Raw genomic sequence first — 57,671 nt, 5'->3', positions numbered from 1 at the left:
CGGACAGGCGCTAACGCAGATGGGCGGAAAACCTTTTGCCAGCCGTGACTCAGCACAGAAATCACATTTATCCGCCACTTTGGTCAGTGGATTAAGGTAACGAACCTGATACGGGCATGCGCCGATGCAGTAGCTACAGCCAATGCATTGTGATTTTTCTACCCGCACGATCCCCTGTTCATCACGCCACGATGCCCCTGTGGGGCAAACGTCGATGCAAGGAGCATCTTCACAGTGCTGGCATGACTGGCGAAAAAAGTGATACAGCGTTTCGTTATTGTTATCGGTGACCGGGATATGCGCGATAGACAAACGACTTCCCTGTGCCGGTACATGGTTAGTTTTACGGCATGCTCTGGCGCAAATATTACAGCCATTGCACCGCGATTCATCGTGAATCATGGCATATCGAACTTCCTTTCCTTGTCTGGTGTTCGCTAACAAAGAAGGTGCTGTACCGGTAAAAAAGAGTACCGTTCCCATCCCCAGAACAAATTTGCGTCGAGTGAAGGACATCTTATTATCCTCTAATGCTGTGGCTGCGACTGTCCACCCTATCCATGATATCTCCCTGAAATTTCAGGGATTCTGAAACTGCTCAACCTCGAACCATTCACATAAGCCATAAGCTTTGCCATAGCTCATAAAACGCTCGCTAAACAGGTACAACACAGCCGTCGATGACGTCACCTGGCGTATATCGGCATACTCAGGAGCGATATCCATCGCGGCGAGCGCGGCTTCAATCTGCGCTTCCTGGTAGTAATATGGCGCTTGCGTCAGCATGGCGACCTTATAAGGCCGGGGATACGTCTGGCATTCGAAGCGAACGGCATGTGCAATGGCCCGACAGATGTCCTGCTCAACAACCTGCAAAGACATAGCGGCATAGTTTTCGCTCATGGTTTGCGTTGAGTAGTAATAATCATCTTTACTGCCCGTCATACAGGCGATATCTGCGAAGTCTGAACTCTGCCGTATGCTTTCCAGCAATGCAGAAAGATCCTCTTCAGCAACCGTATATGGCGGCGACAGGAACACGGCGCGTGCAACCAGTTGACCCGCCGTCGAATGCTGGCGGATAAACTCCGCCAGAATTTCAGCCGGTTCAGGCCCTGTAACCGCATCGTTCGCAGTGTCATCGGGCTGACGCATACTGTGCAACCAGTGACGCTTAGTCACGTCAATATCAGGCGCTTCCAGTTGTGTCATTTCCTCCTGCTGGCTCATTACGCCGGTTCCTTATGCTGGTAGCAGATTGTGTGTCGCCAGATCGGCGGCAATATCTTCCAGCCCGAGTCGATGAAGCGTTTCTCGCGTTGGACAACCAAGCTGTGGGTCCCAGCCCATTTCCTTGTAGAAAAGCGTGAGTGACTGGTGCATATCATCGCGATCCATTTTGTCAGTACCTTCACTGAAGACCGGAATCTGCGGATCTTTATCAAATACCCAGGAACAGATCAGGTCATGCTCATTGCGCATATCTTTGGTTTGCATCAGTTTTACTGTGTAGGCACGATGTAACGTAAAGATACGCTCAGCAGCTAAATCTAATTTTTCCTGCGTCATATCTTCGCCAGTGATTGCTTTAAAGAATTTGGCTTCTAGCGCAAGGTCGCCACGATAATTGCGGCTTTTCAGTGGCGAAACGGTCATTGGCCAGACCCAGTTGCACAGGGTGACGGCGTTATGCAAACAAACCCGCAACAGCGACCATTTGGCATATTTAATTTTTGCGTCATTGATCGGCGTGTAGTTTTTGGTTTCATCGTAAGCATCTTCAGAGCCAAAAAGCTCTTTTGCCACTTCACGCTGCAGTTTCAACGGCAAACCGGAGCCGATAAAGTTGATGTGCGTATGCGTCATACAGTCACGGTTGAACATGCAGTTAACGATAGAGCCGACCTGTGCCGATGCTTCATTAGCATGGTGAACCGGATAACCAAACGGCGACCAGAGTTTATTTTTTGCGTAGCCCCAGTACTCTTCACCCAAATTCCAGCGTTCAGCAATGGCATACGAGCCATCAGCCAGGTGACTCAACTCACCCACGCGGTGCGCCAGACGATAGTAAAAATCTTTAATGAAATTAACGTCGCCAGCTTCCAGTTGATCCCAACGAATTTCCGCATACTCTTCAGCAGGCAGAACGCGCTTAAACACGCCTTTGCTGTAACAATAGGTAAAGTCGCGATGCAACTGCCCGTAGTTACACCACAGCCCGTAGTCATCGAACAGATTCAGACCGACCAGATTACCAATCACCCGGCCATCATCTTTATCTTCAAAATCTTTCGGCCCGTTCGGGAAGATGGTGGTGTGGACAAAGTTAGCGACACAGGTGTTGCCACCTGTACTGGGTACACCAAACTCTTTAACCCGAGGAATGTTCATCTGGGTCATACAACGAATTGGACATGAGTGGCAGCCACTCATTTTGACGGTGTATTTCTCTGCTGCCGGACCTAAATCAAAGACAGATTTATAGGTGCGGAAACCGACCGTGTTTTGATTGCCTGGCGGGATTTCTCCTGTTTCAATCGGGCCGCCTTCCGCTGCGCCCCAAAACAGCCCTTTACGAGCTGTCCAGCGCGACTTGGGATCAGAGTACTCTGCCCACGATTGCGGCGTACTTGGCACGACATGATTGTTATTAGCGCCAATAAGTTCGGTCATCATATAGTCATTGAGCCGTTTCATCTCCTGGCGATCGGCAATGTTGACTCCTTTTGTCCCTTCAACCGCAATTGCTTTCAGGTTTTTGGAGCCCATTATTGCGCCAGTTCCCGCGCCGCCACTGTGGTTACGACTATTCAGCATGCCAGAGAGAGGCACAAGATTTTCACCCGCCTGACCAATAGCCGCTACACAGGTTTCAGGGCTGGTTAAACGGCAAATTTCTTCCGTGGTTGCACGCGTCCCTTTTCCCCACAAGAAATCGGCTTTCTCCAGGCTAACTTTGTCATCTTTTATATTTAGCCAGACCGGTGATTTCGCTTTACCCTCGATAATAATGACGTCGTATCCGGCGAATTTCATTTGTGCAGCAAAAAAACCGCCCATATGGGCGTCGACGACTAAATTTCCTTTGGTAAATGTGGAAAGTGATGTGATATTTACGCGAGAACTACAGGGTGCACCAGACCCTGTCAACGGCCCCGTAGCAAAAACTAATTTATTTGCTTCATCGAAAGGTTTGGTGCCTGGAGGTACTTCGTCATACATAATTTTGTAGCCAAAGCCCATACCACCGACTAAATCTTTAAACTTACTGGAATCTTCGAGGGTAATATTTCCTGTCGTAAGATTGACTCTTAATATATTACCAGTCCAACCGTTAGCCATGATTTTTTCCTTTGCAAGATTCACACAGTAATATCTTTCCACTCGATAATTTTTAACGCCCCTGTCGGGCAGGCGTTTGCGCATTCACCGCACAACACACATTTCGAGGATTTTTTAGTTTCAGTATTTACGGTGGCCATCATCCACGGACACGCAGTGGTACAGGCGCTACAACCAATGCAACGTTTATGATCGACGGTTATACATCCCTCTTCCTGCTGCCAGGTAATCGCGCCAATCGGGCAGACCTTCAGGCATTGAGGATCTTTACACTGGCGGCAGGTGTCGGCGGTATAATTCAGATCGCCGTATAAGCCGCCACCGGAACCTACGCCCTTGTCGCCAAAGAAATAATTACGATGGATTTTGATGCGGGAAAAAAAAGTACCAACGGCGCCATCGTTATAGTTGGTACAGGAGATTTCACAGCGGTGGCAGCCGGTGCAACGCGCACGCTGGGTAACTAACACTCCTTTGGGCGTGTTTATCAGCCCCACCGTGCCGCTATCGACATCTTCCTGTTTACAGCCCAAAAGTGACAATAACGCAGGGGCTATTGTTAAACCAGCAAGACCTTTTCCTGATATACGCAAGAACTCTAATCGCGTTAAGCCAATATCTAACAGTGGACGTTCAACCGGGTTCATTTATTTCGCATCCTCTTCGCAAACACAGTGCTGACAATTCAGCAGCCTGATATTAAGCATTCAACTAATACGCTGCTGACTATGCCTCCAACACCAGATATTTTTGTCCTAACCCGATAGCATATGAGACATGATTTAACGCAAGCAAACTAATCCTTTATGGTTAGGAGAAAAAATAATGTGATTATTCCTAGCCCTTAACATTGATCGTTATCAATTAAAAATGGAAAGCAGAAGATTAAAAGCGGAGTGATATTTGTTATCATTTGAAATGAATTTCATTTACTCTACAATAATTTGTGATATACATTCCAGAATATAGAAATAGTTAATTCGCTATAAAATTAAATACATATCGCAATTAATATAGTTGGCTTACATCAATTTATAAAAATAAACTTACATGTGACAATATAATAAAACAGAGGGGATAAGGCGTTACGCGCTATCCCCGAACAATTATTTCACCAGTGCATTAATGACTGTTTCCATCGCCTGCTTTTCTAATTCGCTGCGTTGGATACGTTTATTTGCTAATGCTGTACGCAGCACACCAGCGATGACGATGTGTTTTGGCTCCTGGCCCAGGTCACGCATCTCCAACACCACTTTCCCTACCACTCTGCACATTTCGCGGTACAGTTCATCATCTTTTGTCCGGTTGCCCATTATTCACACCCATTTATCATGCCAGTTATCAGCATATATCAATCTCATTACTTAAACAAAAAACAAACAAAATCAAACAAATAACTCGATAAATTATTATATTTGCATCTGTTGTGTAACGAGGGTACGCACTCTGTCTTTACTCCAGTTATCCTCCACCTTCCAGCCATCGCCTTCCCGTTGCGCAAGCAGCGATGATTTTGCGTAATCTGCTATCGAGGACGTTAAATCTTTGATAACAGTTTATTGTGTATATGCATGAATGTTTTTGAAACGCTGTTTTTGTTTTCCTTTTTGATTAAATTCAGCGTATAATCCGCGCCAATTGACTCTTGAATGGTTTCAGCACTTTGGACTGTAGAACTCAACGACTCAAAAACAGGCACTCACGTTGGGCTGAGACACAAGCACACATTCCTCTGCACGCTTTTTCGATGTCACCTATCCTTAGAGCGAGGCACCATCACTTTCGTAATACCGGATTCGCTTTCCGGCAGTGCGCCCAGAAAGCAAGTTTCTCCTATCCTTCTCAACTTAAAGACTAAGACTGTCATGAAAAAGACCAAAATTGTTTGCACCATCGGCCCAAAAACCGAATCTGAAGAGATGTTAGCTAAAATGCTGGACGCGGGCATGAACGTCATGCGTCTGAACTTCTCTCATGGTGACTATGCAGAACACGGTCAGCGCATTCAGAACCTGCGCAACGTGATGAGCAAAACCGGTAAAACTGCCGCTATCCTGCTCGATACCAAAGGTCCGGAAATCCGCACCATGAAACTGGAAGGCGGTAACGACGTTTCTCTGAAAGCAGGCCAGACCTTTACTTTCACCACTGACAAATCTGTTATCGGCAACAGCGAAATGGTTGCGGTAACTTATGAAGGTTTCACCACCGACCTGTCCGTCGGCAACACCGTACTGGTTGACGATGGTCTGATCGGTATGGAAGTTACCGCTATCGAAGGTAACAAAGTTATCTGTAAAGTACTGAACAACGGTGACCTGGGCGAGAACAAAGGTGTGAACCTGCCTGGCGTTTCCATCGCCCTGCCGGCACTGGCAGAAAAAGACAAACAGGACCTGATCTTCGGTTGCGAACAAGGTGTAGACTTTGTTGCTGCTTCCTTTATCCGTAAACGTTCTGACGTTGTCGAAATCCGTGAGCACCTGAAAGCGCACGGCGGCGAAAACATCCAAATCATCTCCAAAATCGAAAACCAGGAAGGCCTCAATAACTTCGACGAAATCCTCGAGGCATCTGATGGCATCATGGTTGCACGTGGCGACCTGGGTGTAGAAATTCCGGTTGAAGAAGTTATCTTCGCCCAGAAGATGATGATCGAAAAATGTATCCGTGCACGTAAAGTCGTTATCACTGCGACCCAGATGCTGGATTCCATGATCAAAAACCCACGTCCGACTCGCGCAGAAGCCGGTGACGTAGCCAACGCCATCCTCGACGGCACCGACGCAGTAATGCTGTCTGGTGAATCCGCAAAAGGTAAATATCCGCTGGAAGCTGTTTCTATCATGGCGACCATCTGTGAACGTACCGACCGCGTGATGAACAGCCGTCTCGAGTTCAACAACGACAACCGTAAACTGCGTATCACCGAAGCGGTTTGCCGTGGCGCAGTTGAAACTGCTGAAAAACTGGATGCTCCGCTGATCGTCGTAGCGACCCAGGGCGGTAAATCTGCTCGTGCAGTACGTAAATACTTCCCGGATGCAACCATTCTGGCGCTGACCACCAACGAAAAAACGGCTCATCAGCTGGTACTGAGCAAAGGCGTTGTACCGCAGCTGGTTAAAGAAATTACCTCTACTGATGATTTCTATCGTCTGGGTAAAGAACTGGCGCTGCAGAGCGGTCTGGCGCACAAAGGCGACGTCGTAGTCATGGTTTCTGGCGCGCTGGTACCGAGCGGCACGACTAACACCGCATCTGTTCACGTCCTGTAATATTGCTTTTGTGAATTAATTTGTATATCGAAGCGCCCTGATGGGCGCTTTTTTTATTTAATCGATAACCAGAAGCAATAAAAAATCAAATCGGATTTCACTATATAATCTCACTTTATCTAAGATGAATCCGATGGAACCATCCTGTTTTCTCTCATTTTTTTTATCTAAAACCAAGCGTTCGATGTTTCTTTGAGCGAACGATCAAAAATAAGTGCCTTCCCATCAAAAAAATATTCTCAACATAAAAAACTTTGTGTAATACTTGTAACGCTACATGGAGATTAACTCAATCTAGAGGGTATTAATAATGAAAGCTACTAAACTGGTACTGGGCGCGGTAATCCTGGGTTCTACTCTGCTGGCAGGTTGCTCCAGCAACGCTAAAATCGATCAGCTGTCTTCTGACGTTCAGACTCTGAACGCTAAAGTTGACCAGCTGAGCAACGACGTGAACGCAATGCGTTCCGACGTTCAGGCTGCTAAAGATGACGCAGCTCGTGCTAACCAGCGTCTGGACAACATGGCTACTAAATACCGCAAGTAATAGTACCTGTGAAGTGAAAAATGGCGCACATTGTGCGCCATTTTTTTTGCCTGCTCATTACGCCTATTGCGTCGCTCGTAACATATTTCCTTGCTCTGGTTCACCATTCTGCGCTGACTCTACTGCAGACGCATTGCTGGCTACTGGAGTTGCTCCACTGCCTACCGCAACCGGATACCCTGCCCGACGATACAATGCTTTATCGACTAACTTCTGATCTACAGCCTTATTGTCTTTAAATTGCGTGAAGCCTGCAGGCAGTGCGTACGGCATTGTCTGAACGTTCTGCTGTTCTTCTGCCGATAGCGGTCGATGCACTTCAACATAACGCATCCCGTTCGGTTCTACAGAGTATTTTACCGGTTCGTTGATCACTCTTACCGGCGTTCCCGTTCTCACACTGGAGAACAGTGCTTTAATGTCCGGCGCGTTCATACGCATACAGCCTGAACTGACGCGCAAACCGACGCTGTCCGGCGCACTGGTGCCATGAATGAGGTATTCGCCGTTGCCGTGCGCCAGGCGCAGTGCGTAGCGTCCCAGAGGGTTATTCGGCCCGGCTGGAACAACTGGCGGTAATTTGATGCCTCGCTCCAGTGAACGCTGACGAATACCCGCCGTGGGCGTCCAGGTAGGATTGGGGATTTTCTGCCCTACCCGTGTTTCCATCACTGGCGTTTCCAGCCCCTGCAAGCCAATACCTATCGGGTAGACCTGCACGATATTTTCTCCCGGCGGATAGTAATAAAGACGCAGTTCCGCAAGGTTCACAATTATCCCCTGGCGCGGTGCATCAGGTAATAACAGTTGCGAAGGAATGGTTATTGTCGTGCCTGGTTTTGGCACCGGAGCAATTGTGTTATTGGCTTCAAGGATCAACATTGCCGCAGTATCAAAACGACGGGCAATAGCCTGAAGGTTTTTATCCCCCTCTTGCACCGTATAGGTTTGATTTTGCCCAACCAGTCGGCTTCCGGTTGGTGGGAGCGGGTAATCTACCGCCCAGGCTGCCTGAATGGCGCTGAAAGCGCCGATAAGAGTCAGTGTTAGTAAAGACGCGCGTTTCATTGTAAACCTCCTGTATTTGCCGGTGGCTCACGCTGAAACGACGGATGGCGCTTATGTTTACCTGAAACCGAAACACTCCTGTGCAGGCCAGTGTAAACATCGACCACCCGGCAAAGTGAGCCTACCGGATGAAAGCTGTTCCTTTAGTTTAGCTAAGTGCAGCGGCTTTGGCGCGAATTGCGCGAATCATCGCTTCCAGACCTTGTGAACGAGACGGGGTGAGATGTTGGGTGAGCGCCATTTTTTCAAACCACGGACGCACATCGAAATTGACAATATCCTGCGGCGTCATTTGATCGTAGAGAATAAAAACGACCGCAATAAGCCCTTTCACAATAGCCGCATCGCTGTCGCCCTGCAATTCAATAATTCCCTGCGCATTCTGACGCATCACAATCCACACCTGACTCTGACAGCCCTGAATGCTATTTTGCGGACTTCTTTCTTCATCGCCTAATTCCGGCAGACGCTGTCCCAGTTCAATAATGTAGAGATATTTCTCCTCCCAGTTGGTGCAGCGTAAAAAGTTACGCAGCAATTTTTCTTTATCCGGCAATACAGCCATAGAGCCTCCCTTTTACCCCAATAGACGATGAATACGTTGCAATCCAGTTACCAGACGATCCACTTCTTCATGGGTGTTGTACAGTGCCAGCGACGCCCGACACATCGCGGGGACGTTGTAATAGGCCATTAATGGCATTGCGCAGTGATGTCCGGTACGCACAGCAATACCGTAGTTATCAAGAAAACTGCCGACGTCATAGGCGTGGTGTTTACCGAGATTAAAGGCAATAACGCCAAGTCTGTCCGGCGGACCATAGAGCGTAAGATCCGGCACCGCTGCCAACTGCGACAATGCGTAATGCATCAGATTTTGTTCATACTCGGCAATGTTGTTAAGCCCCAGCGCCGAAACATACTCCAGCGCCGCGCCAAGGCCAATAATACCGCCCGTATTGGGCGTACCGGCTTCAAACCGCCATGGCGCTTTAGTCCAGGTAGTGCCTTCACTCAGGCTGACGGTGGCGATCATAGAACCCCCGCCTTCCCACGGCGGCATCTCCTGCAACAAGGCTTCTTTGACATACAGCACGCCAATGCCGGTGGGACCATACAGTTTATGCCCGGAGAAAACGTAGAAATCGCAATTCAGTGCCTGAACATCCACCGGATGATGCATCACCGCCTGAGCGCCATCCACCAGCACTTTTGCGCCATGCTGGTGCGCAAGCGTGATCATCTCCGCCAGCGGATTTTCCGTCCCCAGCACGTTGGAGACATGGGTAATTGCCAGCAGGCGAGTTTTCTCGTCGAACAGATTGGGCAGTGTATCCAGTTGCAGTGTGCCGTCCGGGTTAAGCGGGATCACACGCAACTCTGCGCCAACACGCGCGCAAAGCATTTGCCAGGGAACAATATTGGCATGATGTTCCATTTGACTAATGATGATATTGTCGCCTGATCTCACGTTGCTGTTGCCCCAGCTATTGGCGACCAGATTGATCCCTTCCGTCGTGCCGCGGACGAACACCAGCTCTTCCGCCGAACGGGCATTAATAAACAGCGATGCCCGCTTGCGCACGTTCTCCATTTTCTCGGTCGCCTGGGCGCTTAACGTATGGATACCGCGATGCACCGCGGCGTAGCCGTGACGATAAAACTCGGCCTCGGCGTCAATCACCTGGCTCGGTTTCTGCGCACTGGCGGCGCTGTCGAGATAAGCCAGTGGCAAACCGTTTACCTCACGAGAAAGCACCGGAAAGTCGGCCCGCACTTTGTCGACGGAAAAAGTCATCTTGCACCTCCCGGCAGCCGTTGACCGATTCGGGCCAGCACCTGCTGTTTGAGCCCATCATCACGCAATGCTTCCGTCAGTTCGGCGGCAAAGGCGTAGATAATCATCTGCTGGGCATCCTGTTGATTGATCCCGCGCGAGCGCAGATAGAACATCTGTTCGTTATCAATACGCCCCACCGTCGCACCGTGGCTGCATTTCACATCATCAGCATAGATTTCCAGCTGTGGTTTGGTATCCACTTCCGCCAGTTTACCCATCAGCAGATTATTGTTGGTCATCTGGCCGTCAGTCTTGATGGCATGCTGCGCGACGTTGATCAAACCGTTAAACACCGCGCGACCTTTGTCGCTGACGATAGTTTTGTGCAACTGGCGGCTATTACAAAAACCTTTATTGTGTTCCAGCCAGGTACGGGTATCACACACCTCGTTTTTCACCGGCATCGCCAGGCTATTGATCCGTAGCGTACTGTTTTCGCCATTGAGTTGCGTACTGGTGTTGTGCCGTAACACAGCGCCACCCAGCAGGAAACTGTGGCTAAATGCGGTGGCATCGTCTGCCAGCAACAAATCGTTATGGGCAAAGTGGTGACTGACCGGGTTTTCAAACGCCAGCTTGATATGCTGCAAGTGGGCGTTCGCTGCGACGTTGATAGTGAACCGTGCGCCGGTAAAATGGCGAGCATCATTAAGGCTGACAAAATGTTCAATCACCGTTGCTTCGGCACCTTCAGCCAGATCCAGATGATGCCGGTAATGGGCAGTGTTCACCTCTTCACCTGTCACGCCCTGGGTAATATGCATTAACAGCAATGGCTTTGCAGGCCGTTGACCGCGCTTGACGGCAATATGCGTAACGCTTTGCGCCAGACTTTCCGTCAAATGCAAAAAGACTTCTGCCTGAATGGCATCGGGCAATCCCTGACGGTCGTCGTTAATGCTCACTTCATATCCGCTGCCTTCAGTTGCATCGCTAAGCGCTGGCATGTAACGTCCATCGACAAACACCAGCCGCACGGCGTCTAACGTTAACGCTAAGGCATCGCGTTGTTGCGGAGATATCTCACCCGCAATGCTGACAAACTGGCTATTGGTCAGCCCTTCCAGCGGCGTATATTTCCAGTGCTCATGTTTACGTGTCGGCAGGCCGGTACGCAGCAATTGTTGTAAATGCTGCTGTGCTTCTGGAGAACGTTTCGCCCCTTCAGCTTCAAACAAGTGATGCCACTGTTGCAGCGCGTTACTGCTGTTCGGTAAGCCAGCCATAACCCTGCTCCTCCAGTTGTTTGACCAACGTGAAATCACCGGATTTCACAATTCGCCCCTGATACAGAACATGGACGTAATCAGGCTTGATGTAGTCAAGAATGCGTTGGTAGTGCGTAACAATGATGAATGAACGCTTGCCGTCACGCAGCGAGTTCACGCCATCGGCGACCACTTTTAATGCGTCAATATCCAGCCCGGAGTCCGACTCATCAAGAATGCATAACTCCGGTTCCAGCACCGCCATTTGCAAAATATCGTTGCGCTTTTTCTCACCGCCGGAAAAACCAACGTTTACCGAACGGGTTAGTAAATCTTCCGGCATCTTCAGAAGAGCAATTTTTTCTTCCATCAAATCCTGAAAATCAAAGCGGTCGAGCGTTTCCTGGCCGCGATAGCTGCGCACCGCATTAAGTGCCGTTTGCAGGAAAAACTGGTTACTGACGCCGGGAATTTCCACCGGATACTGGAAGGCCATAAAAATGCCTTCGCCTGCACGATCTTCCGGCGACAGCGCAAGTAAATCTTTGCCTTTAAACTCAACCGTGCCGCCCGTCACTTCATAATCTTCGCGCCCGGCAAGCGTTGCCGATAAGGTACTTTTGCCAGAACCGTTTGGCCCCATAATGGCGTGAACTTCGCCGGGACGAACGTCGAGGCTTAATCCACACAGGATAGCTTTATCTTCCACGCTGACGTGTAAATCTTTAATACTTAACATGTTTATTCCTTATCCGACGCTGTGTTCAAGGCTGATGGCGAGGAGTTTTTGTGCTTCAACGGCAAATTCCAGCGGCAGTTCTGAGAACACGTCTTTACAGAAACCGTTAACAATCATCGAGATGGCGTCTTCTTCGCTGATCCCGCGTTGCAGGCAGTAAAACAGTTGATCTTCACCAATACGTGATGTCGTTGCCTCGTGCTCCAGTTGTGCGCTGTTATTGCGACATTCGACATACGGGAAGGTATGCGCCCCACAATTAGCGCCAATCAGCATTGAGTCGCACTGAGTGAAATTGCGCGCATTGGTTGCCGTCGGCATGATTTTCACTAAGCCGCGATAACTGTTCTGACTATGTCCGGCAGAGATCCCTTTCGAGATAATGGTTGATTTGGTGTTTTTACCGATGTGGATCATCTTCGTGCCGGTATCCGCTTGCTGATAACCGCTGGTCAGTGCCACTGAGTAAAACTCACCAATGGAGTTATCGCCGCGCAGAATGCAGCTGGGATATTTCCACGTAATGGCTGAACCGGTTTCTGATTGCGTCCATGACATTTTGCTGTTTTCGCCTTCGCACAAAGCACGCTTGGTGACGAAATTGAGAATACCGCCGGTGTTGTTATCGCCAGGGAACCAGTTTTGTACCGTGGAATATTTCACCTCGGCGTTCTTATGGATGATGACTTCCACCACCGCAGCGTGTAGCTGATAGCTGTCACGCACCGGAGCGGAACAGCCTTCAATGTAGCTGACGTAGCTGTCTTCATCAGCCACCAGAATGGTGCGCTCAAACTGCCCGGTTTTTTCCGCGTTAATGCGGAAATAGGTGGAGAGTTCCATCGGGCAGCGCACGCCTTTAGGCACATAAATAAACGTACCGTCAGAGGCCACTGCCGCATTAAGCGCGGCAAAGAAGTTGTCATTCCCCGGCACCACGGTGCCGAGATATTTACGCACCAGTTCCGGGTGATCGTGAATCGCCTCGCCAAAGGAACAGAAGATAATTCCCTGCTCCGCCAGCTTTTCGCGATAAGTGGTGGCAACCGAAACAGAGTCGAAAATGGCATCCACCGCCACCTCTTTGCCTTCCCGCACGGGAACGCCCAACTGCTCAAACGCCGCCTCCACCTCTTTACTTAAAAAGGCGTTCGCGCCAGTTTGCTGCACCGCGCCGGGTTCAGACGCACAGGTATCGTCACAATTACCGCACGACGGTGCCGAATAATAGCTGTAATCCTGATAATTCAGCTTGTCGTAGTGCGCTTTCAGCCAGTGTGGTTCTTCCATCTCCAGCCATGCGCGATAGGCGTTAAGACGAAACTCCAGCATCCACTCCGGCTCATTACGCTTCGCCGAAATTGCGCGCACCACCTCTTCGTTTATCCCCTTTGCCAGCTCATCGGTAGCTAACTGGGTGAAGAATCCTTCTTTATAATTCAGCGGGCCGCCGGTCCATGTTTTGACATCGTCAGTTGCTTCAGTATTACGAGACATAGTACCGCCTATACCCCAAAGCTTTCGCCACAGCCACATTCATTCTGGGCTTTCGGGTTGTGAAATTTGAATATCTGATTGAGTCCTTCGCGAACGAAATCGACTTCCGTGCCATCAATAAACGGCATCGCTTGCAGCGGGACGAACAGCTTCGCGCCGTCGAGTTCAAACTGCAGATCATCTTTCTCTGGCTCGCTGACGCTGTCGAGCACATAGCCAAAGCCCGCGCAGCCTGTTTGTTTGACGCCTAAACGCACGCCAACCATGCCCGACTGCTTCGCGACTAACTCACGTATATGCGCCGCGGCTGCGGGTGTTAACGTTAAACCTTGCCAGGCGAAATCCTGTGGATTAAACGTTCCTGAATGCATGTCCATCGATTTACCTCACTTCATCGCTTTCAGCGGATAACAGCATGTTAGTGATAATGATTATCAGTTCAACCCAGCAAACGCAGGGGCTTTAGCGTAAAACATGCTTTTTGCCTGTATTTAATAAGCATAGACCCTGATGAGAGGGTTAACAGGCATGCTAAGAATTAGGTATCTCATTGTTAGATAATGATTATTATCGAGTGGATGTTAAGGCTGTGATGGAAAAGAAAAAGTTGTATCGAAAATGACTATTTAAGAGATAGGTAAAAAAGTGGCGAGTTCTGAAATAAGAAAACCCTTAAGTCTGTGCATTACAGGCTTAAGGGTTTCTACCCCATCCGGCGCTTATCTCCGGCACTCAAAGTGGCTTAGCTCTTGAAGGGGCGATAAGAATAATCTCATAAGACTGCATCGCCGTTTTAACACAAACTGCGATTTGTATTATTTTTGAGCAAAATCAGGCAGGTAACAACAGGAGGACGGTCAGAAAATAATCGCCAGACCTGGACAGATGTTAATCCAGGTCGATGGGCGTTCAGACTATGTTCAGTAGAGATTAATGCACGCCCAGACGCCAGGCGAAGTAGATTTCTTCTTTCAGCTCCGTAGAAGAGAGGGTAAGCAGGTCAGCAAATTCAAGTTCGAGTTGTTTCAGACGCTTGAGATATTGAGCGGGTGAAAGATTGCTTTGGTCACGGCGTAAAAATTCGATGGCCAGCTGGGTGGGATTAAGTTGAGTAGACATAGCATCCTCGCTTTAGACAAGACCTGCACAGTATACCACCGTTTACTGTGCAGATAATAACCAAAAGCAATATGCATCACACTTTTCTGGTGACAACGTCACAAAATGGCGGTCGTCAATCGTGATGAACAACACAAACGCCCTTTCTCATCGAAGATTTCGATCTGCCAGACCTGATGCCGTGAACCGAGATGCAGCGGTTTACAAACGCCGCGTACCCGCCCTTCTCGTGCTGAGCGAACATGGTTAGCATTGACTTCCAGGCCAACCACTTTTTGCTCGCCTTCGGTACATAAATAACCGGCAACGGAGCCGATACTCTCAGCCAATACTACGGACGCCCCGCCATGTAGCAGCCCAAAAGGCTGCTTTGTCCGCGAGTCTACCGGCATTGTTGCTTCCAGCGTTTCATTACCAATATGTTCAAAACGAATATCCAGCAGCCCCACCATGTTTCCTTCACCCATGGCATTCAGTGCTTCAAGGGTGATTTTACGTTTCCATATCATTTAATAATCTCCAGTAATGCCTGCACGGGATGGCGTACCCCCGTCCCTTCAACCCGTTTAACCTGGCTGCGGCAAGAATACCCGGTCGCCAGACAGCGATTACGCGGCAGACGCTGCATTGCCTGATGCCAGGATAACTCATAGATCCCGAGCGAGTGTTTATGGTTTTTCGCCTCATGTCCGTAAGTTCCTGCCATGCCGCAGCAACCCACGCTGACATTTTCCAGTTTCGCGCCAAAACGGGCAAATATCGCGGCCCATTGTGCTGGCGTGCCCGGCAGAGCAGTGACCTCAGTACAGTGACCAAAGAAATACCATGATTCACCGCTGACTGCTGTCACTGGCTGTGACTGAAGCGCGCTTGCCAGCCATTCATTCGCCAGTAAGACGTTAAACTCGCCACGCGCCTCGCCCAGAGCCAGTTTATATTCATCGCGATAACAAAGTACCAGCGCCGGATCGACACCCACCATTGGCATCCCCAGTTTCGCCATGCGGTTAAGGAAATCCGCCGTTTTTTTCGCCGTCTTCGCAAACCGATTAAGAAAGCCTTTGATATGCTGCGCTTTACCATTCGGTGAGAATGGCAACAGCACCGGCTGGAAACCTAATTTTTCGACCAGACGAACAAAATCCGCCACCACGTGCGCATCGTAATAACTGGTGAAAGGATCCTGCACTACCAGCACCGTGCGTGCTTTCTGCTCTGAACTGAGCGCTTCAAGCTGTTCCAGCGTCATGTTTGCCGAGCGATGCCCCACCATTTGTTGTTGCAGCGACGGCACTGAAAGCAGCGGCAAATCGACCATACCGATGTGTTTTTCCGAGAGTTTTCGCACCAGCGGCTGGTTAATGAAGAAGTTAAAAGTCTTTGGCGCACGCGCCATCAGCGGTGCGTAACTTTCGACCGTTGCCACCAGATGATCGCGCAATGGGCGTAGATAACGCGTGTGATAGAGTTGCAAGAAACGAGAGCGAAACTCCGGTACGTCAATTTTGATCGGACACTGAGTCGAACACGCTTTACAGGCCAGGCAGCCCGACATTGCCTCTTTGACTTCGTGCGAGAAGTCATATTCGCCTTTATTTGCATGCCAGCTATTGCGCATACGGGCAATTAACGTGCGCAAGCTGACGCCAGACTCTGGTAGCTCTTGCTCCAGTTTTAGAGGATCAACGCCGCGATCCGCCAGCAAACGTAACCATTCACGCACCAGCGTTGCACGCCCTTTCGGTGAATGAATCCGGTTCTGAGTAATCTTCATTGACGGACACATCGGGCTGCGGGCATCAAAGTTGAAGCACAAACCGTTGCCATTACATTCCATAGCGCCGCGCCACTGCTGGCGTACCGCGATGGGGATTTGTCGGTCATACGTGCCACGCTTTACCGCGTCCACTTTCATCATTGGCGCGTCAATACCTTCTGGCGGGCAGATTTTCCCAGGGTTTAGTCGGTTATGCGGATCAAACGCCGCTTTAACCTTGCGTAGCTCTGCGAAAAGCTCTTCACCGAAAAACGCCGGACTGTATTCGGCACGAAAACCTTTACCGTGCTCGCCCCACAACAAGCCACCGTATTTTGCAGTCAGCGCCACCACGTCATCAGAGATTTGCTTCATCAACATCTCTTGTTGCGGATCGCACATATCCAGTGCCGGACGGACGTGCAAAACACCAGCGTCGACGTGGCCAAACATGCCATAACTTAAACCGTGGCTGTCGAGCAGTGCGCGAAATTCAGCAATATAATCTGCCAGATGTTCCGGCGGCACGCAGGTATCTTCGGCAAATGGAATCGGTTTGGCTGCACCTTTGGCATTGCCGAGCAGGCCGACGGCTTTTTTGCGCATTGCATAAATACGTTCAACACCTGCCAGCTCACTGCACACCTGCCAGCCGATCACCCCTGCCTGCTGGCTGGCAATCAGTTCATCTAGCCGCGCACAGAGTGAATTTACCCGCTCGTCAATCAGCGCCTCATCATCTCCGGCAAATTCAACAATGTTCAGCCCGAGCATCTCTTTGTCAGGCACATTGGTAATCAGTTCGCTGACGGAATGCCAGACAATATCTTCCCGCGCCAGATTCAGCACTTTTGAGTCTACCGTCTCTACCGAAAGCGCACGCGCCTCAACCATAAACGGCGCATTACGCAGCGCGGAGTCAAAAGAGTCATATTTGACGTTCACCAGACGGCGTACTTTAGGCAAGCGCGTAATATCCAGCCGCGCTTCGGTAATAAAGGCCAGCGTCCCTTCTGATCCGGTCAGAATGCGTGTCAGGTCAAACTCGGTCATTTCATCGTTAAAGACATGGCGCAGATCGTAACCGGTAAGAAAACGGTTAAGTTTGGGGAATTTGTCGATGATTAACTGGCGTTGCTGGCGGCAACGTTGATAGACAGTGTTGTAGATCCGCCCGATAGCGGTATTGGTTTTACCCAACGTTTCAGCAAGTTCGACGGGTAAAGGTTGGGTATCGAGAATATCGCCCCCCAACAACACCGCCCGCACGCCCAACACGTGATCTGACGTTTTCCCATAGACCAGCGATCCCTGGCCGGAAGCATCAGTATTAATCATCCCGCCGAGCGTTGCCCGGTTACTGGTCGAAAGTTCTGGCGCAAAAAAGTAGCCAAATGGTTTCAGGTACTGATTCAGTTGATCTTTAATCACCCCGGCCTCAACGCGCACCCAGCCCTCTTCAGGGTTAATTTCGATGATGCGGTTCATATGGCGGGACATATCAACAATAATCCCCTGATTGAGCGCCTGACCGTTAGTGCCAGTACCGCCGCCGCGGGGGGTAAAGATCAGCGATGAATAGCGTTCCTGCGCGGCCAGACGGGCAATTAACGCCACATCTGCGGTTGAACGCGGAAATACCACCGCATCGGGGAGAAGTTGGTAAATACTGTTGTCGGTCGACATTGTCAGACGATCGGCATAACTTGTCGCCGTATCGCCAGTAAAACCCTGTTGCTCCAGCTCTTGCAAAAAATTAAGCACCAGTTGAACGACGCCGGGTGCCTGGGAAATCTGTGGAATCATTATATTGACCCTTTCCTGCGGTCTGTGATGTAGGTCGATACACTGTTCTTTCAGGCTGCTGCAATAGCGCACTGAAAGGTGATGTTTGTTTACTCTATGGATTTCGAGTTGCAGGAAGGCGGCAAGCGAGTGAACTCCAGGAGCTTACAAAAGTAAGTGACTGGGGTGAACGAACGTAGCCGCAGCACATGCAACTTGAAATACGACGAGTAAATCGTTTGCGTGTTGCCTGAGTTGTTGTACCACATTTTTTTCTAACACGCCCATTAGAATTAAGGGCAGAATCGGCCTGTTAAAAACCGCTGAAATTGCTCATCATTATGCAGGTGAGTTTCGCGTGTTCACGTCGCGTCGACGATTTGACGCACAAAAAAGGTGAAAAGTAGTTATGGTAAATGTTCGTCAGCCCAGGGATGTCGCACAAATTCTGCTTTCGGTGCTGTTTTTAGCCATCATGATTGTGGCATGTCTGTGGATCGTTCAACCCTTTATTCTCGGCTTCGCATGGGCCGGTACGGTGGTTATCGCCACCTGGCCGGTATTGTTACGTTTGCAAAAGATCATGTTTGGCCGCCGCTCTCTCGCCGTTCTGGTAATGACGTTGCTCCTGGTGATGGTGTTTATCATCCCTATCGCCTTACTGGTTAACAGTATCGTCGACGGCAGTGGCCCGTTAATTAAGGCCATCTCCAGTGGCGATATGACATTACCGGATTTAGCGTGGCTTAATACCATTCCAGTGATTGGCGCGAAGCTGTATGCAGGCTGGCACAATTTGCTGGATATGGGCGGCACGGCAATTATGGCGAAAGTCCGTCCTTATATTGGCACCACTACCACCTGGTTCGTCGGGCAAGCCGCGCATATCGGGCGCTTTATGGTGCATTGTGCCTTGATGCTGCTCTTCAGTGCCCTGTTGTACTGGCGCGGTGAACAGGTGGCGCAAGGCATCCGCCATTTTGCGACCCGTCTGGCGGGCGTTCGCGGTGATGCTGCTGTACTGCTGGCGGCACAAGCTATCCGCGCAGTGGCGCTGGGCGTTGTGGTGACTGCGTTAGTGCAGGCAGTGCTTGGCGGTATCGGTCTGGCCGTTTCTGGTGTGCCTTACGCAACGCTGCTAACGGTATTAATGATCCTCTCCTGCCTTGTTCAGCTAGGCCCGCTGCCAGTGTTGATTCCGGCGATTATCTGGCTCTACTGGACCGGCGATACCACCTGGGGAACGGTATTGTTAGTGTGGAGTGGTGTGGTTGGCACTCTGGATAACGTCATCCGCCCAATGCTAATTCGCATGGGCGCAGATTTACCGCTGATCCTGATCCTCTCCGGGGTTATTGGTGGTTTGATTGCTTTCGGTATGATCGGTCTGTTTATTGGTCCGGTACTACTGGCTGTTTCCTGGCGTCTGTTTGCCGCGTGGGTTGAAGAAGTTCCGCCGCCGACTGACCAGCCGGAGGAAATTCTCGAAGAGCTGGGCGAAATCGAGAAACCGAATAAATAAATCACTTATCAGGCGGCTTTGCCGCCTGATTGTTAATCACTGCTAATTGATATTTCATTCCTCCAGTCCGTATTTTCCTGCTTACCGCCATTCAGCTGGTAGTTCCTGTCGCAAATCCTTTACAGTTTTTAAACTAATGAGACGAATCTGATCGACGCAAAAAGTCCGTATGCCTACTATTAGCACACGGTTATAAATCAACATATTGATTTATAAGCATGGAAATCCCCTGAGTGAAACAACGAATTGCTGTGTGTAGTCTTTGCCCATCTCCCACGATGGGCTTTTTTTTAACATTTTTTGCTTCATTACCCCGCCTCTCGTTCTTTCCAATAATGTTGCACAAGATACTGTGACTCTCTTCAAGCCGTAAGCAGGCTGATAATGTTATTTATATTTTATTCTTTTTTTCATGCAGCCATTACACGATGAACGCTTATGAACTCCAGGCACTACGCCATATTTTTGCTATGACCATTGATGAATGCGCGACCTGGATTGCCCTGACGGGCGACAGTGAAAGCTGGCAACAATGGGAGAAAGGCAAAACGGATATTCCTGACGAGATAGTTGAAAAACTTCTGGCAATGCGCCAGCAAAGAAAAAGGCATCTTCACGCCATCATAGAAAAAATAAACAACCGCATCGGCAACAACACCATGCGTTTTTTCCCCAATTTAATCGCATTTCAACATATCTACCCTGAAGGTGATTTTATTGACTGGAAGATTTACCAGTCGGTCGCAGCTGAATTATACGCTCACGATCTGGAACGCCTGTGTTGATATTTTAACGGGATACAACGGACGTCATGACAAAAATAATAAACGGATGCTGACATAACAACAGCAACTTTTTAAGCAATATTGCTAAGTAGATCTTATGAAAAATCCCTTCCTCCCTACCGCGCTTGGGTTGTATCTCAATTACCTGGTGCATGGTATGGGTGTCATTTTGATGACTTTAAATATGGCCTCGCTGGAGACGCTCTGGCAGACCAATGCTGCGGGCGTCTCAATTGTCATCTCATCATTAGGCATTGGTCGATTAAGTGTCTTATTTTTTGCAGGATTACTATCCGATCGTTTTGGCCGACGTCCTTTTATCATCATGGGGATATGCTGCTATCTGATGTTCTTTTTTGGCATTCTGCATGCAAATAACATTATCATCGCGTATGTATTTGGTTTTCTCGCCGGTATGGCAAATAGTTTTCTTGATGCAGGCACCTACCCCAGCCTGATGGAAGCTTTTCCTCGCTCGCCTGGCACAGCCAATATTTTAATTAAAGCCTTTGTCTCCAGCGGACAATTTTTATTGCCGCTAATTATCAGCCTGTTAGTGTGGGCTGAACTGTGGTTCGGTTGGTCTTTTATGATTGCCGCAGCAATTATGATCGTTAACGGTCTGTTTTTATATCGCTGTACCTTTCCACCACATCCGGGACGTCGCTTACCTGAAGTAAAGAAACCCACCACCGCCGCGAAGCATCGTTGCTCAATTATCGATTTAGCCAGCTATACCTTATATGGCTATATCTCAATGGCAACCTTTTATCTGGTAAGTCAGTGGCTGGCACAATACGGACAATTTGTCGCCGGTATGTCTTACACAATGTCGATCAAATTACTCAGTATCTATACCGTAGGGTCGCTACTTTGTGTATTTATTACCGCGCCACTCATTAGCAAAGCGGTTCGTTCAACAACATTGTTGATGCTGTACACTTTTATCTCATTTATCGCCCTGCTCACCGTCTGCCTGCATCCCACATTTTATGTGGTGATAATATTTGCTTTTGTCATCGGTTTTACCTCCGCAGGTGGTGTTGTACAAATTGGCCTGACGTTAATGGCGGAACGTTTTCCCCATGCCAAAGGAAAAGCAACGGGGATCTATTACAGTGCGGGCAGCATTGCAACATTTACCATTCCGTTGATTACGGCTCATCTTTCGCAAAGAAGTATTGCCGATATTATGTGGTTCGATACCGCCATCGCTGCTATCGGCTTTTTACTGGCGCTGTTTATTGGCGTACGCAGTCGAAAAGAAGCACAACATCCATCATTAACGGAAAATGTCGCTACTGGTGCGTAATGCAATATTCTTATAAGGTCATGCAAGATATTACGGATAAATTATTCTTCCTGCGCTAATTAAGGAAAATCGCGATCAAAAACAAACTATCACATGCAACATTCCTGGAAACATAAACTTTATGCCATGTACCCAGAGAAAATCATCTTCAGTATAGTGATTATGAAAACCGTCGAAATACAACACAGACGGTAACAAAATTATCTTTCAGCAAGGAGCTGTGAAAATGTCTCAAAATAAGGCTTTCAGCACGCCATTTATCCTGGCTGTCCTTTGTGTATACTTCAGCTATTTCCTACATGGCATTAGTGTTATTACGCTTGCACAAAACATGTCATCTCTGGCAGAAAAGTTTTCTACCGATAACGCCGGTATCGCCTATTTAATTTCTGGTATCGGTCTGGGCCGTCTGATAAGTATTTTATTCTTCGGTGTAATCTCCGATAAATTTGGTCGACGAGCAGTAATATTCATGGCCGTTGCCATGTATATGCTGTTTTTCTTTGGTATTCCGGCCTGCCCAAGTTTAGCTCTCGCTTACGGTCTGGCAGTGTGCGTTGGTATCGCCAACTCAGCCCTGGATACCGGTGGATATCCGGCGTTGATGGAATGCTTCCCGAAAGCCTCGGGGTCAGCCGTAATATTGGTTAAGGCGATGATATCGTTCGGGCAAATGCTCTATCCGATGCTGGTGAGTTATATGCTGTTGAATAACATCTGGTACGGTTATGGGCTGATTATTCCAGGCATCGTATTTGTGCTGATCACGCTGATGCTATTGAAAAGTAAATTCCCAGGCCAGTTGGTGGATGCCAGCGTAGCTGGTGAACTACCGCAAATGAACAGTAAGCCGTTAGTCTGGCTGGAAGGTGTTTCATCGGTGTTGTTCGGTGTTGCCGCATTCTCGACCTTTTATGTAATTGTCGTGTGGATGCCCAAATATGCGATGGCGTTTGCCGGTATGTCGGAAGCTGAGGCATTAAAAACCATCTCTTATTACAGTATGGGTTCGCTGGTCTGTGTCTTTATTTTTGCCGCACTATTGAAAAAAATGGTGCGTCCCATCTGGGCTAACGTGTTTAACTCAGCACTGGCAACGGTAACCGCCGCTATCATTTATCTGTACCCTTCTCCACTGATGTGTAATGCAGGGGCTTTTGTCATCGGTTTCTCTGCTGCTGGCGGTATTTTACAGCTTGGCGTTTCAGTCATGTCCGAGTTTTTTCCAAAAAGCAAAGCCAAAGTCACCAGTATTTATATGATGATGGGTGGTCTGGCCAACTTTGTTATTCCGTTGATTACCGGTTATCTGTCGAATATCGGCCTGCAATACATCATCGTTCTCGATTTTACTTTCGCGCTTCTGGCCCTGATTACCGCAATTATTGTTTTCATCCGCTATTACCGCGTTTTCATTATTCCTGAAAATGATGTCCGGTTTGGCGAACGCAATCTTAGCACCCCGGTTAAACACAATTAAGCAAAGAAATTAGAGGAGTTAATTATGGATGTTACCGCTAAATACGAATTGATTGGCCTGATGGCCTATCCTATCCGCCACAGTTTATCGCCTGAAATGCAAAACAAAGCCTTAGAAAAAGCGGGATTGCCATTTACCTATATGGCCTTTGAAGTGGATAACGATAGCTTTGCCGGAGCAATTGAAGGCTTAAAAGCCTTAAAAATGCGCGGAACCGGTGTGTCGATGCCTAACAAACAACTGGCGTGTGAATATGTTGATGAATTAACACCAGCGGCCAAACTGGTTGGCGCTATCAATACCATCGTCAATGATGACGGCTACCTGCGCGGCTATAACACCGACGGCACGGGCCATATTCGCGCCATTAAAGAGAGCGGTTTTGATATCAAAGGCAAAACGATGGTGCTGCTAGGTGCCGGTGGTGCCTCAACGGCGATTGGCGCGCAAGGCGCGATTGAAGGTTTAAAAGAGATTAAAATCTTCAACCGTCGGGATGAATTCTTCGATAAAGCCCTCGCCTTCGCACAACGGGTCAACGAAAACACCGATTGTGTCGTCACCGTGACCGATCTCGCCGATCAGCAAGCCTTTGCTGAAGCCCTGGCTTCCGCCGACATTTTAACCAACGGCACAAAAGTGGGTATGAAGCCTCTTGAAAATGAATCATTAGTTAACGATATCAGTTTGTTACATCCAGGACTGCTAGTCACTGAATGCGTGTATAACCCGCATATGACGAAGTTATTGCAGCAGGCGCAACAAGCAGGTTGCAAAACGATTGATGGATACGGCATGTTGTTGTGGCAAGGGGCTGAACAGTTCACGTTATGGACTGGCAAAGATTTCCCTCTGGAATACGTTAAACAGGTCATGGGGTTCGGCGCCTGACAGGCTGACCGCGTGCAGAAAGGGTAAAAAATGAAAACCGTAACTGTAAAAGATCTCGTCATTGGTACGGGCGCACCAAAAATCATCGTCTCGCTGATGGCGAAAGATATCGCCAGCGTGAAATCCGAAGCTCTCGCCTATCGTGAAGCGGACTTTGATATTCTGGAATGGCGTGTGGACCACTTTGCCGACCTCTCCAGCGTGGAGTCTGTCATGGCCGCGGCAAAAATCCTCCGTGAGGTAATGCCAGAAAAACCGCTGCTGTTTACCTTCCGTAGCGCTAAAGAAGGCGGCGAACAGGCGATTTCTACTGAGGCTTATATTGCACTCAATCGTGCAGCCATCGACAGCGGTCTGGTCGATATGATCGATCTGGAGTTATTTACCGGCGATGATCAAGTTAAAGAAACCGTCGCCTATGCACATGCGCATGATGTGAAGGTTGTCATGTCCAACCATGACTTCCACAAAACGCCGGAAGCCGAAGAGATTATTGCCCGTTTGCGTAAAATGCAGTCCTTCGACGCTGATATTCCTAAAATTGCGTTGATGCCGCAAAGCACCAGTGATGTCCTGACGTTGCTTGCCGCTACCCTGGAGATGCAGGAGCAGTATGCCGATCGTCCAATCATCACGATGTCGATGGCAAAAACTGGCGTAATTTCCCGTTTGGCTGGTGAAGTATTTGGTTCAGCCGCAACGTTTGGTGCAGTAAAAAAAGCCTCTGCGCCTGGGCAAATATCGGTGAATGATTTGCGCACAGTATTAACTATTTTACACCAGGCGTAATAAATAACGTACCGGCGGGAGCAACCTTCCCCGCCGTATAAAAAATATTTTTAAAGAGTATTTGATAAAAATATTCTGTGGGTATCTGTGCGCTATTTTTAATGCTTGCGCAGAGAAATCCACACCTGAATCAGGAAAAAATAATGAAACCTGTAAAACCACCTCGTATTAATGGACGAGTGCCGGTCCTGTCGGCACAGGAAGCGGTAAGTTATATTCCCGACGAAGCAACACTTTGTGTATTAGGTGCAGGTGGCGGTATTCTGGAAGCCACCACATTAATTACCGCTCTTGCTGACAAATATAAACAAACCCAGACACCGCGTAATTTAGCGATTATTAGTCCAACAGGGCTTGGCGATCGCGCCGATCGTGGTATTAGTCCTCTGGCGCAAGAAGGTCTGGTGAAATGGGCATTATGCGGCCATTGGGGACAATCACCGCGTATTTCTGAACTCGCAGAACAAAATAAAATTGTTGCCTATAACTATCCACAAGGTGTGCTCACTCAAACATTGCGCGCTGCTGCTGCCCACCAGCCAGGAATTATTAGCGATATTGGTATCGGAACGTTTGTCGACCCTCGCCAACAAGGCGGCAAACTGAATGAAGTGACTACAGAAGACCTGATTAAACTGGTCGAGTTTGATAATAAAGAATATCTCTATTACAAAGCGATCGCGCCAGATATTGCTTTTATTCGCGCTACAACCTGCGACAGCGAAGGCTACGCAACCTTTGAAGATGAAGTGATGTATCTCGACGCATTGGTTATTGCCCAGGCGGTGCACAATAACGGCGGTATCGTGATGATGCAGGTGCAGAAGATGGTTAAGAAAGCCACGCTGCATCCTAAAGCTGTCCGTATTCCAGGTTATCTGGTGGATATTGTGGTGGTCGATCCGGACCAAACCCAACTGTATGGCGGTGCGCCAGTTAATCGTTTTATTTCTGGTGACTTCACACTGGATGACAGTACCCAACTTAGCTTGCCTCTTAATCAGCGTAAATTAGTCGCGCGGCGCGCATTGTTTGAAATGCGCAAAGGTGCAGTGGGTAATGTCGGTGTCGGTATTGCCGACGGTATTGGTCTGGTCGCCCGGGAAGAAGGTTGTGCTGATGACTTTATTCTGACGGTGGAAACAGGCCCAATTGGCGGTATTACTTCGCAAGGTATCGCCTTTGGCGCGAACGTGAATACCCGCGCCATTCTGGATATGACTTCCCAGTTCGATTTTTACCACGGCGGTGGTCTGGATGTCTGTTATTTGAGTTTTGCCGAAGTCGACCAGCACGGTAACGTCGGGGTGCATAAATTCAATGGCAAAATCATGGGTACAGGTGGATTTATTGATATCAGTGCCACCTCGAAGAAAATCATTTTCTGCGGCACGTTAACTGCTGGCAGTTTAAAAACAGAAATTACCGATGGTAAATTAAATATCGTCCAGGAAGGACGGGTAAATAAATTTATCCGTGAACTTCCGGAAATTACTTTTAGCGGAAAAATCGCGCTCGAACGGGGACTGGATGTTCGTTACATCACCGAACGCGCTGTATTCACCCTGAAAGAAGACGGCCTGCATTTAATCGAAATTGCCCCTGGCGTCGATTTGCAAAAAGATATTCTCGACAAAATGGATTTCACCCCAGTTATTTCACCAGAACTGAGAATGATGGACGAAAGATTATTTATCGATGCGGCGATGGGTTTTGTCCTGCCTGAAGCGGCTCATTAACAGGAGTATCACGATGGATTTTTCTTTAACTGAAGAACAAGAACTGCTGCTGGCCAGTATTCGCGAACTGATTACGACTAACTTTCCGGAAGAGTATTTCCGCACCTGCGATCAAAACGGTACATATCCGCGTGAGTTTATGCGGGCGCTGGCAGATAACGGCATTTCTATGCTTGGCGTACCGGAAGAGTTCGGCGGCATCCCTGCGGATTACGTCACCCAGATGCTGGCGCTGATGGAAGTGTCAAAATGCGGTGCTCCGGCGTTTTTGATTACCAACGGTCAGTGTATTCACAGCATGCGCCGTTTCGGTTCTGAGGAGCAGCTACGTAAAACGGCAGAAAGCACCCTGGAAACCGGCGACCCTGCCTATGCCCTGGCGTTGACGGAACCCGGTGCTGGCTCAGATAACAACAGCGCCACCACCACTTACACGCGTAAAAATGGCAAGGTTTATATCAACGGCCAGAAAACCTTCATCACCGGTGCGAAAGAGTACCCGTATATGCTGGTGTTGGCGCGCGATCCAGAACCGAAAGATCCGAAAAAAGCCTTCACCCTGTGGTGGGTTGAGTCCAGTAAGCCCGGCATTAAGATCAATCCGCTGCATAAAATCGGCTGGCATATGCTTAGCACCTGCGAAGTTTATCTCGACAACGTGGAAGTTGAAGAGAGCGACATGGTAGGCGAAGAAGGAATGGGTTTCCTCAATGTGATGTACAACTTTGAGATGGAGCGCCTGATCAACGCCGCGCGCAGCACTGGCTTTGCCGAATGCGCATTCGAAGATGCCGCCCGCTATGCCAACCAGCGTATCGCTTTTGGTAAGCCAATTGGTCATAACCAGATGATCCAGGAAAAACTGGCGCTGATGGCGATTAAGATCGACAACATGCGCAACATGGTGTTGAAAGTGGCATGGCAAGCCGATCAGCATCAGTCACTGCGCACCAGCGCGGCGCTGGCAAAACTGTACTGCGCACGCACTGCAATGGAAGTCATTGATGATGCAATTCAAATCATGGGCGGGTTGGGCTACACCGATGAGGCACGCGTCTCCCGCTTCTGGCGTGATGTCCGCTGTGAACGGATTGGCGGTGGTACTGACGAGATTATGATTTACGTTGCAGGTCGGCAGATCCTGAAAGATTACCAGAATAAATAATCTTCAGGCGGCGCAGCTTCTGACAAAAACTGCGCCGTCAGATTTATCCGGCAAGACTTACAGGTTCAGAAAATTCAGATAAGATTTCTTGTTCAGCAAAACAATTTTTAAATTGTTTGCGGTAATCACTGGGAGAACAGCCAACATGGCGCAAAAACAGTTTGGCAAAATGATCGACATTTTCATAACCCACGCGCCAGGAGATTTCTGCCTGCGACAAATCGGTATTGGTCAGCAACCATTTCGCTTCCGTCATACGCCGTTGAATGACGTAGTTAATGGGAGAAATTCGATACTCTTTAGTAAATTCATGACAAATATAACTGACGCTGGCACGAAATTTTTTCGATAACTGTTCTAAAGTGATTTTTTCGCGGTAATTATTATTAAGATAAAAGAGAATATCTTTTATCAGGACATCTTTTTTAATATATCCCTGCTCCGAACGATAGGCATTTTTAAAGTTTTCGTAATAGAGAATCGCTAACGTATAGGAAAATGCATCCCACACTGAAGATGTGTTGCCATTTTTACTTTGCGGTAAAATCACACTTAATTCATTAAAAAGCGTTTTGATGACCTCTTTTCCCTGCCCTGCGGCAATTACCGGACAAGAATGCGGTTGCAGTAACTGATTTTCTTCTGCGCCCTGAAACTGAAAACCGTAAAGCGCACAGGTACAGGTCGTTGCCGGGTCGTTAGCATCTGAGGCCACCGCGTGCAGTCTGCCACGCTCTATCACCACAATGTCATCGGCATGTGCCACATAGAGCGAAGAATCAATGGTAAACCTTGCCACCCCTTTCTTAACATAAATCAGCTCGGTTTCATTATCATGAACGTGATGTCCCGACTCCCATTTAGGATCGTCACTAAACGCAAAGCGCGAAAGTCGTGGCGTTTTACCGGCGACAAACAGCGTTTCGCTGGCATTATCAAAACAGCGTTGATACATGACAACCTCCCTATTCCATGAGCAAGTAAAAACAATATATGCCGGATAAAATACGGCGTGTATTGCGGTTATACAACCGCATTTAGCGAGAGCTAAACAAGATTATTTACATTGAATGCAAGATAGTACGTAAACGATGGCATAATATTGCCACTTATTGTGCTTTTGTTTTAACGATCTCATTTTTTTTGCAAGATTGTTCGCAAGGAAAACAGATTGCTCCGTCGAAAACCCCGCCCTGCTATCGCACACTATTTTCAGGCCATTTTTACCTTCCATCGGAGATGGTTCCGTATGCGACCCACAGGAGAAATCATGAAAATAATAACCTGCTTTAAGCTGGTGCCTGAAGAACAGGACATTGTTGTCACTCCCGAGTACACCCTCAATTTCGACAATGCCGACGCCAAAATTAGCCAGTTCGATCTCAATGCCATTGAAGCCGCAAGCCAGCTTGCAACGGATGATGATGAGATAGCCGCGCTGACCGTTGGCGGTTCATTGTTGCAGAACTCAAAAGTGCGTAAAGACGTGTTATCCCGCGGACCGCACTGTCTGTACATGGTGCAGGATGCCCAGCTTGAGCATGCACTGCCTCTCGATACCGCAAAGGCGCTGGCGGCAGCAGTTGAAAAAATCGGCTTCGATTTACTGATCTTTGGTGAAGGTTCCGGCGATCTTTATGCCCAGCAGGTTGGCTTGCTGGTCGGAGAAATTCTGCAACTTCCGGTGATTAATGCTGTGAGTGCTATTCAGCGTCAGGGCAATACACTGGTGATTGAACGCACGCTTGAAGATGAAGTTGAAGTGCTCGAACTCTCTGTTCCAGCCGTGCTGTGCGTCACGTCAGATATTAACGTGCCACGCATTCCATCGATGAAAGCCATTCTCGGCGCGGGCAAAAAAACGGTACATCAGTGGCAGGCGAGTGATATCGGCTGGAGCCAGGCCACACCGCTTGCTGAACTGATCGGCGTTCGCGTACCGCCGCAAACAGAACGCAAACATATCATTCTCGATAACGATTCGCCGGAAGCCATTGCCGAGCTGGCGGAACATCTGAAGAAAGCCCTGAACTAAAGCCAACGGAGAAAAAACGATGAGTCAATTAAACAACGTCTGGGTCTTTAGCGATAATCCTGAACGTTATGCCGAACTGTTTGGCGGCGCGCAGCAATGGGGCCAACAGGTGTATGCCATTGTACAAAATACCGACCAGGCACAGGCCGTTATGCCTTATGGTCCAAAATGTATTTATGTTCTTGAGCAAAACGCTGCACTGCAACGCACTGAAAATTACGCTGAAAGCATTGCTGTCCTGCTGAAAGATAAACACCCCTCTATGTTGCTGCTGGCCGCGACAAAACGCGGTAAAGCGCTGGCTGCACGGTTAAGTGTGCAACTGAATGCGGCGCTAGTGAACGATGCCACTGCGGTTGATGTGGTCGATGGTCACGTTTGCGCCGAGCACCGTATGTATGGCGGGCTCGCGTTCGCCCAGGAAAAGATCAATAGCCCGCTGGCGATCATTACCCTTGCGCCCGGTGTTCAGGAACCTTGCACCAGTGACGCCTCGCATCAGTGTCCGATTGAAACTGTGCCTTACGTTGCTCCGCGTCATGAAATTCTTAGTCGCGAACGCCGTGCGAAAGCGGCAAGCAGCGTGGACCTGAGCAAAGCAAAACGCGTGGTCGGCGTCGGTCGTGGTCTGGCAGCACAGGATGACCTGAAAATGGTCCACGAACTGGCAGCGGCACTCAATGCTGAAGTCGGTTGTTCACGCCCGATTGCCGAAGGCGAGAACTGGATGGAGCGTGAACGTTATATCGGTGTCTCCGGCGTGTTGCTGAAATCCGACCTCTACCTGACGCTGGGGATCTCCGGGCAGATCCAACATATGGTTGGCGGCAATGGCGCAAAAGTGATTGTCGCCATCAATAAAGATAAAAATGCGCCAATCTTCAACTATGCCGACTACGGTCTGGTGGGCGATATCTACAAAGTCGTCCCTGCCCTGATCAGCCAGTTGAGCCACTAATCCCCTTTCAACCACATCTCCCGCTGTGAAGACAGCGGGAAGGGAGCATAACGCATGTCGGATGACAAATTTGATGCCATTGTGGTCGGTGCGGGCGTTGCCGGTAGCGTTGCCGCATTGGTCATGGCGCGAGCCGGACTGGATGTCCTGGTGATCGAACGCGGCGACAGTGCCGGATGTAAAAATATGACCGGCGGGCGTCTTTATGCCCACACGCTTGAAGCGATCATTCCAGGCTTTGCTGCATCAGCGCCGGTAGAACGCAAAGTCACACGCGAGAAAATCTCCTTCTTAACCGAAGAGAGCGCCGTTACCCTCGATTTTCACCGCGAGCAGCCAGATGTTCCGCAACACGCTTCTTATACCGTATTGCGCAATCGTCTCGACCCGTGGTTGATGGAACAAGCCGAACAGGCGGGTGCGCAGTTTATCCCGGGCGTTCGCGTCGATGCGCTGGTTCGTGAAGGTAACAAGGTCACTGGCGTCCAGGCCGGGGATGATATTCTCGAAGCCAATGTGGTGATTCTGGCTGATGGCGTTAATTCAATGCTTGGCCGTTCGCTGGGAATGGTTCCCGCCTCCGATCCGCATCATTACGCTGTTGGCGTTAAAGAAGTCATTGGCCTCACGCCGGAGCAAATCAACGATCGCTTTAACGTCACTGACGATGAAGGTGCCGCCTGGCTGTTTGCCGGTTCCCCTTCTGACGGCCTGATGGGCGGCGGATTCCTCTATACCAACAAGGATTCCGTATCGTTGGGTCTGGTTTGTGGATTGGGTGATATCGCCCACGCGCAAAAAAGCGTGCCGCAAATGCTGGAGGATTTTAAACAGCACCCCGCCATTCGCCCACTGATTAGCGGTGGCAAACTGCTTGAATATTCCGCGCATATGGTGCCGGAAGGCGGTCTGGCAATGGTGCCGCAACTGGTTAACGATGGTGTGATGATCGTCGGTGACGCCGCAGGCTTCTGCCTCAATCTGGGCTTTACGGTTCGCGGAATGGATTTAGCCATCGCATCGGCCCAGGCGGCTGCCACAACGGTGATTGCCGCCAAAGAACGCGCGGATTTCTCCACCAGCAGCCTGGCGCAATACAAGCACGAGCTGGAACAAAGCTGTGTTATGCGTGATATGCAGCATTTTCGCAAGATCCCAGCGCTGATGGAAAACCCGCGCCTGTTTAGTCAGTATCCGCGCATGGTCACCGATATCATGAACGATATGTTCACTATTGACGGCAAACCAAACCAGCCGGTACGAAAAATGATTCTCGGACATACGAAGAAAATCGGGCTGATTAATCTGCTGAAAGATGGCATTAAGGGGGCAACCGCGCTATGAGCCAGAACGCTACGGTCAACGTTGACGTCAAATTAGGCGTCAACAAATTCCATGTTGATGAGGGCCACCCACATATCATTCTGGCGGCAAATCCCGACATCAATGAATTTCAAAAATTAATGAAAGCCTGCCCTGCCGGACTGTATAAGCAGGATGACGCGGGAAACATTCATTTTGATTCCGCCGGTTGTCTGGAGTGCGGCACCTGTCGGGTGCTGTGCGGCAACACTATTCTCGAACAATGGCAATACCCCGCAGGCACCTTCGGTATTGATTTCCGTTACGGCTAATTACGCTTCCCACAGGCCCGCACATCGGGCCTGACGTTCTGTTTCGAGAGTTCAAAATGAAAGTGACATTAACGTTTAACGCGCAGCGTCGTGCAGCCTATCGACAACAAGGATTGTGGGGCGATGCTTCGCTGGCCGACTACTGGCGGCAGACTGCATGCGCGATGCCAGACAAAATAGCCGTTGTCGATAATCATGGCGAATCGTACACCTATAGCGCACTCGATCACGCTGCGAACTGTCTGGCAAGCTGGTTACTGGCTAACGGTATTGAATCGGGCGATCGTATCGCTTTTCAATTGCCTGGCTGGTGTGAATTTACCGTTATCTATCTTGCCTGCCTGAAAACCGGTGCAGTTTCCGTGCCGTTGTTGCCTTCCTGGCGAGAAGCTGAACTGGTGTGGGTGCTCAATAAGTGTCAGGCAAAAATGTTTTTTGCACCGACATTGTTTAAACAAACGCGTCCGGTAGATTTAATCCTGCCACTGCAAAATCAGCTTCCACAACTACAACAGATCGTCGGCGTGGATAAGCTGGCCCCCGCCACCTCGTCTCTCTCGTTAAGTCAGATTATTGCCGACAATCCCCCGCTGGCCGTCGCAACATCGGTCCACGGCGATGAATTAGCGGCGGTGCTATTTACCTCCGGAACTGAGGGTATGCCAAAGGGCGTGATGCTAACGCATAATAATATTCTCGCCAGCGAGCGGGCTTATTGCGCGCGGCTGAATCTGACCTGGCTGGATGTCTTTATGATGCCTGCACCACTCGGTCACGCGACGGGGTTTCTGCATGGTGTAACAGCGCCGTTTTTGATTGGCGCCCGCAGCGTGTTGTTAGATATTTTTACCCCGGAAGCCTGTCTCTCGCTGCTTGAGCAACAACGTTGTACCTGTATGCTCGGAGCAACGCCGTTTGTTTATGACCTTTTGAATCTACTTGAGAAACAACCTGCCGACCTTTCTGCGCTGCGTTTCTTTCTTTGCGGCGGCACCACGATCCCCAAAAAAGTGGCGCGTGAATGCCAGCAACGCGGCATTAAATTATTAAGCGTTTATGGTTCCACGGAAAGCTCGCCACATGCAGTGGTGAATCTCGACGATCCTTTGTCGCGCTTTATGCACACCGATGGTTACGCTGCCGCTGGGGTGGAAATTAAAGTGGTCGATGATGCACGCAAGACCTTACCGCCAGGTTGCGAAGGTGAAGAGGCTTCGCGTGGCCCTAATGTGTTTATGGGTTATTTTGATGAACCTGAATTAACCGCTCGCGCGTTGGATGAAGAGGGCTGGTATTACAGTGGCGATCTCTGCCGCATGGATGAGGCTGGCTATATAAAAATTACCGGACGCAAGAAAGATATTATTGTTCGCGGCGGCGAAAATATTAGCAGCCGTGAAGTGGAAGATATTCTATTGCAGCATCCTAAAATTCACGATGCCTGTGTGGTTGCGATGCCCGATGAACGTTTAGGTGAACGTTCATGCGCTTATGTCGTGCTGAAAGCGCCGCATCATTCATTATCGCTGGAAGATGTAGTGGCATTTTTTAGCCGTAAACGGGTCGCGAAATATAAATACCCTGAACATATCGTGGTGATCGAAAAACTGCCGCGCACGGCCTCCGGTAAAATACAAAAATTTTTGTTACGCAAAGATATTCTTCAACGGCTCGAACAAACATACGTTGAGGCATAATTCATAAATAATAAAGCACCTTATACGCAAGGTGCTTTATTCAATCCCGATTAACCACGTCCGACATATGGCATATTATTTGCCATAATCGTTATTTCCAGCACATTCGTGGTTACTGGCAACTGGGCCATCATCTGAATGGCTGCTGCAACATCAGCAACATTCATCATATCTTCCGCTTTAATAGCGCCATCTGCCTGATAAACGCCCTTACGCATCCGATTCGATAATGTCGTTTCCGCATTGCCGATATTAATTTGCCCGCAAGCGATATTAAATTTGCGACAATCAAGGGAAATGGCCTTGGTCAACCCGGTAACAGCATGTTTCGACGCCGTGTATGCCGCAGTATAAAGGCGCGGTGTCAGTGCGGAAATCGACGCATTGTTAATAATGCGTCCTCCCATTGGCTGCTGCGCTTTCATGATTTTAATCGCTTCTTTCGAACACAAAAATGTCGAGTGAATATTGGCGTTAAACACGCGTATCCACTCAGTAAACTCAACCTCTTCAATACTTTTTGCCGGACTATTATTGCCCGCATTATTGAACAAGAGATCCAGTCGACCAAAACGAACCTTAATCTCGGCAAATAGTGCAACGACAGCAGACTCATCCGTGACATCAGCAACCAGAGGAATAAAGCGTTCCTTGGCTAAACCTTGTGCACATTGCTGTAAGGTTTCTTCGTTACGCGCGGCAACAATAACAGTATATCCAATGTCATAGAGTGCCTTTGCTGCCGCGTAGCCGATACCTTTACTTCCCCCTGTCACCAGGGCAATTTTTGTCATAGCCAGCTCCGCCTATAATAAACTCATGTCGATTTTCACGACTGTTTTTTTGATTTTCTCCACGTTATCGACTTTATAACATGCCCGATGTACCTCTTCCGGGAAGACCACCACAAACTGTCCTGGTGTCAACGTGATTATCCGATCATTAATACGTTCATCAGCATAAAAAATAACGTCACGGTCGCCCAGGTGGCTTTCTACAACCGAGTTTTCTCCATCATCAAAATCCACACAAATCCGCTCTTCTCCGGCAATTAAGAAATGGACATCAAGATATTTACGATGAACTTCTGGTCGGCATTCATGTAGTGGTTTAGTCATCGGTTCAACCACGGTATAAAATATTGAGTCATCCTGAATAAAAACCTTTTCCCCCACAGGAACACTATTCAGCTCATGCTGTGAAAGATACTCAATGACACGAGCAATGACAGGATGAAATGTCCGCTTTTGTTGTTCACTAAGATACGCGATATCACCATAAATCATATTTCCCGCCTTATTGAGTAACAGGGGTAATAACTGGCTGTCCGCTAAAGAAAGCCTGTAAGTTATCAAAAACCAAATCTGCCATTGCATTAAACGTTTCGCTCGTACCACTGGCGATATGTGGCGTCAGGACAACGTTATCCAGCGACATTAATTGTTCTGGCACATGTGGTTCGTTGGCATAAACGTCCAGTGCCGCACCAGCAATGATGTTATTTTGCAGAGCATCAATCAGATCGGTTTCGTTCACCACTGATCCCCGGGAAATACTGATCAAATGTCCGGTTTTCCCCAGAGCCTGCAGCACAGTTTTGTCGATAACGCCGCGTGTACTTACCCCGCCAGGCAGCGTCAGAACGAGGAAGTCCACCGCTTGCGCCAGAGAAACCAGCGAATCATGCGCCGTCCATTCAGGTTTGTTATGCGGTTTTGGGTCGAAATAGTGAATTTCCATTTCAAATGCTGCTGCACGGCGGGCTACAGCATTACCAATGTTCCCCAGACCAACAATTCCGCAACGTTTACCACTCACTTTCGTCGCCATCGGGAAACGCCCTTCGTTTGGCCAACGACCGCCACGAACATAACGATCGGCAATGTTAATACGTCGGGCAACATTGAGTAACAACGCCATGCCAATGTCTGCAACACAGTCATTAAGCACGCCAGGGGTGTTGGTGACGATAACGCCATGCTCCCTGGCTGCCACGATATCAATAGGGTCATAGCCCACACCATTGCTGGCAATAATCTTCAGATTCGGAAATTTTTCAATTAGCGCCCGAGAAGCTCCCATTACCGGATTACCACTGGTCACCAGCGCCTTAATATCCGGCGCGATCTGCGTGTAAAAAGCGTCTGCGTCGGTCAGTTCCCACAGGCGATATGCGGTGAAGGTAGATTCAACTTTAGCCATTAAGCGGTCGCTTAATTTGCCGACGATCGCCACCTGAATATCTTTTAAGTTCATACACTATTCCTTGATTGATGTTTGCTGCAGGCCACTTACCATAGGCCAAGAATTTTCCACCACACCGCCCCCAGTCCGAACCAGATGACAATGTTCAACAACATGACGATAAAGCCCAGCCGCCACCATTCTCGTTGCGAGACATAGCCAGCGCCGTAATAGATGACTGCGGGTCCGTTGCCATAATGCGAAATGCCGCTCATCAGGTTAGTGACGAACGCCAGTGACAGAGCAGCCATCATCGGCGGCGCGCCTGCAGCAACCGAGACGCTGCCAAAAGCGGCATACATCGCCACTACATGCGGCGTACTTCCGGCAAAGAAATAGTGGGAATAGCAGTAAACTATCAGCAAAACCGTCAGTGTTATTTCCCAAGGAATGCCGGTGAACAGAGCCGAGGTTGTGACGGCGAACCATTTGAACAGGCCAAGCTGATTGAGCTTATCTGCCATACAAATCATGACGCCCAGCCAGACCAGAATGTCCCAGGCTCCCTTCTCTGACTGCACATCCTGCCAGGTGATAATCCGGGTCATCAACATTAAACAGACGCCGGAAAGCGCGACAGCGGTCGCATCCAGACCAGTCCATTTCGATGTACTCCAGGCCAATAATGAAAGCAGGAAAATGCCAATCGTCACGCGCTCATCTCGGGTTACCGGCCCCATTTTGATAAGTTCTTCCTGTGCCAACGCTTTGGCTTCTGGCGTCTTTTTGATCTCTGGCGGGTAGAGTTTGTAAATGACCAACGGCATAGTGATAAAAGCGATAATGCCCGGCACCAGTGCGCTTAGCGTCCACATCCCCCATGAGATATCGACAAATAAGGTGCTGGCCGCCAGAGATACAATGAGTGCATTTGGCGCGCTGGCCGTCATAAACATCGAGGATGAGAGACAGTTGGAATGGAACACCGTCTGCATCAGATAAGCGCCAATTTTACGCGGCCCTTGATCCGGTTCAGATCCAAAGCTGTTAGAGACACTGCGAACAATCGGGAACAAAATTCCCCCTGCTCGCGCTGTGTTTGATGGCGTTGCGGGCGCGATAATCATATCGCTTAGCGCCAATGTATAACCCAGACGTAACGAGCTGCCGCCAAATCCGCGAATCAGCAAATAGGCGATACGCCGCCCCAACCCCGTTTTGATGAATCCTTTCGCGTACAGGAATGCGGCGACAATAAGCCATACCGTGGTGCTGCTGAAACCTTTTAAGGCTTCGCTGGTTTTCATCATGCCGGTCAGCATAATAAAACTGATGGCTATTAACGCGATAGCGCCTACCGGCAACGGTTGCAGAATAAACGCCACCACAGTGGTGATGAATATGGCCAGAATGTGCCAGGTTAAGGGTGTTAATCCGTCAGGGACGGGGGAAAACCATATAGCGAGTGCGACAATCGCACAAATCAGGACTTTCAAATAGCAACTCATATGCAATCCCTGTAGCTGTTTCCCTCCGCTCGCGGAGGGAATTTATCCTGTTTTCTGTACAGCCAGACAAATCAGAAAATCGGTTTTAGTTCGAATAAATTCTCTGAATTACATAATCTGCGCTTATGTCTGAATAACGGTGCGGTAATTTTTCATATCCATATCCCTTTTTATGCTGTGGTTGAAGACAGTATAAAAACGGGACTCGCCAGTGACTTCGTGCAATCCAACGAACTCTGGACGAAAAAATTACGCATATGCTTAAGGAAATTGACGAGTGGTCACATTCGGCTTTGAGAAAAAACGGTATCGATAATTATTCTGTGGAGAGGATCGCAAACAAATTGAAATCAGAAAGAACACCAGCCAATTATTCAGATGATGCCCGGAAGCTTTTTATATTGCACGAGCGCGTTTGCCCGAAGTAGGTTGATAAAAGGTGGGGATATAGAAATGGACCCGGCGACTGAACGCCGCCGGGTTTTTATTTATTTCTTCAGTTCAGCCAGGCTTAACCAGGTTTGCACCACGGTGTCCGGGTTCAGAGACAGGCTATCGATCCCCTCTTCCATCAGCCATGCAGCAAAGTCTTCGTGGTCAGACGGTCCCTGACCGCAAATGCCGACATACTTGCCCTGTTTCTTCGCAGCACGGATCGCCATAGACAGCAGTGCTTTCACGGCGTCGTTGCGCTCATCGAACAGTTCAGACACCACGCCGGAGTCGCGGTCCAGACCGAGCGCCAGCTGTGTCATGTCGTTTGAGCCGATAGAGAAACCGTCGAAATATTCGAGGAACTGTTCAGCCAGCAAGGCGTTGGACGGAATTTCGCACATCATGATGATTTTTAGCCCGTTCTCACCACGTTTCAGCCCCTGACGAGCCAGTTCTTCAACCACTGCTTTCGCCTGGTCTACGGTACGCACGAACGGGATCATGATCTCTACGTTGGTCAGTCCCATGTCGTTGCGCACACGTTTCACCGCTTCACACTCCAGTGCGAAGCAGTCGCGGAAGCTGTCAGAAACGTAGCGGCCCGCGCCACGGAAGCCCAGCATCGGGTTCTCTTCATGCGGCTCGTAACGCTCACCACCCACCAGATTGGCGTATTCATTGGATTTAAAATCAGAAAGACGGACAATCACGCGTTTCGGATAAAACGCGGCGCCCAGCGTCGCGATCCCTTCGGTCAGACGGCCAACGTAAAATTCGCGCGGAGAATCGAAGCCTTTCATCATCTCGCGAATTTCATTTTGTAACTGTGGTTCCTGGTCATCAAACTCAAGCAGTGCGCGGGGGTGAACGCCAATCATGCGGTTGATGATAAATTCCAGACGCGCAAGGCCCACGCCTTCGTTCGGCAGGCAGGCAAAGTCAAACGCACGGTCAGGGTTACCGACGTTCATCATCACTTTCAGTGGCAGGTCCGGCATGGTTTCCACGCTGGAGCTTTTCACACTGAATTCAAGCAACTCCGCATAGACGTAACCGGTATCGCCTTCGGCACAAGAAACGGTGACGTTCTCACCGTCTTTCATCCGTTCGGTCGCATCACCGCAGCCCACTACCGCCGGAATACCCAGTTCACGAGCGATAATTGCCGCGTGACAGGTACGACCGCCACGGTTGGTGACGATGGCAGACGCTTTCTTCATGATCGGTTCCCAGTCCGGGTCGGTCATGTCAGTAACCAGCACGTCGCCAGGTTCGATGCGGTTCATTTCGCTGATGTCATGAATGACTTTCACCGGACCCGCGCCGATACGATGACCGATAGCGCGGCCTTCGGCGATAATCTTGCCCTGTGAATGCAACGTATAACGTTCCATCACCTGACCGCGAGAACGTACAGTTTCTGGACGCGCCTGCACGATAAACAATTTACCGGTGTGGCCATCTTTCGCCCACTCAATATCCATTGGGCGACCGTAGTGTTTCTCAATTTGTACGGCCTGTTTTGCCAGTTCCTGCACTTCTTCGTTGGTCAGCGAGAAGATGTCACGCTGTTCCTGCGGTACGTCTTCGATTTTAACCTGCTTGCCGTGCTCCTGGGTCGGCGCGTAGACCATACGGATTTTTTTCGACCCCATGGTGCGGCGCACGATAGCCGGGCGATTCGCTGCCAGTGTCGGTTTATGCACGTAAAACTCATCCGGGTTAACCGCGCCCTGCACGACCATTTCACCCAGGCCCCATGCGGAAGTGATAAACACCACCTGGTCAAAGCCGGATTCGGTATCAATGGAGAACATCACCCCAGAAGATGCGAGGTCGGAGCGCACCATCCGCTGAACACCGGCGGAGAGTGCCACGCCACGGTGATCGTAACCCTGATGCACACGATAAGAGATGGCGCGATCGTTAAACAGAGAAGCAAAGACATGTTTCACTGCCACGAGAACGGCGTCAAAACCCTGAACGTTGAGGAAGGTTTCCTGCTGACCGGCAAAAGAGGCGTCCGGCATATCTTCTGCGGTGGCGGAGGAACGCACCGCAAAAGAGGCATTTTCGTCATCGGCGGAAAGCTGTGCATAGGCTTCGCGGATGGCGTTTTCCAGCTCAGGCTGAAAGGGAGTGTCGATAATCCACTGGCGGATTTGCGCGCCCGCTTTCGCAAGCTGGGTAACATCGTCAATATCCGTTTTATCCAGCAGTTCATAGATGCGCTGGTTTACGCCGCTTTGGTCCAGAAACTGGTTAAACGCGTCGGCGGTTGTGGCGAAACCATTCGGAACGGAAACGCCCATTCCGGAAAGGTTAGTAATCATTTCACCCAGGGAGGCATTTTTGCCCCCAACCCTGTCTACATCATTCATGCCGAGTTGGTTATACCAAAGCACCAGCGGTGACGAGCCATTGTTGGACATCGAACAATCCTTTTGTGATAAATGAACGGTTTGAGAAACACATTTCTGCGTATTTATCTTTGCATATTTAACCGGATGAAAAAAACGGTGAATCGTTCAAGCAAATATATTTTTTTACTTTTTAAGACAGATCCCTGCGTTGCGCAAATTCGCTATCTTCAGTAATTTCCACATAAACCATCGGTATAAACGAAAGCGTAAAAAATGAAATACTGTTTTCATAAAATATAAAATTGAAGGTTCATTTTATAAACCAGGCATAACCTTCTACGCTTCTGTACGTTTTTAATTTATGCTTTCATAGAATTATGTCTGCATCACGGGAAGAACAAAATGGATAATGCTGTTGATCGCCACGTTTTTTATATTTCTGATGGTACGGCTATAACTGCGGAGGTATTAGGACACGCAGTGATGTCACAATTTCCCGTTACTATCAGCAGCATTACGCTGCCGTTTGTCGAAAATGAGAGCCGTGCTCGGGCCGTGAAGGATCAGATTGACGCAATTTATCACCAGACAGGTGTGCGCCCGCTGGTTTTTTACTCCATTGTGCTACCGGAAATCCGCGCCATCATTTTGCAAAGCGAAGGTTTTTGCCAGGATATTGTGCAGGCGCTGGTTGCCCCGCTACAACAAGAGATGAAACTGGATCCAACGCCGATTGCTCATCGTACCCATGGCCTGAACCCTAATAATCTCAATAAATATGATGCGCGCATTGCGGCGATTGATTACACCCTCGCCCATGACGACGGCATTTCGTTGCGCAATCTGGACCAGGCTCAGGTGATCCTGCTCGGCGTCTCTCGCTGTGGTAAAACCCCCACCAGCCTGTATCTGGCGATGCAGTTTGGTATCCGCGCGGCAAACTACCCCTTTATTGCCGACGATATGGATAATCTGGTGCTGCCCGCGTCGCTCAAACCGCTTCAGCATAAATTGTTCGGACTGACTATCGACCCTGAGCGTCTGGCGGCGATTCGCGAAGAGCGTCGGGAGAACAGTCGCTATGCCTCGCTTCGCCAGTGCCGGATGGAGGTTGCGGAAGTGGAAGCGTTGTACCGTAAAAATCAGATCCCGTGGATTAACAGTACCAATTATTCGGTAGAAGAGATTGCCACCAAGATCCTCGATATCATGGGCCTAAGCCGTCGAATGTACTAGAGAACTAGTGCATTAGCCTATTTTTTGTTATCATGCTAACCACCCGGCGAGGTGTGACACACCTCGCACTTGAAATCAGCTGCGATTGGTTTATCGTGATGCGCATCACTTCCCGGTAGTCCTGCCGTTGAAGCAACAAATTTCTGAGACTTGTAATGAACAGAACTGACGAACTCCGTACTGCGCGTATCGAGAGCCTGGTAACGCCCGCCGAACTCGCGCTACGGTATCCCGTAACGCCTGGCGTCGCCAACCATGTCATTGATTCCCGCCGCAGAATTGAAAAAATACTGAACGGTGAAGACAAGCGGCTATTGGTCATTATTGGACCCTGCTCGATCCACGATCTGACCGCTGCCATGGAGTATGCCACCCGTCTGCAGGCGTTGCGCAACCAGTACCAGTCACGACTGGAAATTGTAATGCGCACCTATTTTGAAAAACCGCGTACCGTTGTTGGCTGGAAAGGACTCATCTCCGATCCGGATTTAAACGGCAGCTATCGCGTTAATCACGGCCTTGAAATGGCACGTAAGTTGCTGTTGCAGGTAAATGAACTGGGCGTTCCCACCGCGACCGAGTTCCTCGATATGGTGACCGGTCAGTTTATTGCTGACTTAATTAGCTGGGGCGCAATTGGCGCACGTACCACCGAGAGCCAAATCCACCGTGAAATGGCGTCAGCGCTCTCCTGTCCGGTAGGTTTTAAAAATGGTACCGATGGCAACACGCGGATTGCCGTGGATGCTATCCGCGCAGCCCGTGCCAGCCATATGTTCCTCTCGCCAGACAAAAACGGTCAGATGACCATCTATCAGACCAGCGGCAACCCATACGGCCATATTATTATGCGTGGCGGCAAAAAACCGAACTACCATGCCGATGATATCGCTGCAGCCTGCGATACGCTTCACGAGTTTGATTTACCTGAACATCTGGTGGTTGATTTCAGCCACGGTAACTGCCAGAAGCAGCACCGCCGTCAGTTAGAAGTCTGTGAAGATGTTTGCCAGCAAATCCGCAATGGCTCCACGGCAATTGCCGGAATTATGGCAGAAAGTTTCCTGCGCGAAGGTACACAAAAAATCGTCAGCGGTCAGCCGCTCACCTACGGTCAGTCGATTACCGATCCTTGTTTAGGTTGGGAAGATACTGAACGCCTGGTCGAAAAACTCGCCTCTGCGGTAGATTCCCGCTTCTGAATGCGTGCCCATTCCTGACGGAATGGGCATTTCTGCGCAACTTGTTGTCTTCTCAACAAATTACCGCTTGCTCTGGTTTGCCATAATATTGATAATAAGAATCATTGTTATATCAATTATTATTAATTTTTATGCGTTATACGGATAGCAGAAAACTCACGCCTGAAACGGATGCCAATCACAAGACCACTTCCCCGCAGCCCATTCGGCGAATTACCAGCCAGACACTGTTAGGTCCTGATGGCAAACTGATTATCGATCATGACGGGCAAGAATATCTGCTCCGTAAAACTCAGGCTGGCAAGCTGCTGTTGACCAAGTAGCCTTTAACTCGAGCAGCTGACTTCAAGCCGTTTACCCCAGTCAGGTGGACGACTGACATAGTCATCATCCCTGTCGCTGAAAGGATTTCGCAACGCTTCATGCAGACGTTGTAATTCTGTCATATCGCCCTTTTCTGCCGCCTCAATAGCGCGTTGTGCCAGCCAGTTTCGCAATACCAGCGCAGGATTGACGCTCTGCATCAGTTGCTGACGTTCACTATCGGCAACTCCGTCTTGTTGCAAGCGCGCCCGATAACGCGTAAACCAGTCATCAAACGCCGCGCGGTCAATAAACTCATCGCGCAGCGGTGAAGCCGCACTGTGCTGCTCGGTCAGACTTAACATGCGGAATGTGCGAGTATAATCACTGCGCTCTTGCGACATCAAACTGAACAATTCATTCAGTAGCGCATTATCCTCTTTTTGCTCCGTCATAAAGCCCAGCTTCTGCCGCATACGTTTTCCATAATGCGTCAACAAAACCTGTTGATAGCTTTCCAGTGCCTCGTTTAACGCGTCGACAGTGATAAACGGCGACAATGTCTGCGCCAGACGCTGTAAATTCCACAACGCAACGGCAGGTTGATTATCAAAGCTGTAACGTCCCTGATGATCAGAGTGATTACAAATAAAGCCCGGTTCATAATCATCGAGGAAAGCAAATGGACCATAATCCAGCGTCAGCCCGAGAATCGACATGTTATCCGTGTTCATCACCCCGTGAGCAAAACCGACTGTCTGCCAGCTGGCGATTAACGAAGCCGTACGTGCGACAATATCGGTAAACCAGAGGCGGTATTTATCCTCTTCATCCTGAAGATGCGGCCAGTAATAGCGAATGGCGAAGTCAGCCAGCTGGCGAACTTTTTCCGGTTCCCGACGATAGTAAAAGTGTTCAAAGTGGCCAAATCGCAAATGACTCTGCGCTACGCGCATCAGCATCGCTCCTGATTCGACCGTCTCCCGGTAAACCGGCGTATCGCTGGTAACAATGCTTAAGGCGCGTGTCGTCGGAATGCCAAGGTGATGCATTGCCTCACTGGCAAGACTTTCGCGAATTGTTGAACGTAAAACCGCACGTCCGTCGCCCATCCGCGAATAAGGCGTCAGCCCCGCACCTTTCAGATGCCAGTCCATGGTGGTGCCGTCGGCAAACTGTTGCTCGCCGAGTAAAATACCGCGCCCGTCGCCAAGCTGCCCCGCCCAGACACCAAACTGGTGGCCACTGTAGACCTGGGCCAGTGGCGACATGCCTGGCAGTAAAGTTTCGCCGCCCCAGACACCCGCGCCACTTTCAAACAGCGACGATGGAACACCCAGCGTATTAGCCAGTTCGGCGTTATACCAAATCAACCGGGCATTATTTAAAGGCGTAGGGGAAAGCGATGTATATGTTGCCGGCAATTCATCACGCCAGCGGGTAATAAAAGACAGGGTCATAGATCCTCCTGTTTGATAGTGTAGACGGTTACTCTCGTCTTAAACACCAGCAAACAAGAGGGTTATCGCTGGACCAGCGTTGTTATCTGGCTTACGGGAACTGCGGGCCACAAGCATCCCTGAAAAGCATGGAAACCAAACGGCACCATCTGCGCCAACATCTCCGGTGTATTAATACCAGCAGCGATAATACAATTGCAACAAGGTGAAATTTGCGCATGGAGCGCACGAATAAAAGGCGCGAAAGATTTATGGACTATTTGTTGCTGAATAAAACCTTTATCCAGCATGACGCGAGTGAAAAGCCCATCAAAAACAGCCTTCATTGTACTGTTGCCCGCACCCAAATTTCCCAAAACCAATGGAAAAATTTGCGATAAGTGCAAAAGTTCATAATTATCTTTTCCCTCATTAAGATGAGGATAATTTTCATTAATCATCAATTCAGCAAAGGGAATTTTTAATAGTTTGCTTGCGTTATTATCCCTATCTAATAATAACTTTGCTACTTGTGGCGTTAAATTAATCCAGGCAAAGAGTTTATGTTGAATAAAAAAATGTTGGCATGATTTTAGTAATTCCAACTTTTCGGCAAATAATTGCCAATGCTGCTCCTCTGAAAGTTGTGCAATAACCCGTGTCGTCGGGATGCGCACCGTACCGTCGTCACTGGAGAAATGGGTTATTAACTCAACCCCAACAAGATTTTGTTGGCTGTCTCTTATCGGTAGAAAATAGTAATCAGAATGATAAAGATTCTCCAGTAAGACCTTCATGGTAACAGCCCCTCTCTTCGGATTTTTTTCAACATCCAGATAAAAAGTTTGAGGCCATAAGGCATAACAAATACAGAGGGAATAACTTTCATTTGTTCCATGTTAACCACTTTTTCAGGGGTCCTTTTTTTAGATTATCCTGAGTATAAACGAATATTCCATTTGCGGTATTTTTGTCTGCAAAATACTACTGTATTCAGGAGTTAACAGACGGTGCGGTATCAGCACCGTCCATTTATTGAGATACTAGATTCGTCTCGCCTGCCAGAAATTTTTCTGCCAGTAGACATTATCGAGGGAAGAACGCATCACCCCCTTGCTGGTAGAGGCGTGAATGAATTGATTGTTGGTATCGTAAATACCCACGTGTAAACCATTTTGCCCGGAACCTGTTTTGAAAAAGACCAGATCGCCTGGCAGCAATTCTTCTTTATCAATTTGGGTACCGATAGCGGCCTGTTGTTTTGTTTCGCGTGGCAACTGTAAGTCGAAACGGTCACGCATCGTCACAACCACGAAACCAGAACAGTCCACTCCACGTCGAGTCATGCCGCCATAACGATACGGCGTACCATGCCAGCTCTGTAGTTGATCGTTCAAACCGGCAATGACAGTAATGGAGTCAGAAAGCCTGGCGTTTGGCGGCGGCGCTTTATGATGGCTACACCCGGCCAGAAACAGTGCTGTAATTAAAATTAGGCAGAAACGCATTCCGTACGAATCCTCTGTTTTTTATTCTTGCATTAATTTAGCGTCGAAATTACCCGTTTTTCAAGATGCTAATGAAATCAGGTGGTCGAAATCAGCATTCGGTGACCTTCAATGTCCAGACGACGGAAGCTCATGCCATAAGCCTGGGCCAGATTCGGCGGCGTTAGTACTTCATCTCTCCGCCCACTGGCAAGCAGTTTTCCTTGTTTAAGTAACCACGCCCGATGCGCGTGACGCAATGTGTGGTTAAGATCGTGACTGCTCATCACAATCGCCACGCCTTGCTGACAGAGCGCGCTCAAAATTTTATCTAACGCGCTTTGCTGGGCAACATCAAGGCTGTTCATGGGTTCATCAAGGAGAAGCAATTGACCTGCCGGATTCGCTTGCGGCGTGATTTGTAGCACCACAGCAGCAAGACGGACACGTTGCCATTCACCACCGGATAGTTGATTGGTGCTTCGACCGAGTTTGTCATCAAGGGCCAACGCCCCTGCGACATCATTTAGCAGATCGGTTCGCGTTTTATCGTGCTGGTGCATGGTCAGGTAATGCCAGACTGGCATAGCAAACGGCGGCGTCTGTTGTTGTGCAAGATAGGCGCGATGCAGGGCGAGTTTTGTTGCGGGCCAGGTATCCAGTGGTTTACCTGCAAACTGAATGCTTCCCTGACCACTGGTCATCCCCGCCATTCGCGCCAGCAAGGTGCTCTTGCCCGCGCCGTTCGGACCCACCAGATGCAGGATCTCCCCTGCCCGGACCTCGCCAGAAAGCGGCCCCAGGCGGGTTGATTCCGCTACATCCTGTAACTGCATCACAATAGACATTATTTTGCCAACGCCAGTTTAATGCTTTCCATTACAATAGGATCTTCCGGCGTCATATCCGGGGAAAAACGCTGGATGACCTTTCCGTCTCTACCCACCAGAAACTTTTCAAAATTCCACAAAATATCATCAGGGTACAGTGGCGCACGACCTTTACTGGCCATTCGCGCGTAGAAACCGCTCTCTTCCGGTGCCACCGCCGTGGGCGCTGCGGCAATCAATTTTTGATATAGCGGATGACGCCCTTCGCCATTGACCTCAATTTTACTGAACATTGGGAACGTCACGCCCCAAGTGGTGGTGCAATAAGTTTTAATTTCTTCATCACTACCTGGTTCTTGTTCAAGGAACTGGTTGCACGGAAATCCCAGCACGAAGAAACCACGATCGGCCCAGGCTTTCTGGATGTTCTCCAACTGTTCATATTGCGGCGTTAAGCCACACTTTGAAGCGACATTAACAATTAGCAGCACATTACCGGCATATTTCTCCAGCGTGGTCACTTCCCCGTCAATCGTCTTCACTACGGTGGTCAGAATGGGATCTTGCATCGTGTCTCCTGGATAAGGTCAGTAAAAATCTTAGCTTTTAATCATAGACCGTCTTTATGCGGCTAACGTCCTGCTTTTAACAATAACCAGATAAACACCGGCGCACCCAGGGTGGCGGTGACCACACCAATCGGTAACTCTGCGGAAGCCAGCGCCAGTCGAGCAACAATATCGGCAAGCAGCAACGCAGTAGCACCTGCCAGCGCGCAGCCGGGAAGTAATACCCGGTGATCGGTTAATCCGCACAGCCGCAGAATATGCGGGATAACCAGGCCAATAAACCCAATAGCGCCAGCCAACGCCACACTGACACCGACCATCCAACCGGTAGCCGCGACCAGTACATTGCGCCAGAGCCACAGTGGTAACCCCAGTTGTCGCGCCGAGATTTCACCCAGCGCTAACATATTCATTGGGCGGGACTGACAGCAAATCCACAACAACACCGGAATCAAGGCCACCATCAGCCAACTTTGTCGCCAGTCTACACCCCCAAAGCCGCCCATCATCCAGTACATCAGTTGGCGTAAATCAACAGACGTGGAAAAGTAGATGGCCCACGTCATTAACGCGCTACAGATGATACCCAGCGCAACACCAGCCAGCAGTAATCGGCTGGTTGAAAGATGACGACGGGCAAAACGCAAGAGAATTAAGGTGATAATAAGCGCGCCAGCAATCGCACACAGCCCCAGCGCCCAGTTCGGTAACTGCCCTTGCCCAAGCAATACAGCGGCGATAAGCCCCACTCCAGCACCGTTAGAGACGCCAAGCAGCCCCGGCTCCGCGAGAGGGTTTTCAAACAGCGCCTGCATGACCGCGCCTGATAACGCCAGCGCCGCGCCAACCAGCAATACAGCCAGGGTACGTGGCAGACGAATTTGCCAGACGAACAGTTCGCCACGAGGAGTGAACCAGTCGGCAGGTGAAATCCATTGTTCACCAGCGCAAAGGCTTAAGAGAAGCGCCAGCAGCATCAAAACTGACAGGCATAATAACCAGCGAATATTTTGTCGCTGTTGTTGGCGGGCAAGTGTCAGCATGGTATCCGTTCTGCTGAAGTGTCATTCCGTTGATTTTACGGTGACTCTTCGACAGTGAAAAGAAAAAAGGCCGCAGAGCGGCCTTTTTAGTTAGATCAGATTACTCGTCTTTGGGTGTGGCGTTTTCGACCCGGCTTTTTAACTTCTGCCCGGGTCTGAAGGTCACCACGCGCCGTGCTGTAATGGGAATATCCTCGCCCGTTTTCGGGTTACGTCCCGGGCGTTGATTCTTATCACGCAGATCGAAGTTACCAAAACCAGAGAGTTTCACCTGCTCGCCGTTTTCCAGAGCGCGACGGATCTCTTCGAAAAACAGTTCAACCAGTTCTTTGGCATCCCGCTTGCTAAGCCCAAGCTTATCAAACAGATATTCTGACATTTCAGCTTTTGTAAGCGCCATAGGTTCAATCCCTCAATGATGCCTGGAATCGCTCTTTTAATGCCTCTACACATTTGGCGACGGTAGCGGCAATCTCCTCTTCTTCGAGTGTACGGCTGGTATCTTGCAGGATCAGGCTTATGGCGAGGCTCTTATACCCCTCCGCAACACCCTTACCGCGGTACACGTCAAACAAGTTTACGCCAACTACCTGATTTACGCCAACTTTCTTACATTCGGATAAAATATCCGCTGCGGGAACGTTTTCTGCAACCACAACCGCGATGTCACGACGGTTCGCCGGGAAGCGCGAAATCTCGCGCGCTTGAGGCACCACGCGGTCTGCGAGCTTGTTCCACTCCAGTTCAAACACCAGAGTGCGACCGTTAAGATCCAGTTTACGTTCCAGTTCAGGATGAACAACCCCAACAAAACCAATACGTTCACCTTTCAGATAAATCGCTGCGGATTGTCCCGGATGCAGTGCCGGATTCGCTTCTGCACGGAACTCAACATCAGCCAGTTTACCGGTCAGGTCGAGAACGGATTCAAGATCGCCTTTCAAATCATAGAAATCAACAGTCTCTTTTGCCAGGTTCCAGTGCTCTTCGTAACGGTTACCGCAAATCACACCGGCTAACATCAGATCCTGACGAATGCCCAATGGCGCCTGCGTATCTGGCACGAAGCGCAGACCGCTTTCAAAAATGCGCACACGGTTTTGCTGACGGTTCTGGTTGTACACTACAGTTGCCAGCAGACCGGTCCACAGAGAAAGACGCATTGCCGACATTTCAACGGAAATCGGGCTTGGCAGCAGTAAGGCTTCAACGCCCGGGTGGATCATCTGCTGCACTTTCGGATCAACGAAGCTATAGGTGATCACTTCCTGATAGCCTTTGTCGTTGAGCAGCGTTTTCACGCGCTTGAGTGACAAATCGGCTTCACGGTGAGTCCCCATAATCAGGCTCGCCTGCACCGGTTCATCCGGGATGTTGTTGTAGCCGTAAACACGCGCCACTTCTTCGACCAGATCTTCTTCAATCTCCATGTCGAAACGCCAGCTCGGTGCAACAGCCTGCCACTCGTCCTTGCCTTCGGTAACTTCACAGCCGAGACGACGCAGAATGTCAGTCACCTGTGCATCGGCAATATGATGGCCGATCAGACGATCCAATTTGCTACGACGCAGAGTGATGGTCGCACGCTTCGGCAACGTTGCTTCGTTAGTGATATCGATAACCGGGCCAGCTTCACCGCCGCAGATATCGATCAGCAGACGGGTCGCACGTTCCATTGCTTTGTGCTGCAGTGCCGGATCAACACCACGCTCATAACGGTGAGAAGCATCAGTATGCAGGCCATGACGACGAGCACGACCGGTGATAGAAAGCGGGCTGAAGAACGCGCATTCCAGCAGGACGTTTTGCGTTTCGTCATTCACTCCAGAGTGTTCGCCACCGAAGATACCGCCCATCGCCAGCGCCTTGTTGTGGTCGGCGATGACCAGGGTGTCAGCGTTCAGCTTCGCTTCGGTACCGTCGAGCAGTACCAGCGTTTCGCCCTCTTTCGCCATCCGCACCACAATGCCGCCTTCAATGCGATCTTTGTCGAAAGCGTGCATCGGCTGACCCAGTTCGAGCAGCACGTAGTTGGTGACGTCAACCACTGCATCGATAGAACGAATCCCGCAACGACGCAGTTTTTCTTTCATCCACAGCGGAGTTGGCGCTTTAACGTTAATGCCTTTTACTACGCGGCCAAGATAACGCGGGCAGGCTTCCGGCGCTTCTACCGCAATCGGCAGCGTGTCATCGATGGTTGCACCAACCGGGACAATTTCCGGTTCAACCAGCGGAAGCTGGTTCAGCACGGCAACATCACGCGCTACGCCGATAATGCCTAAGCAGTCTGCACGGTTTGGCGTCACACTGATTTCGATGGTGTTGTCATCAAGTTTCAGGTATTCACGGATGTCGGTGCCAATTGGCGCATCCGCAGGCAGTTCGATAATACCGTTATGATCGTCAGAAATACCCAGCTCAGAGAAGGAGCACAGCATCCCTTCAGACGGTTCACCGCGCAGTTTCGCGGCTTTAATTTTGAAATCGCCCGGCAGTACAGCACCAATAGTTGCTACCGCCACACGCAGGCCCTGACGACAGTTTGGCGCGCCGCAGACGATGTCCAGCAGGCGATCGCCACCGACATTGACTTTGGTCACTCGCAGTTTGTCAGCATTCGGATGCTGCGCACATTCAACCACTTCACCAACGACCACGCCGTGGAAGCTACCGGCAACCGGTTCTACACCGTCAACTTCCAGGCCCGCCATCGTGATTTGATTCGCCAGCGCATCACTATCGATCGCCGGGTTCACCCATTCGCGTAACCACAGTTCACTGAATTTCATAATCTATTCCTGCCTTATTTAAACTGTTTGAGGAAACGCAGATCGTTTTCGAAGAATGAACGCAGGTCGGTGACGCCGTAACGCAACATGGTCAGACGCTCCATCCCCATACCGAAGGCGAAACCGGAGTAAACTTCCGGATCGATGCCAACATTACGCAGCACGTTCGGATGCACCATCCCGCAGCCCAGTACTTCCAGCCATTTACCGTTTTTACCCATGACGTCCACTTCTGCAGAAGGTTCGGTGAACGGGAAGTAGGAAGGACGGAAGCGAATCTGCAAATCTTCTTCAAAGAAGTTACGCAGGAAGTCATGCAGCGTGCCTTTCAGGTTGGTAAAGCTGATGTTGGTATCAACAATCAGACCTTCCATCTGATGGAACATCGGCGTGTGAGTCTGGTCGTAGTCGTTACGGTAAACGCGGCCAGGCGCGATAATACGAATCGGCGGCTGCTGGGCTTTCATGGTGCGGATCTGTACGCCAGAGGTCTGGGTACGCAGCAGGCGGGTAGCGTCAAACCAGAAAGTGTCGTGGTCAGCGCGCGCCGGGTGGTGACCAGGAATGTTCAGAGCATCGAAGTTATGATAATCGTCTTCGATTTCCGGCCCGGTTGCCACGGTAAAGCCAAGCTCACCGAAGAAACTTTCGATACGGTCGATAGTGCGGGTAACCGGGTGCAGGCCACCGTTTTCGATACGACGACCAGGCAAGGAAACATCGATAGTTTCCGCAGCCAGACGCGCATTCAGCGCTGCGCTTTCCAGTTCAGCTTTACGCGCATTCAGCGCCTGCTGAACTTGCTCTTTCGCTTCGTTGATAACCGCACCAGCTGCCGGACGCTCTTCTGGCGGCAGCTCACGCAGGGTCGTCATCTGAAGGGTTAAGTGCCCTTTTTTACCCAAATATTCGACGCGCACATTGTCTAACGCGGCAACATCTGACGCCTGGCTAATGGCCGCCTTCGCACTGGCAACCAGTTCTGCGAGATGTGACATGGTTTTCCTCATTGTGTCAGTGGTGACACTGGTTCGTTGGACTTAGAGCCTATCCCATCAGGCTATTTTACTTGCCATTTTGGTCCCGGGCAGTGCTCGAAATCCTCACGTACTTAAGTACGCTCCGGTTTCTCCGCGCTGGCCGTGTCCAGACTGGCTGCGACAATTACGCCTGATGAGACAGGCTTTTTATTTTTCAAAACGCGCATACAAAAAAAGCCTCCACTGGGAGGCTTTCAGGCGCTGTTTTCCGTTTCTCTTCTCACGCGCTAGCCTCCTGGAGTCAGGTGCTAAAGTAAAAAAAGAAGCGGAAAATAGCAGCATTCATTGCTTGCGTTACCTTTTGGTACTTTTCAAAAGACCTTTATTGAAAAGGCTACGGCGATAAAAGTCAATGTTTTGATGGTGTTGAAACGAAAAGAGGGAGACTAGCTCCCTCTTTCAACTGGCTTATGCCAGAGCTGCTTTCGCTTTTTCAACCAGAGCGGTGAACGCTACTTTGTCGAATACTGCGATATCAGCCAGGATCTTACGGTCGATTTCAACAGAGGCTTTTTTCAGGCCATTGATGAATTTGCTGTAAGAAATACCGTTCTGACGTGCTGCTGCGTTGATACGCGCAATCCACAGTTGACGGAACTGACGCTTACGTTGACGACGGTCACGGTAAGCATACTGACCAGCTTTGATAACAGCCTGGAAGGCAACGCGGTATACGCGAGAACGCGCACCGTAGTAGCCTTTAGCTTGTTTCAAAATTTTCTTGTGACGTGCGCGTGCAATAACACCACGTTTTACGCGAGCCATATGTGCTCTCCTGTATCTATATTCTAATTAAAAAGTTAAAAAACGTTAACGGCTTATGCGTACGGCAGGCACGCGATTACCAGGCCCAGATCGCCTTTGGAAACCATGGCTTTCGGACGCAGGTGACGTTTACGTTTGGTCGCTTTTTTGGTCAGAATGTGACGCAGGTTAGCGTGCTTGTGCTTAAAACCACCTTTACCGGTTTTTTTGAAGCGCTTAGCAGCACCGCGTACGGTCTTAATTTTTGGCATTTTAATAACTTCCACTTCGCATTGTTAATAAACAGAAACAAAGGCGAATCACCCTGTGAGCCAAGGCCCACAGGAATGATTACTTGATGGCCTTACTGTTTCTTCTTAGGAGCGAGCACCATGATCATCTGGCGGCCTTCGATCTTCGTTGGGAAGGATTCGACCACTGCCAGTTCTTGCAAATCGTCTTTCACGCGATTAAGCACTTCCATACCGATTTGCTGGTGCGCCATCTCACGACCGCGGAAACGCAGCGTGATTTTGGCTTTATCACCCTCTTCGAGAAAGCGAATCAGGCTGCGGAGTTTTACCTGATAGTCGCCTTCATCTGTACCAGGACGGAATTTAATTTCCTTAACCTGGATAACTTTTTGCTTTTTCTTCTGTTCCTTAGAAGACTTGCTCTTTTCATAGAGGAATTTGCCGTAATCCATTATACGACAAACCGGCGGCTCGGCGTTAGGGCTGATCTCGACTAAGTCTACTCCGGCTTCTTCAGCTTTCTCCAGAGCTTCTCTCAGACTCACAATACCAAGCTGCTCGCCTTCCAAACCTGTTAAGCGAACTTCCTGGGCGCGAATTTCGCCATTGATACGGTTAGGACGCGCCGTTTGAACTCGTTTTCCGCCTTTAATACCTTATTCCTCCAATTGTTTAAGACTGCGGCTGCGAATCTCTTGTTGCAGCTTCTCGATCACTTCATTTACGTCCATGCTTCCCAGGTCTTTACCACGGCGGGTGCGAACGGCAACTTTGCCAGATTCCACCTCTTTATCACCACAGACCAGCATATATGGGACGCGACGCAAAGTGTGCTCGCGGATTTTAAAGCCAATCTTCTCATTTCTCAAGTCTGCTTTAACACGAATGCCCGCATTTGATAGTTTTTGCGTCAATTCGTTAACGTATTCAGACTGTGAATCCGTAATGTTCATGATAACAACCTGAACCGGCGCAAGCCAGGTCGGGAAGAAACCAGCGAACTCTTCGGTCAGGATACCGATGAAACGTTCCATCGACCCAAGAATTGCACGGTGAATCATTACCGGAACCTTACGCTCGTTGTCTTCGCCTACATAGGAAGCGCTCAGACGAGACGGTAAGGAGAAGTCCAGCTGTACTGTACCGCACTGCCATGCACGATCGAGGCAGTCATACAGGGTAAATTCAATTTTCGGACCGTAGAACGCGCCTTCACCCAGTTGATACTCAAACGGGATGTTGTTTTCTTCCAGCGCAACTGCCAGGTCCGCCTCAGCACGATCCCACATTTCGTCACTGCCAATACGTTTTTCAGGACGAGTGGAGAGCTTGACCACGATCTTCTCGAAGCCAAAAGTGCTGTACATATCATAGACTAAACGGATACATCCGTTAACTTCATCGCGAATTTGTTCTTCAGTACAGAAGATATGCGCGTCATCCTGGGTAAAACCACGCACGCGCATCAGGCCGTGAAGGGATCCTGACGGCTCGTTACGGTGGCAGCTACCGAACTCGGCCATACGCAGCGGCAGATCGCGATACGACTTCAGCCCCTGGTTAAAGATTTGTACGTGACCCGGACAGTTCATCGGCTTAATGCAGTATTCACGGTTCTCAGAAGAGGTGGTGAACATTGCATCTTTATAGTTTTCCCAGTGACCGGTTTTTTCCCACAGGACGCGGTCCATCATAAACGGACCTTTAACTTCCTGATACTGGTACTCTTTCAGTTTAGAACGAACGAACACTTCCAGTTCACGGAAGATGGTCCAGCCGTCATTGTGCCAGAACACCATACCCGGCGCTTCTTCCTGCATATGGTACAGGTCGAGCTGTTTACCGATTTTACGGTGGTCGCGTTTAGCGGCTTCTTCCAGACGCTGCAGGTACGCGTTGAGGGCTTTTTTATCTGCCCACGCAGTACCATAAATACGTTGCAACATTTTGTTGTTGCTGTCGCCGCGCCAGTAGGCCCCTGCCGTTTTCATCAGTTTGAAATGGTGGCAGAAACGCATATTCGGTACGTGCGGACCGCGGCACATATCGACATATTCTTCGTGGAAATAGAGGCCAGGCTGGTCATCATGGGCGATGTTTTCGTCCAGGATGGAAACTTTATAGCTCTCGCCGCGTTTAACGAACGTTTCACGCGCTTCGTGCCAGCTGACTTTCTTCTTAATGACGTCGTAGTTTTTCTCAGCAAGCTCATGCATCCGCTTCTCGAGTGCTTCGACATCTTCCTGGGTTAACGTGCGGTCAAGATCAACGTCGTAATAGAAACCGTTATCAATAACCGGGCCGATTGCCATTTTGGTATGCGGCCAAAGTTGTTTAATTGCGTGCCCTAACAGGTGCGCACAGGAGTGACGAATGATCTCCAGACCTTCTTCGTCTTTAGCGGTAATGATCGCCAGTTTAGCGTCGTTTTCAATCAAATCGCACGCATCTACCAGTTCGCCATTAACGCGCCCTGCGATACAGGCTTTCGCCAGACCTGGACCAATGTCCAGCGCAACATCCATGGGGCTTACAGCGAGGTCGTAATGGCGTTGGCTGCCATCAGGAAGAGTAATAACAGGCATGTTATATCCTTATTTGCAGTGGTGACCCACACGAAAGATCACATACAAAGATTCATATGAAATTTATCAAAAAGGTTTGGGCTGATTCCCGCTTCACTCTGCGAAATATGTCACAGCATGCTGATTGGCGATGCCAGACCTACACCCACTTTCTGATAATACCGCTTGGCAGTTTACACGGTAATTGTTATCGGGCAAAGCGACAATCATCATGTTTGATATGATATAAATCAATACAGGCAACACCTGACCCTTTTGTTACACTCGATTATTGAAGACTGGAAATCCCCTGGAAAAACGCATGCCGACAAAACGTTTCAACAAAAAACACTGGAAGATGGTGGTCGTCCTGCTGTCTATTTGCGGCGCGATGCTGTTGCTACGCTGGGCAGCGATGATTTGGGGCTGAATGGTGGGGCGCTATCAACAAACAATGCAGCCAGACCGCAGAACACGGCCCGGCACATTATTACATCCTGTAGCCCAGCGATAACGTGGTGCGGCGATCGGTATGTTCCGGCGCAGACTCAGGCGGTTCAGAGTTCCATGTAACGTTGTAGGCCACCTTCAGACCGAAATGTTCATTGATGGCAACATTTAATGCACTTTCCGAGTTCAGCGTAGTGTCTTCAGCACCAAAAACCGATACACCCTGGGTAAATTTAGCGTTGTCGGTCAACTGCCACGCATAAGCTCCGGAGGCATACCCCAGCGGCTGCGTTTCACTGGCATTATCGGTATATTTGTCGTAACGCACGCCAGGACCGAATTCAAAGCGGAAGCTGTGTACCGGGCCATTTAAAAACTGGCGACCATAACCCGCAGTCAATACATCTCGTTCCCGATAGCCGTTATAACGGTCTGTCAGCCAACTTGCCTGACCAAACAGATAGTCATAATCAGTTAAATTAAAACGGCTACGCCCACCAACTGCATATTTTTCCGAAGAACGCTCATCATTAGAAGAAGTATTGCTGGCATTTCCCCACAGCGACCAGGCAGTCGTCTGCCCATACCAAGTCATAGTGGTATCAGCCGTCAGTGAGGAACTTTTCGTGTTGCCTGATTGTGCAAGGTAACCTGCATTCAGATTACCTTCGAAAGGTTTTTTTGCGCTGGCAGGATCGTCCATGACAGTAAAAACGGAATCATCGGCAGTTGCAGTCAGAGACGCAAACATACCCCCCGCCAACATAACGATGGCAGGAACTGTCTTCAAAAGCTTCATTTATTAAAAGTCCGTACAACAAAAAAAGAGACCATCGCGGTCCCGGAAACTTTCTTAAGGATCAAAGAGTAGCGTCCCTGGAAAGGTGACAAATTATAAAAAGGAGTGAAAAACTTAGCAATGACTTCTTATTTCATTTTTTGAATAAGCGCGTTGCGAAAACAGATATTTATTTATATATCTTTACCTTATTAATTTTATATAAATATCTAATAAATCATATTGTTAATTCCTTCA

The 57,671-nt window shown here is 49.4% G+C and carries 55 protein-coding genes, 1 other RNA gene, 1 pseudogene and 1 other annotated feature (1 of these 58 running past the window's edge); of the genes and pseudogenes, 21 read left to right on the top strand and 36 right to left on the bottom strand.

Annotated features, from left to right (window positions below):
• From AACS80_RS10730 to fumD, 5 genes are all read right to left on the bottom strand, one after another.
• Window positions 1–516 carry the 5' portion of a 4Fe-4S dicluster domain-containing protein gene (locus tag AACS80_RS10730; protein WP_135409988.1) on the bottom strand. The gene continues 153 nt to the left of window position 1, outside the view, so the window shows 516 of its 669 coding nt (coding positions 1–516); the start codon lies at window positions 514–516; its stop codon lies beyond the left edge, outside the window.
• Window positions 517–579: 63 nt separating this feature from the next.
• Entirely contained in the window at window positions 580–1,230 is a 651-nt protein-coding gene (locus AACS80_RS10725) for a YdhW family putative oxidoreductase system protein (RefSeq protein WP_131161190.1), read from the bottom strand.
• A gap of 12 nt (window positions 1,231–1,242) precedes the next feature.
• Window positions 1,243–3,345, bottom strand: coding sequence for an aldehyde ferredoxin oxidoreductase (locus AACS80_RS10720; protein WP_135409989.1), 2,103 nt, complete (start codon window positions 3,343–3,345; stop codon window positions 1,243–1,245).
• A 20-nt stretch (window positions 3,346–3,365) separates the two neighbouring features.
• Window positions 3,366–3,992, bottom strand: a complete 627-nt coding sequence (locus AACS80_RS10715; protein WP_130208224.1) for a ferredoxin-like protein — start codon at window positions 3,990–3,992, stop codon at window positions 3,366–3,368.
• A 459-nt stretch (window positions 3,993–4,451) separates the two neighbouring features.
• On the bottom strand, window positions 4,452–4,661 hold the full coding sequence (gene fumD, locus AACS80_RS10710) for a fumarate hydratase FumD (RefSeq protein ID WP_000528337.1): 210 nt from the start codon (window positions 4,659–4,661) through the stop codon (window positions 4,452–4,454).
• A gap of 350 nt (window positions 4,662–5,011) precedes the next feature.
• Here fumD and ynhH point away from each other — a divergent pair, with 350 nt between their 5' ends.
• The 3 genes from ynhH to lpp all read left to right on the top strand — a co-directional run bounded on the left by ynhH (window position 5,012) and on the right by lpp (window position 7,173).
• Entirely contained in the window at window positions 5,012–5,206 is a 195-nt protein-coding gene (gene ynhH, locus AACS80_RS10705) for a protein YnhH (RefSeq protein WP_242664678.1), read from the top strand.
• Window positions 5,207–5,213: 7 nt separating this feature from the next.
• Window positions 5,214–6,626: a pyruvate kinase PykF gene (pykF, locus tag AACS80_RS10700; RefSeq protein ID WP_064530058.1), complete on the top strand. Its 1,413-nt coding sequence runs from the start codon at window positions 5,214–5,216 to the stop codon at window positions 6,624–6,626.
• 310 nt (window positions 6,627–6,936) lie between these two features.
• The gene (gene lpp, locus AACS80_RS10695) at window positions 6,937–7,173 is read left to right on the top strand and encodes a murein lipoprotein Lpp (RefSeq protein ID WP_000648420.1); all 237 of its coding nucleotides are present in this window, start codon (window positions 6,937–6,939) and stop codon (window positions 7,171–7,173) included.
• Between the two features lie 63 nt (window positions 7,174–7,236).
• Here lpp and ldtE read toward each other — a convergent pair whose 3' ends face one another.
• The 10 genes from ldtE to ydiJ all read right to left on the bottom strand — a co-directional run bounded on the left by ldtE (window position 7,237) and on the right by ydiJ (window position 18,206).
• Complete coding sequence (ldtE, locus tag AACS80_RS10690; RefSeq protein WP_135409990.1) at window positions 7,237–8,241, bottom strand: L,D-transpeptidase LdtE; 1,005 nt, start codon at window positions 8,239–8,241, stop codon at window positions 7,237–7,239.
• A gap of 148 nt (window positions 8,242–8,389) precedes the next feature.
• Window positions 8,390–8,806, bottom strand: coding sequence for a cysteine desulfuration protein SufE (sufE, locus tag AACS80_RS10685; protein ID WP_130208228.1), 417 nt, complete (start codon window positions 8,804–8,806; stop codon window positions 8,390–8,392).
• Window positions 8,807–8,818: 12 nt separating this feature from the next.
• Window positions 8,819–10,039 carry a cysteine desulfurase SufS gene (gene sufS / locus AACS80_RS10680; RefSeq protein WP_135409991.1) on the bottom strand — a complete coding sequence of 407 codons (1,221 nt, stop codon included), beginning with the start codon at window positions 10,037–10,039 and terminating at the stop codon, window positions 8,819–8,821.
• On the bottom strand, window positions 10,036–11,307 hold the full coding sequence (gene sufD / locus AACS80_RS10675) for a Fe-S cluster assembly protein SufD (RefSeq protein ID WP_130259830.1): 1,272 nt from the start codon (window positions 11,305–11,307) through the stop codon (window positions 10,036–10,038). Before sufD ends, sufS begins: the two co-directional genes overlap by 4 nt.
• Entirely contained in the window at window positions 11,282–12,028 is a 747-nt protein-coding gene (gene sufC / locus AACS80_RS10670) for a Fe-S cluster assembly ATPase SufC (RefSeq protein ID WP_135409992.1), read from the bottom strand. Before sufC ends, sufD begins: the two co-directional genes overlap by 26 nt.
• 9 nt (window positions 12,029–12,037) lie before the next feature.
• Window positions 12,038–13,525 carry a Fe-S cluster assembly protein SufB gene (sufB, locus tag AACS80_RS10665; RefSeq protein ID WP_135409993.1) on the bottom strand — a complete coding sequence of 496 codons (1,488 nt, stop codon included), beginning with the start codon at window positions 13,523–13,525 and terminating at the stop codon, window positions 12,038–12,040.
• An 8-nt stretch (window positions 13,526–13,533) separates the two neighbouring features.
• Window positions 13,534–13,902 carry a Fe-S cluster assembly scaffold SufA gene (gene sufA, locus AACS80_RS10660; RefSeq protein WP_130208234.1) on the bottom strand — a complete coding sequence of 123 codons (369 nt, stop codon included), beginning with the start codon at window positions 13,900–13,902 and terminating at the stop codon, window positions 13,534–13,536.
• 553 nt (window positions 13,903–14,455) lie between these two features.
• Window positions 14,456–14,644 (bottom strand): YdiH family protein, encoded by a 189-nt coding sequence (locus AACS80_RS10655; protein ID WP_088376204.1) that lies wholly within the window; start codon window positions 14,642–14,644, stop codon window positions 14,456–14,458.
• Between the two features lie 98 nt (window positions 14,645–14,742).
• Window positions 14,743–15,153, bottom strand: a complete 411-nt coding sequence (gene menI / locus AACS80_RS10650; protein ID WP_135409994.1) for a 1,4-dihydroxy-2-naphthoyl-CoA hydrolase — start codon at window positions 15,151–15,153, stop codon at window positions 14,743–14,745.
• Complete coding sequence (ydiJ, locus tag AACS80_RS10645; protein WP_135409995.1) at window positions 15,150–18,206, bottom strand: D-2-hydroxyglutarate dehydrogenase YdiJ; 3,057 nt, start codon at window positions 18,204–18,206, stop codon at window positions 15,150–15,152. Before ydiJ ends, menI begins: the two co-directional genes overlap by 4 nt.
• 388 nt (window positions 18,207–18,594) lie before the next feature.
• Between ydiJ and ydiK the strand changes: the two genes are divergently transcribed.
• The 9 genes and pseudogenes from ydiK to AACS80_RS10600 all read left to right on the top strand — a co-directional run bounded on the left by ydiK (window position 18,595) and on the right by AACS80_RS10600 (window position 27,868).
• Complete coding sequence (gene ydiK / locus AACS80_RS10640; protein WP_000248636.1) at window positions 18,595–19,707, top strand: AI-2E family transporter YdiK; 1,113 nt, start codon at window positions 18,595–18,597, stop codon at window positions 19,705–19,707.
• A gap of 186 nt (window positions 19,708–19,893) precedes the next feature.
• Window positions 19,894–20,001, top strand: an RNA gene (gene rprA / locus AACS80_RS10635) — antisense sRNA RprA.
• A gap of 134 nt (window positions 20,002–20,135) precedes the next feature.
• On the top strand, window positions 20,136–20,492 hold the full coding sequence (locus AACS80_RS10630; protein WP_135409996.1) for a YdiL family protein: 357 nt from the start codon (window positions 20,136–20,138) through the stop codon (window positions 20,490–20,492).
• A 97-nt stretch (window positions 20,493–20,589) separates the two neighbouring features.
• Window positions 20,590–21,804 carry an MFS transporter gene (locus tag AACS80_RS10625; RefSeq protein WP_135409997.1) on the top strand — a complete coding sequence of 405 codons (1,215 nt, stop codon included), beginning with the start codon at window positions 20,590–20,592 and terminating at the stop codon, window positions 21,802–21,804.
• Window positions 21,805–22,030: 226 nt separating this feature from the next.
• A pseudogene (locus AACS80_RS10620) lies at window positions 22,031–23,297 on the top strand (MFS transporter).
• A gap of 11 nt (window positions 23,298–23,308) precedes the next feature.
• Window positions 23,309–24,175, top strand: coding sequence for a quinate/shikimate dehydrogenase (gene ydiB / locus AACS80_RS10615; protein ID WP_130208246.1), 867 nt, complete (start codon window positions 23,309–23,311; stop codon window positions 24,173–24,175).
• A gap of 30 nt (window positions 24,176–24,205) precedes the next feature.
• Entirely contained in the window at window positions 24,206–24,964 is a 759-nt protein-coding gene (aroD, locus tag AACS80_RS10610) for a type I 3-dehydroquinate dehydratase (protein ID WP_130218927.1), read from the top strand.
• A gap of 143 nt (window positions 24,965–25,107) precedes the next feature.
• Window positions 25,108–26,703 carry an acyl CoA:acetate/3-ketoacid CoA transferase gene (locus AACS80_RS10605; protein WP_135409999.1) on the top strand — a complete coding sequence of 532 codons (1,596 nt, stop codon included), beginning with the start codon at window positions 25,108–25,110 and terminating at the stop codon, window positions 26,701–26,703.
• A 13-nt stretch (window positions 26,704–26,716) separates the two neighbouring features.
• Window positions 26,717–27,868 (top strand): acyl-CoA dehydrogenase, encoded by a 1,152-nt coding sequence (locus AACS80_RS10600; RefSeq protein WP_000347861.1) that lies wholly within the window; start codon window positions 26,717–26,719, stop codon window positions 27,866–27,868.
• Window positions 27,869–27,911: 43 nt separating this feature from the next.
• Here the strand turns inward: AACS80_RS10600 and AACS80_RS10595 are convergent, their stop codons facing one another.
• Complete coding sequence (locus AACS80_RS10595; protein WP_130208252.1) at window positions 27,912–28,823, bottom strand: AraC family transcriptional regulator; 912 nt, start codon at window positions 28,821–28,823, stop codon at window positions 27,912–27,914.
• A gap of 315 nt (window positions 28,824–29,138) precedes the next feature.
• Between AACS80_RS10595 and AACS80_RS10590 the strand changes: the two genes are divergently transcribed.
• From AACS80_RS10590 to fadK, 5 genes are read left to right on the top strand one after another with little or no spacing between them, the layout of a single operon-like run.
• The gene (locus tag AACS80_RS10590) at window positions 29,139–29,903 is read left to right on the top strand and encodes an electron transfer flavoprotein (RefSeq protein ID WP_135410000.1); all 765 of its coding nucleotides are present in this window, start codon (window positions 29,139–29,141) and stop codon (window positions 29,901–29,903) included.
• A gap of 19 nt (window positions 29,904–29,922) precedes the next feature.
• Complete coding sequence (locus AACS80_RS10585) at window positions 29,923–30,861, top strand: electron transfer flavoprotein subunit alpha (protein WP_135410001.1); 939 nt, start codon at window positions 29,923–29,925, stop codon at window positions 30,859–30,861.
• Between the two features lie 54 nt (window positions 30,862–30,915).
• Window positions 30,916–32,205: an FAD-dependent oxidoreductase gene (locus tag AACS80_RS10580; RefSeq protein ID WP_135410002.1), complete on the top strand. Its 1,290-nt coding sequence runs from the start codon at window positions 30,916–30,918 to the stop codon at window positions 32,203–32,205.
• Window positions 32,202–32,495 carry a ferredoxin family protein gene (locus AACS80_RS10575; RefSeq protein ID WP_000081086.1) on the top strand — a complete coding sequence of 98 codons (294 nt, stop codon included), beginning with the start codon at window positions 32,202–32,204 and terminating at the stop codon, window positions 32,493–32,495. Before AACS80_RS10580 ends, AACS80_RS10575 begins: the two co-directional genes overlap by 4 nt.
• A gap of 56 nt (window positions 32,496–32,551) precedes the next feature.
• Entirely contained in the window at window positions 32,552–34,192 is a 1,641-nt protein-coding gene (gene fadK, locus AACS80_RS10570; RefSeq protein WP_138183782.1) for a medium-chain fatty-acid--CoA ligase, read from the top strand.
• 50 nt (window positions 34,193–34,242) lie between these two features.
• Here the strand turns inward: fadK and AACS80_RS10565 are convergent, their stop codons facing one another.
• From AACS80_RS10565 to ppsA, 5 genes are all read right to left on the bottom strand, one after another.
• Window positions 34,243–34,986: an SDR family oxidoreductase gene (locus AACS80_RS10565; protein WP_135410003.1), complete on the bottom strand. Its 744-nt coding sequence runs from the start codon at window positions 34,984–34,986 to the stop codon at window positions 34,243–34,245.
• Between the two features lie 12 nt (window positions 34,987–34,998).
• A complete protein-coding gene (locus AACS80_RS10560) occupies window positions 34,999–35,478 on the bottom strand; it encodes a YhcH/YjgK/YiaL family protein (RefSeq protein ID WP_130218911.1) in 480 nt (159 codons plus the stop codon).
• 10 nt (window positions 35,479–35,488) lie between these two features.
• Window positions 35,489–36,448, bottom strand: coding sequence for a 2-hydroxyacid dehydrogenase (locus tag AACS80_RS10555; RefSeq protein WP_130218909.1), 960 nt, complete (start codon window positions 36,446–36,448; stop codon window positions 35,489–35,491).
• 35 nt (window positions 36,449–36,483) lie between these two features.
• Entirely contained in the window at window positions 36,484–37,884 is a 1,401-nt protein-coding gene (locus tag AACS80_RS10550) for an anion permease (RefSeq protein ID WP_001278076.1), read from the bottom strand.
• Window positions 37,885–38,372: 488 nt separating this feature from the next.
• Window positions 38,373–40,751 (bottom strand): phosphoenolpyruvate synthase, encoded by a 2,379-nt coding sequence (ppsA, locus tag AACS80_RS10545; protein ID WP_130208268.1) that lies wholly within the window; start codon window positions 40,749–40,751, stop codon window positions 38,373–38,375.
• Window positions 40,752–41,084: 333 nt separating this feature from the next.
• Between ppsA and ppsR the strand changes: the two genes are divergently transcribed.
• The 3 genes from ppsR to hemP all read left to right on the top strand — a co-directional run bounded on the left by ppsR (window position 41,085) and on the right by hemP (window position 43,443).
• Window positions 41,085–41,918, top strand: coding sequence for a posphoenolpyruvate synthetase regulatory kinase/phosphorylase PpsR (gene ppsR / locus AACS80_RS10540; RefSeq protein ID WP_000368046.1), 834 nt, complete (start codon window positions 41,085–41,087; stop codon window positions 41,916–41,918).
• 155 nt (window positions 41,919–42,073) lie between these two features.
• Entirely contained in the window at window positions 42,074–43,120 is a 1,047-nt protein-coding gene (aroH, locus tag AACS80_RS10535; protein ID WP_131161178.1) for a 3-deoxy-7-phosphoheptulonate synthase AroH, read from the top strand.
• A gap of 131 nt (window positions 43,121–43,251) precedes the next feature.
• Entirely contained in the window at window positions 43,252–43,443 is a 192-nt protein-coding gene (gene hemP, locus AACS80_RS10530; RefSeq protein WP_135410004.1) for a hemin uptake protein HemP, read from the top strand.
• 3 nt (window positions 43,444–43,446) lie between these two features.
• On the opposite strand, the gene selO is transcribed toward hemP, so the two are convergent.
• The 14 genes from selO to thrS form a co-directional block, all read right to left on the bottom strand.
• Window positions 43,447–44,883 carry a protein adenylyltransferase SelO gene (gene selO, locus AACS80_RS10525; protein WP_135410005.1) on the bottom strand — a complete coding sequence of 479 codons (1,437 nt, stop codon included), beginning with the start codon at window positions 44,881–44,883 and terminating at the stop codon, window positions 43,447–43,449.
• A gap of 62 nt (window positions 44,884–44,945) precedes the next feature.
• The gene (locus AACS80_RS10520) at window positions 44,946–45,659 is read right to left on the bottom strand and encodes an EAL domain-containing protein (protein ID WP_138183781.1); all 714 of its coding nucleotides are present in this window, start codon (window positions 45,657–45,659) and stop codon (window positions 44,946–44,948) included.
• A gap of 246 nt (window positions 45,660–45,905) precedes the next feature.
• Window positions 45,906–46,370, bottom strand: coding sequence for a C40 family peptidase (locus tag AACS80_RS10515; protein ID WP_130208276.1), 465 nt, complete (start codon window positions 46,368–46,370; stop codon window positions 45,906–45,908).
• Window positions 46,371–46,447: 77 nt separating this feature from the next.
• The gene (gene btuD / locus AACS80_RS10510; protein WP_130208278.1) at window positions 46,448–47,197 is read right to left on the bottom strand and encodes a vitamin B12 ABC transporter ATP-binding protein BtuD; all 750 of its coding nucleotides are present in this window, start codon (window positions 47,195–47,197) and stop codon (window positions 46,448–46,450) included.
• Window positions 47,197–47,748, bottom strand: a complete 552-nt coding sequence (btuE, locus tag AACS80_RS10505) for a bifunctional thioredoxin/glutathione peroxidase (protein ID WP_135410006.1) — start codon at window positions 47,746–47,748, stop codon at window positions 47,197–47,199. The genes btuD and btuE overlap by 1 nt, the downstream gene beginning before the upstream one ends.
• A gap of 62 nt (window positions 47,749–47,810) precedes the next feature.
• Window positions 47,811–48,791 carry a vitamin B12 ABC transporter permease BtuC gene (btuC, locus tag AACS80_RS10500; protein WP_130208282.1) on the bottom strand — a complete coding sequence of 327 codons (981 nt, stop codon included), beginning with the start codon at window positions 48,789–48,791 and terminating at the stop codon, window positions 47,811–47,813.
• A 100-nt stretch (window positions 48,792–48,891) separates the two neighbouring features.
• Entirely contained in the window at window positions 48,892–49,191 is a 300-nt protein-coding gene (gene ihfA / locus AACS80_RS10495) for an integration host factor subunit alpha (protein ID WP_002440155.1), read from the bottom strand.
• 4 nt (window positions 49,192–49,195) lie between these two features.
• Window positions 49,196–51,583, bottom strand: coding sequence for a phenylalanine--tRNA ligase subunit beta (gene pheT, locus AACS80_RS10490; protein WP_130259846.1), 2,388 nt, complete (start codon window positions 51,581–51,583; stop codon window positions 49,196–49,198).
• A 14-nt stretch (window positions 51,584–51,597) separates the two neighbouring features.
• Complete coding sequence (pheS, locus tag AACS80_RS10485; protein ID WP_000018588.1) at window positions 51,598–52,581, bottom strand: phenylalanine--tRNA ligase subunit alpha; 984 nt, start codon at window positions 52,579–52,581, stop codon at window positions 51,598–51,600.
• A gap of 209 nt (window positions 52,582–52,790) precedes the next feature.
• Window positions 52,791–52,915, bottom strand: a sequence feature (Phe leader region).
• Window positions 52,865–52,909, bottom strand: coding sequence for a pheST operon leader peptide PheM (gene pheM, locus AACS80_RS10480; protein WP_001386830.1), 45 nt, complete (start codon window positions 52,907–52,909; stop codon window positions 52,865–52,867). It overlaps the preceding feature by 45 nt.
• Before the next feature lie 116 nt (window positions 52,916–53,031).
• Window positions 53,032–53,388, bottom strand: coding sequence for a 50S ribosomal protein L20 (gene rplT / locus AACS80_RS10475; protein ID WP_000124850.1), 357 nt, complete (start codon window positions 53,386–53,388; stop codon window positions 53,032–53,034).
• Window positions 53,389–53,441: 53 nt separating this feature from the next.
• Window positions 53,442–53,639 (bottom strand): 50S ribosomal protein L35, encoded by a 198-nt coding sequence (rpmI, locus tag AACS80_RS10470; protein WP_001124225.1) that lies wholly within the window; start codon window positions 53,637–53,639, stop codon window positions 53,442–53,444.
• A gap of 92 nt (window positions 53,640–53,731) precedes the next feature.
• Window positions 53,732–54,274, bottom strand: a complete 543-nt coding sequence (gene infC / locus AACS80_RS10465; protein ID WP_001700733.1) for a translation initiation factor IF-3 — start codon at window positions 54,272–54,274, stop codon at window positions 53,732–53,734.
• A gap of 3 nt (window positions 54,275–54,277) precedes the next feature.
• Complete coding sequence (thrS, locus tag AACS80_RS10460) at window positions 54,278–56,206, bottom strand: threonine--tRNA ligase (RefSeq protein WP_138183780.1); 1,929 nt, start codon at window positions 56,204–56,206, stop codon at window positions 54,278–54,280.
• 301 nt (window positions 56,207–56,507) lie between these two features.
• Here thrS and yniD point away from each other — a divergent pair, with 301 nt between their 5' ends.
• Window positions 56,508–56,615, top strand: a complete 108-nt coding sequence (gene yniD / locus AACS80_RS10455; protein WP_064529152.1) for a small membrane protein YniD — start codon at window positions 56,508–56,510, stop codon at window positions 56,613–56,615.
• A 60-nt stretch (window positions 56,616–56,675) separates the two neighbouring features.
• Here yniD and AACS80_RS10450 read toward each other — a convergent pair whose 3' ends face one another.
• Entirely contained in the window at window positions 56,676–57,434 is a 759-nt protein-coding gene (locus AACS80_RS10450; protein ID WP_130208288.1) for a DUF481 domain-containing protein, read from the bottom strand.
• Window positions 57,435–57,671: the final 237 nt, after the last annotated feature.

The sequence above is a fragment of the Escherichia sp. E4385 genome (assembly GCF_963883145.1).
Classification (GTDB): Bacteria; Pseudomonadota; Gammaproteobacteria; order Enterobacterales; family Enterobacteriaceae; genus Escherichia.
The sequence above is the reverse complement of the archived record's forward strand: the minus strand, read 5'-3'. Positions and strand labels throughout refer to the sequence as shown.

Bases quoted from the DNA above. Each gene is read 5' to 3' on its own strand.
- AACS80_RS10725 (WP_131161190.1), bottom strand. From the start codon at position 1,230: ATGAGCCAGCAGGAGGAAATGACACAACTGGAAGCGCCTGATATTGAC.
- AACS80_RS10720 (WP_135409989.1), bottom strand. From the start codon at position 3,345: ATGGCTAACGGTTGGACTGGTAATATATTAAGAGTCAATCTTACGACA.
- AACS80_RS10715 (WP_130208224.1), bottom strand. From the start codon at position 3,992: ATGAACCCGGTTGAACGTCCACTGTTAGATATTGGCTTAACGCGATTA.
- fumD (WP_000528337.1), bottom strand. From the start codon at position 4,661: ATGGGCAACCGGACAAAAGATGATGAACTGTACCGCGAAATGTGCAGA.
- pykF (WP_064530058.1), top strand. From the start codon at position 5,214: ATGAAAAAGACCAAAATTGTTTGCACCATCGGCCCAAAAACCGAATCT.
- lpp (WP_000648420.1), top strand. From the start codon at position 6,937: ATGAAAGCTACTAAACTGGTACTGGGCGCGGTAATCCTGGGTTCTACT.
- ldtE (WP_135409990.1), bottom strand. From the start codon at position 8,241: ATGAAACGCGCGTCTTTACTAACACTGACTCTTATCGGCGCTTTCAGC.
- sufE (WP_130208228.1), bottom strand. From the start codon at position 8,806: ATGGCTGTATTGCCGGATAAAGAAAAATTGCTGCGTAACTTTTTACGC.
- sufS (WP_135409991.1), bottom strand. From the start codon at position 10,039: ATGACTTTTTCCGTCGACAAAGTGCGGGCCGACTTTCCGGTGCTTTCT.
- sufD (WP_130259830.1), bottom strand. From the start codon at position 11,307: ATGGCTGGCTTACCGAACAGCAGTAACGCGCTGCAACAGTGGCATCAC.
- sufC (WP_135409992.1), bottom strand. From the start codon at position 12,028: ATGTTAAGTATTAAAGATTTACACGTCAGCGTGGAAGATAAAGCTATC.
- sufB (WP_135409993.1), bottom strand. From the start codon at position 13,525: ATGTCTCGTAATACTGAAGCAACTGACGATGTCAAAACATGGACCGGC.
- sufA (WP_130208234.1), bottom strand. From the start codon at position 13,902: ATGGACATGCATTCAGGAACGTTTAATCCACAGGATTTCGCCTGGCAA.
- AACS80_RS10655 (WP_088376204.1), bottom strand. From the start codon at position 14,644: ATGTCTACTCAACTTAATCCCACCCAGCTGGCCATCGAATTTTTACGC.
- menI (WP_135409994.1), bottom strand. From the start codon at position 15,153: ATGATATGGAAACGTAAAATCACCCTTGAAGCACTGAATGCCATGGGT.
- ydiJ (WP_135409995.1), bottom strand. From the start codon at position 18,206: ATGATTCCACAGATTTCCCAGGCACCCGGCGTCGTTCAACTGGTGCTT.
- ydiK (WP_000248636.1), top strand. From the start codon at position 18,595: ATGGTAAATGTTCGTCAGCCCAGGGATGTCGCACAAATTCTGCTTTCG.
- AACS80_RS10630 (WP_135409996.1), top strand. From the start codon at position 20,136: ATGAACGCTTATGAACTCCAGGCACTACGCCATATTTTTGCTATGACC.
- AACS80_RS10625 (WP_135409997.1), top strand. From the start codon at position 20,590: ATGAAAAATCCCTTCCTCCCTACCGCGCTTGGGTTGTATCTCAATTAC.
- ydiB (WP_130208246.1), top strand. From the start codon at position 23,309: ATGGATGTTACCGCTAAATACGAATTGATTGGCCTGATGGCCTATCCT.
- aroD (WP_130218927.1), top strand. From the start codon at position 24,206: ATGAAAACCGTAACTGTAAAAGATCTCGTCATTGGTACGGGCGCACCA.
- AACS80_RS10605 (WP_135409999.1), top strand. From the start codon at position 25,108: ATGAAACCTGTAAAACCACCTCGTATTAATGGACGAGTGCCGGTCCTG.
- AACS80_RS10600 (WP_000347861.1), top strand. From the start codon at position 26,717: ATGGATTTTTCTTTAACTGAAGAACAAGAACTGCTGCTGGCCAGTATT.
- AACS80_RS10595 (WP_130208252.1), bottom strand. From the start codon at position 28,823: ATGTATCAACGCTGTTTTGATAATGCCAGCGAAACGCTGTTTGTCGCC.
- AACS80_RS10590 (WP_135410000.1), top strand. From the start codon at position 29,139: ATGAAAATAATAACCTGCTTTAAGCTGGTGCCTGAAGAACAGGACATT.
- AACS80_RS10585 (WP_135410001.1), top strand. From the start codon at position 29,923: ATGAGTCAATTAAACAACGTCTGGGTCTTTAGCGATAATCCTGAACGT.
- AACS80_RS10580 (WP_135410002.1), top strand. From the start codon at position 30,916: ATGTCGGATGACAAATTTGATGCCATTGTGGTCGGTGCGGGCGTTGCC.
- AACS80_RS10575 (WP_000081086.1), top strand. From the start codon at position 32,202: ATGAGCCAGAACGCTACGGTCAACGTTGACGTCAAATTAGGCGTCAAC.
- fadK (WP_138183782.1), top strand. From the start codon at position 32,552: ATGAAAGTGACATTAACGTTTAACGCGCAGCGTCGTGCAGCCTATCGA.
- AACS80_RS10565 (WP_135410003.1), bottom strand. From the start codon at position 34,986: ATGACAAAAATTGCCCTGGTGACAGGGGGAAGTAAAGGTATCGGCTAC.
- AACS80_RS10560 (WP_130218911.1), bottom strand. From the start codon at position 35,478: ATGATTTATGGTGATATCGCGTATCTTAGTGAACAACAAAAGCGGACA.
- AACS80_RS10555 (WP_130218909.1), bottom strand. From the start codon at position 36,448: ATGAACTTAAAAGATATTCAGGTGGCGATCGTCGGCAAATTAAGCGAC.
- AACS80_RS10550 (WP_001278076.1), bottom strand. From the start codon at position 37,884: ATGAGTTGCTATTTGAAAGTCCTGATTTGTGCGATTGTCGCACTCGCT.
- ppsA (WP_130208268.1), bottom strand. From the start codon at position 40,751: ATGTCCAACAATGGCTCGTCACCGCTGGTGCTTTGGTATAACCAACTC.
- ppsR (WP_000368046.1), top strand. From the start codon at position 41,085: ATGGATAATGCTGTTGATCGCCACGTTTTTTATATTTCTGATGGTACG.
- aroH (WP_131161178.1), top strand. From the start codon at position 42,074: ATGAACAGAACTGACGAACTCCGTACTGCGCGTATCGAGAGCCTGGTA.
- hemP (WP_135410004.1), top strand. From the start codon at position 43,252: ATGCGTTATACGGATAGCAGAAAACTCACGCCTGAAACGGATGCCAAT.
- selO (WP_135410005.1), bottom strand. From the start codon at position 44,883: ATGACCCTGTCTTTTATTACCCGCTGGCGTGATGAATTGCCGGCAACA.
- AACS80_RS10520 (WP_138183781.1), bottom strand. From the start codon at position 45,659: ATGAAGGTCTTACTGGAGAATCTTTATCATTCTGATTACTATTTTCTA.
- AACS80_RS10515 (WP_130208276.1), bottom strand. From the start codon at position 46,370: ATGCGTTTCTGCCTAATTTTAATTACAGCACTGTTTCTGGCCGGGTGT.
- btuD (WP_130208278.1), bottom strand. From the start codon at position 47,197: ATGTCTATTGTGATGCAGTTACAGGATGTAGCGGAATCAACCCGCCTG.
- btuE (WP_135410006.1), bottom strand. From the start codon at position 47,748: ATGCAAGATCCCATTCTGACCACCGTAGTGAAGACGATTGACGGGGAA.
- btuC (WP_130208282.1), bottom strand. From the start codon at position 48,791: ATGCTGACACTTGCCCGCCAACAACAGCGACAAAATATTCGCTGGTTA.
- ihfA (WP_002440155.1), bottom strand. From the start codon at position 49,191: ATGGCGCTTACAAAAGCTGAAATGTCAGAATATCTGTTTGATAAGCTT.
- pheT (WP_130259846.1), bottom strand. From the start codon at position 51,583: ATGAAATTCAGTGAACTGTGGTTACGCGAATGGGTGAACCCGGCGATC.
- pheS (WP_000018588.1), bottom strand. From the start codon at position 52,581: ATGTCACATCTCGCAGAACTGGTTGCCAGTGCGAAGGCGGCCATTAGC.
- rplT (WP_000124850.1), bottom strand. From the start codon at position 53,388: ATGGCTCGCGTAAAACGTGGTGTTATTGCACGCGCACGTCACAAGAAA.
- rpmI (WP_001124225.1), bottom strand. From the start codon at position 53,639: ATGCCAAAAATTAAGACCGTACGCGGTGCTGCTAAGCGCTTCAAAAAA.
- thrS (WP_138183780.1), bottom strand. From the start codon at position 56,206: ATGCCTGTTATTACTCTTCCTGATGGCAGCCAACGCCATTACGACCTC.
- yniD (WP_064529152.1), top strand. From the start codon at position 56,508: ATGCCGACAAAACGTTTCAACAAAAAACACTGGAAGATGGTGGTCGTC.
- AACS80_RS10450 (WP_130208288.1), bottom strand. From the start codon at position 57,434: ATGAAGCTTTTGAAGACAGTTCCTGCCATCGTTATGTTGGCGGGGGGT.